General features: G+C 69.0%; 49 protein-coding genes (1 of these 49 cut by a window edge). 20 read left to right on the forward strand and 29 right to left on the reverse strand.

Annotated features, from left to right (window positions below):
• Positions 1-201: 201 nt before the first annotated feature.
• Together ASC70_RS10610 and ligD are read left to right on the forward strand one after the other, a co-directional pair.
• The gene (locus ASC70_RS10610) at positions 202-474 is read left to right on the forward strand and encodes a hypothetical protein (protein ID WP_047409207.1); all 273 of its coding nucleotides are present in this window, start codon (positions 202-204) and stop codon (positions 472-474) included.
• Positions 475-483: 9 nt separating this feature from the next.
• Positions 484-3,171: a DNA ligase D gene (gene ligD, locus ASC70_RS10615; protein ID WP_056049821.1), complete on the forward strand. Its 2,688-nt coding sequence runs from the start codon at positions 484-486 to the stop codon at positions 3,169-3,171.
• A gap of 119 nt (positions 3,172-3,290) precedes the next feature.
• On the opposite strand, the gene ASC70_RS10620 is transcribed toward ligD, so the two are convergent.
• From ASC70_RS10620 to ASC70_RS10635, 4 genes are all read right to left on the reverse strand, one after another.
• A complete protein-coding gene (locus tag ASC70_RS10620) occupies positions 3,291-4,154 on the reverse strand; it encodes a Ku protein (protein ID WP_056049823.1) in 864 nt (287 codons plus the stop codon).
• A gap of 53 nt (positions 4,155-4,207) precedes the next feature.
• Positions 4,208-5,239 (reverse strand): DNA topoisomerase IB, encoded by a 1,032-nt coding sequence (locus ASC70_RS10625; RefSeq protein WP_056049826.1) that lies wholly within the window; start codon positions 5,237-5,239, stop codon positions 4,208-4,210.
• Positions 5,240-5,362: 123 nt separating this feature from the next.
• Positions 5,363-8,728, reverse strand: a complete 3,366-nt coding sequence (locus ASC70_RS10630) for a TonB-dependent receptor domain-containing protein (protein WP_235519337.1) — start codon at positions 8,726-8,728, stop codon at positions 5,363-5,365.
• A 331-nt stretch (positions 8,729-9,059) separates the two neighbouring features.
• Positions 9,060-9,467 carry a helix-turn-helix domain-containing protein gene (locus ASC70_RS10635; RefSeq protein ID WP_047409197.1) on the reverse strand — a complete coding sequence of 136 codons (408 nt, stop codon included), beginning with the start codon at positions 9,465-9,467 and terminating at the stop codon, positions 9,060-9,062.
• Positions 9,468-9,682: 215 nt separating this feature from the next.
• Between ASC70_RS10635 and ASC70_RS10640 the strand changes: the two genes are divergently transcribed.
• Together ASC70_RS10640 and ASC70_RS10645 are read left to right on the forward strand one after the other, a co-directional pair.
• Positions 9,683-10,696, forward strand: a complete 1,014-nt coding sequence (locus ASC70_RS10640; RefSeq protein ID WP_056049830.1) for an FAD-binding oxidoreductase — start codon at positions 9,683-9,685, stop codon at positions 10,694-10,696.
• A 44-nt stretch (positions 10,697-10,740) separates the two neighbouring features.
• Positions 10,741-11,904 carry an acyl-CoA dehydrogenase family protein gene (locus ASC70_RS10645; protein ID WP_047409191.1) on the forward strand — a complete coding sequence of 388 codons (1,164 nt, stop codon included), beginning with the start codon at positions 10,741-10,743 and terminating at the stop codon, positions 11,902-11,904.
• 67 nt (positions 11,905-11,971) lie between these two features.
• Here ASC70_RS10645 and ASC70_RS10650 read toward each other — a convergent pair whose 3' ends face one another.
• A complete protein-coding gene (locus tag ASC70_RS10650; protein ID WP_056049832.1) occupies positions 11,972-12,688 on the reverse strand; it encodes an energy transducer TonB in 717 nt (238 codons plus the stop codon).
• A 193-nt stretch (positions 12,689-12,881) separates the two neighbouring features.
• On the opposite strand from ASC70_RS10650, the gene ASC70_RS10655 reads away from it, so the two are divergent.
• Positions 12,882-13,751, forward strand: a complete 870-nt coding sequence (locus ASC70_RS10655) for a transglycosylase SLT domain-containing protein (RefSeq protein ID WP_047409185.1) — start codon at positions 12,882-12,884, stop codon at positions 13,749-13,751.
• Here ASC70_RS10655 and ASC70_RS10660 read toward each other — a convergent pair.
• The 3 genes from ASC70_RS10660 to ASC70_RS10670 all read right to left on the reverse strand — a co-directional run bounded on the left by ASC70_RS10660 (position 13,741) and on the right by ASC70_RS10670 (position 17,466).
• Positions 13,741-14,928: a CaiB/BaiF CoA-transferase family protein gene (locus ASC70_RS10660; protein WP_056049836.1), complete on the reverse strand. Its 1,188-nt coding sequence runs from the start codon at positions 14,926-14,928 to the stop codon at positions 13,741-13,743. The two genes, ASC70_RS10655 and ASC70_RS10660, sit on opposite strands and share 11 nt — an antisense overlap.
• Positions 14,929-15,011: 83 nt before the next feature.
• Entirely contained in the window at positions 15,012-15,431 is a 420-nt protein-coding gene (gene rnk, locus ASC70_RS10665) for a nucleoside diphosphate kinase regulator (RefSeq protein ID WP_047409179.1), read from the reverse strand.
• 238 nt (positions 15,432-15,669) lie between these two features.
• Positions 15,670-17,466 carry an ATP-binding protein gene (locus ASC70_RS10670; RefSeq protein WP_056049839.1) on the reverse strand — a complete coding sequence of 599 codons (1,797 nt, stop codon included), beginning with the start codon at positions 17,464-17,466 and terminating at the stop codon, positions 15,670-15,672.
• Between the two features lie 154 nt (positions 17,467-17,620).
• Between ASC70_RS10670 and spbR the strand changes: the two genes are divergently transcribed.
• Together spbR and ASC70_RS10680 are read left to right on the forward strand one after the other, a co-directional pair.
• Positions 17,621-18,754, forward strand: a complete 1,134-nt coding sequence (gene spbR / locus ASC70_RS10675; protein WP_056049841.1) for a pole-localized protein SpbR — start codon at positions 17,621-17,623, stop codon at positions 18,752-18,754.
• Positions 18,755-18,821: 67 nt separating this feature from the next.
• A complete protein-coding gene (locus ASC70_RS10680; RefSeq protein WP_056049843.1) occupies positions 18,822-19,586 on the forward strand; it encodes an NUDIX domain-containing protein in 765 nt (254 codons plus the stop codon).
• Between the two features lie 20 nt (positions 19,587-19,606).
• Here the strand turns inward: ASC70_RS10680 and ASC70_RS10685 are convergent, their stop codons facing one another.
• Genes ASC70_RS10685 through ASC70_RS10700 form a run of 4 tightly spaced genes read right to left on the reverse strand, consistent with a single transcriptional unit; the run spans position 19,607 to position 23,128 of the window.
• Positions 19,607-20,245 (reverse strand): ABC-type transport auxiliary lipoprotein family protein, encoded by a 639-nt coding sequence (locus ASC70_RS10685; protein ID WP_056049845.1) that lies wholly within the window; start codon positions 20,243-20,245, stop codon positions 19,607-19,609.
• Positions 20,242-21,180 carry an MlaD family protein gene (locus ASC70_RS10690; RefSeq protein ID WP_047409164.1) on the reverse strand — a complete coding sequence of 313 codons (939 nt, stop codon included), beginning with the start codon at positions 21,178-21,180 and terminating at the stop codon, positions 20,242-20,244. Before ASC70_RS10690 ends, ASC70_RS10685 begins: the two co-directional genes overlap by 4 nt.
• Complete coding sequence (locus ASC70_RS10695) at positions 21,180-22,016, reverse strand: ABC transporter ATP-binding protein (RefSeq protein ID WP_056049848.1); 837 nt, start codon at positions 22,014-22,016, stop codon at positions 21,180-21,182. The genes ASC70_RS10690 and ASC70_RS10695 overlap by 1 nt, the downstream gene beginning before the upstream one ends.
• Positions 22,013-23,128, reverse strand: a complete 1,116-nt coding sequence (locus ASC70_RS10700) for an MlaE family lipid ABC transporter permease subunit (protein WP_056049851.1) — start codon at positions 23,126-23,128, stop codon at positions 22,013-22,015. Before ASC70_RS10700 ends, ASC70_RS10695 begins: the two co-directional genes overlap by 4 nt.
• Positions 23,129-23,373: 245 nt before the next feature.
• On the opposite strand from ASC70_RS10700, the gene ASC70_RS10705 reads away from it, so the two are divergent.
• Positions 23,374-24,933: a methyl-accepting chemotaxis protein gene (locus ASC70_RS10705; RefSeq protein WP_056049854.1), complete on the forward strand. Its 1,560-nt coding sequence runs from the start codon at positions 23,374-23,376 to the stop codon at positions 24,931-24,933.
• A gap of 3 nt (positions 24,934-24,936) precedes the next feature.
• Here the strand turns inward: ASC70_RS10705 and ASC70_RS10710 are convergent, their stop codons facing one another.
• Positions 24,937-25,986 carry a LacI family DNA-binding transcriptional regulator gene (locus ASC70_RS10710; RefSeq protein ID WP_047409152.1) on the reverse strand — a complete coding sequence of 350 codons (1,050 nt, stop codon included), beginning with the start codon at positions 25,984-25,986 and terminating at the stop codon, positions 24,937-24,939.
• 255 nt (positions 25,987-26,241) lie between these two features.
• On the opposite strand from ASC70_RS10710, the gene ASC70_RS10715 reads away from it, so the two are divergent.
• From ASC70_RS10715 to ASC70_RS10725, 3 genes are all read left to right on the forward strand, one after another.
• Entirely contained in the window at positions 26,242-27,498 is a 1,257-nt protein-coding gene (locus ASC70_RS10715) for an MFS transporter (protein WP_056049857.1), read from the forward strand.
• 17 nt (positions 27,499-27,515) lie between these two features.
• Positions 27,516-28,322: an RNA methyltransferase gene (locus ASC70_RS10720; RefSeq protein WP_056049860.1), complete on the forward strand. Its 807-nt coding sequence runs from the start codon at positions 27,516-27,518 to the stop codon at positions 28,320-28,322.
• A 72-nt stretch (positions 28,323-28,394) separates the two neighbouring features.
• Positions 28,395-29,384 (forward strand): alpha/beta hydrolase, encoded by a 990-nt coding sequence (locus ASC70_RS10725; RefSeq protein WP_056049863.1) that lies wholly within the window; start codon positions 28,395-28,397, stop codon positions 29,382-29,384.
• Here ASC70_RS10725 and ASC70_RS10730 read toward each other — a convergent pair.
• Positions 29,381-30,106 carry a YafY family protein gene (locus ASC70_RS10730; RefSeq protein ID WP_056049866.1) on the reverse strand — a complete coding sequence of 242 codons (726 nt, stop codon included), beginning with the start codon at positions 30,104-30,106 and terminating at the stop codon, positions 29,381-29,383. The two genes, ASC70_RS10725 and ASC70_RS10730, sit on opposite strands and share 4 nt — an antisense overlap.
• A gap of 93 nt (positions 30,107-30,199) precedes the next feature.
• On the opposite strand from ASC70_RS10730, the gene ASC70_RS10735 reads away from it, so the two are divergent.
• From ASC70_RS10735 to ASC70_RS10745, 3 genes are all read left to right on the forward strand, one after another.
• Positions 30,200-30,928, forward strand: coding sequence for a glutathione S-transferase family protein (locus ASC70_RS10735; RefSeq protein ID WP_056050594.1), 729 nt, complete (start codon positions 30,200-30,202; stop codon positions 30,926-30,928).
• A gap of 86 nt (positions 30,929-31,014) precedes the next feature.
• Positions 31,015-31,263, forward strand: coding sequence for a hypothetical protein (locus tag ASC70_RS10740; RefSeq protein ID WP_056049868.1), 249 nt, complete (start codon positions 31,015-31,017; stop codon positions 31,261-31,263).
• A gap of 358 nt (positions 31,264-31,621) precedes the next feature.
• Complete coding sequence (locus ASC70_RS10745) at positions 31,622-32,404, forward strand: FadR/GntR family transcriptional regulator (RefSeq protein WP_056049871.1); 783 nt, start codon at positions 31,622-31,624, stop codon at positions 32,402-32,404.
• 85 nt (positions 32,405-32,489) lie between these two features.
• Here the strand turns inward: ASC70_RS10745 and ASC70_RS10750 are convergent, their stop codons facing one another.
• Positions 32,490-34,886, reverse strand: coding sequence for a TonB-dependent receptor (locus tag ASC70_RS10750; RefSeq protein WP_056049873.1), 2,397 nt, complete (start codon positions 34,884-34,886; stop codon positions 32,490-32,492).
• 343 nt (positions 34,887-35,229) lie between these two features.
• Between ASC70_RS10750 and kduI the strand changes: the two genes are divergently transcribed.
• From kduI to ASC70_RS10770, 4 genes are all read left to right on the forward strand, one after another.
• On the forward strand, positions 35,230-36,078 hold the full coding sequence (kduI, locus tag ASC70_RS10755; RefSeq protein ID WP_235519340.1) for a 5-dehydro-4-deoxy-D-glucuronate isomerase: 849 nt from the start codon (positions 35,230-35,232) through the stop codon (positions 36,076-36,078).
• 19 nt (positions 36,079-36,097) lie between these two features.
• Positions 36,098-37,300, forward strand: a complete 1,203-nt coding sequence (locus ASC70_RS10760) for a glycoside hydrolase family 105 protein (protein ID WP_056049876.1) — start codon at positions 36,098-36,100, stop codon at positions 37,298-37,300.
• Between the two features lie 31 nt (positions 37,301-37,331).
• A complete protein-coding gene (locus tag ASC70_RS10765) occupies positions 37,332-38,087 on the forward strand; it encodes a FadR/GntR family transcriptional regulator (RefSeq protein ID WP_056049879.1) in 756 nt (251 codons plus the stop codon).
• Between the two features lie 114 nt (positions 38,088-38,201).
• Positions 38,202-38,528 carry a hypothetical protein gene (locus tag ASC70_RS10770; protein ID WP_047409126.1) on the forward strand — a complete coding sequence of 109 codons (327 nt, stop codon included), beginning with the start codon at positions 38,202-38,204 and terminating at the stop codon, positions 38,526-38,528.
• A 19-nt stretch (positions 38,529-38,547) separates the two neighbouring features.
• On the opposite strand, the gene ASC70_RS10775 is transcribed toward ASC70_RS10770, so the two are convergent.
• The 10 genes from ASC70_RS10775 to ASC70_RS10820 form a co-directional block, all read right to left on the reverse strand.
• Positions 38,548-40,563 (reverse strand): ATP-binding protein, encoded by a 2,016-nt coding sequence (locus tag ASC70_RS10775; protein WP_056049882.1) that lies wholly within the window; start codon positions 40,561-40,563, stop codon positions 38,548-38,550.
• Positions 40,560-41,285, reverse strand: a complete 726-nt coding sequence (locus ASC70_RS10780; protein WP_056049885.1) for a response regulator — start codon at positions 41,283-41,285, stop codon at positions 40,560-40,562. The genes ASC70_RS10775 and ASC70_RS10780 overlap by 4 nt, the downstream gene beginning before the upstream one ends.
• A 116-nt stretch (positions 41,286-41,401) precedes the next feature.
• A complete protein-coding gene (gene virB11, locus ASC70_RS10785) occupies positions 41,402-42,376 on the reverse strand; it encodes a P-type DNA transfer ATPase VirB11 (RefSeq protein ID WP_056049888.1) in 975 nt (324 codons plus the stop codon).
• On the reverse strand, positions 42,377-43,438 hold the full coding sequence (locus ASC70_RS10790) for a TrbI/VirB10 family protein (RefSeq protein WP_056049890.1): 1,062 nt from the start codon (positions 43,436-43,438) through the stop codon (positions 42,377-42,379).
• Complete coding sequence (locus ASC70_RS10795; protein ID WP_056049893.1) at positions 43,435-44,244, reverse strand: TrbG/VirB9 family P-type conjugative transfer protein; 810 nt, start codon at positions 44,242-44,244, stop codon at positions 43,435-43,437. The genes ASC70_RS10790 and ASC70_RS10795 overlap by 4 nt, the downstream gene beginning before the upstream one ends.
• The gene (locus tag ASC70_RS10800) at positions 44,241-45,401 is read right to left on the reverse strand and encodes a type IV secretion system protein (protein ID WP_056049896.1); all 1,161 of its coding nucleotides are present in this window, start codon (positions 45,399-45,401) and stop codon (positions 44,241-44,243) included. Before ASC70_RS10800 ends, ASC70_RS10795 begins: the two co-directional genes overlap by 4 nt.
• Positions 45,398-47,806, reverse strand: coding sequence for a VirB4 family type IV secretion/conjugal transfer ATPase (locus tag ASC70_RS10805; RefSeq protein ID WP_056049900.1), 2,409 nt, complete (start codon positions 47,804-47,806; stop codon positions 45,398-45,400). The genes ASC70_RS10800 and ASC70_RS10805 overlap by 4 nt, the downstream gene beginning before the upstream one ends.
• 19 nt (positions 47,807-47,825) lie before the next feature.
• Entirely contained in the window at positions 47,826-48,110 is a 285-nt protein-coding gene (locus ASC70_RS10810) for a type IV secretion system protein VirB3 (RefSeq protein ID WP_056049903.1), read from the reverse strand.
• Position 48,111: 1 nt separating this feature from the next.
• Positions 48,112-48,342 (reverse strand): TrbC/VirB2 family protein, encoded by a 231-nt coding sequence (locus ASC70_RS10815; protein ID WP_052196820.1) that lies wholly within the window; start codon positions 48,340-48,342, stop codon positions 48,112-48,114.
• Positions 48,339-48,902, reverse strand: coding sequence for a lytic transglycosylase domain-containing protein (locus ASC70_RS10820; RefSeq protein WP_056049905.1), 564 nt, complete (start codon positions 48,900-48,902; stop codon positions 48,339-48,341). The genes ASC70_RS10815 and ASC70_RS10820 overlap by 4 nt, the downstream gene beginning before the upstream one ends.
• 227 nt (positions 48,903-49,129) lie before the next feature.
• On the opposite strand from ASC70_RS10820, the gene ASC70_RS10825 reads away from it, so the two are divergent.
• Positions 49,130-50,056: an intradiol ring-cleavage dioxygenase gene (locus tag ASC70_RS10825; protein ID WP_056049908.1), complete on the forward strand. Its 927-nt coding sequence runs from the start codon at positions 49,130-49,132 to the stop codon at positions 50,054-50,056.
• 23 nt (positions 50,057-50,079) lie between these two features.
• Here ASC70_RS10825 and ASC70_RS10830 read toward each other — a convergent pair whose 3' ends face one another.
• Complete coding sequence (locus ASC70_RS10830; RefSeq protein WP_056049911.1) at positions 50,080-51,066, reverse strand: SMP-30/gluconolactonase/LRE family protein; 987 nt, start codon at positions 51,064-51,066, stop codon at positions 50,080-50,082.
• A gap of 133 nt (positions 51,067-51,199) precedes the next feature.
• Here ASC70_RS10830 and ASC70_RS10835 point away from each other — a divergent pair, with 133 nt between their 5' ends.
• Positions 51,200-52,507, forward strand: a complete 1,308-nt coding sequence (locus ASC70_RS10835) for an NRAMP family divalent metal transporter (protein WP_056049912.1) — start codon at positions 51,200-51,202, stop codon at positions 52,505-52,507.
• A 72-nt stretch (positions 52,508-52,579) separates the two neighbouring features.
• Here ASC70_RS10835 and ASC70_RS10840 read toward each other — a convergent pair whose 3' ends face one another.
• The 3 genes from ASC70_RS10840 to ASC70_RS10850 all read right to left on the reverse strand — a co-directional run.
• A complete protein-coding gene (locus tag ASC70_RS10840) occupies positions 52,580-53,332 on the reverse strand; it encodes an IclR family transcriptional regulator (protein ID WP_056049914.1) in 753 nt (250 codons plus the stop codon).
• Positions 53,333-53,405: 73 nt separating this feature from the next.
• Positions 53,406-54,374 (reverse strand): alpha/beta hydrolase, encoded by a 969-nt coding sequence (locus tag ASC70_RS10845; protein ID WP_082539599.1) that lies wholly within the window; start codon positions 54,372-54,374, stop codon positions 53,406-53,408.
• 58 nt (positions 54,375-54,432) lie between these two features.
• Positions 54,433-56,406 carry the 3' portion of a glycoside hydrolase family 3 C-terminal domain-containing protein gene (locus ASC70_RS10850; protein WP_235519341.1) on the reverse strand. Its footprint extends 759 nt past the window's final position, so the window shows 1,974 of its 2,733 coding nt (coding positions 760-2,733); its start codon lies off the right edge, out of view — the gene reads right to left on this strand; it ends in the stop codon at positions 54,433-54,435.

A 56,406-nucleotide genomic window follows, 5' to 3' on the forward strand; every position in this document is an offset into this window, starting at 1 on the left:
GGTCGCGCGGAGCGTCTGGCTTCGTCGAAACGGTACTTACAAACTCACACTCCGGACGCTGTCCGGCGCTCCGCGTCCCTTTCCATCCCTTCAGCGGCCAGCCGCGTGAGGCGGCGGAGCCGTGTTCGCGGCGCAAATCGACAAGACCGGAACGCCGGCCGGCCTCTAGCCATTTCCTCCTGCACGCACAGGAGAAACGCCATGACCGATGTCGATACCGATGGCTGGGACGAGCAGGACGGCGCAGAGGCGCTGGACGAGGACGTGGTCGGCAAGGACGGCGAGCTGCGCACCTTCGAGGAGTTGCCCGACGTGCTGGACGTGACCCAGGCAGAGGGTGACGCCGACGATGACGACGCCTTGATCGGCGAAGAGCTGGACGACGACGAGATCATCGCACTCGAGCAGGACGACGATCCCGGCGACGGTCGCGACGTCGACGACGAGCGGCCCGAAGTCTTCGACGGCGAATAGAGGGCGGCGATGGCGGCGCGCAAGCTGGCGGCCTACGCGGCCAAACGCGACTTCAAGGTCACCGCCGAACCGTCCGGCGAGGTCGGCGTCGCCGCCTCGGAACGGGCGCGGTTCGTGATCCAGAAGCATGACGCCACGCGGCTGCACTACGATTTGCGGCTGGAGCACGAGGGCGTGTTTCTGTCCTGGGCCGTGACCAAGGGCCCCTCGCGCGATCCGCACGACCGGCGCCTGGCGGTGCATGTCGAGGACCATCCGCTGGCCTATGGCGACTTCGAGGGCACGATCCCCAAGGGCCAGTACGGCGGCGGCACGGTGATGCTGTGGGACCGCGGCTGGTGGGCGCCCGAGCCAGGCTTCGACCTCCAGAAGGGGTTGAAGAAGGGCGAGATCAAGCTGGTCTTCGCCGGCGAGCGGATGAAGGGCGGCTACGTGCTCGTCCGGATCAACAACGACAGGCTAGGCGGCGGCAAGCGCGAGAACTGGCTGCTGATCAAGCATCGCGACGAGTTCGCCATCGAGGGCGACACGGACTTCCTGAAGGATACGTCCTTCTCGATCGCCTCGGGCCGGACCATGGAGCAGATCGCGGCCGGCAAGGGCAAGGCCCCGACGCCGTTCATGACCAAGGCCGGGCCGGCCTCGGACGCCGTCTGGAACAGCAAGGGCTCGCCCGAGGCCAGCGCCGAGCAAGCCGCCGAGGAGACCGGCGCGCCGAAAGGCCGTGAGGCGAAAGGCAAGCCGACCCCTAAATCAAAGCCGGCCGCGAAACCGGGACGAAAGGCGGCCATGCCAGACTTCGTGCCGCCGCAGCTGTGCAAGCTGGTCGACCGCCCGCCGGCCGGCGGCGACTGGGTCCACGAGATCAAGTTCGACGGCTATCGGATGCAGTTGCGCGTCGAGGGCGGCAAGCCCGCGCTGCGCACCCGCGCCGGCCTGGATTGGAGCGCGCGCTTTCCCCAGCTGATCAAGGACGCGGCGGGCTTCCCCGACTGCCTGATCGACGGCGAGGTCGTGGCCCTCGACGAGGCCGGCTCGCCCAGTTTCGCCGGCCTGCAGGCGGCCTTGGCCGAGGAGGACACAGGCGACCTGATCTTCTTCGTCTTCGACCTGCTGCACGCCGAGGGCGAGGACCTGACCGACCAGCCGCTGTCGGACCGCAAGAATCGCTTGAAGACCTTGCTGCCCTCCGCTTCCCAAAAGGGCGGCGAACGCATCCGCTATGTCGAGCACTTCCAGAGCGGCGGCGAGGCGGTGCTGCAGTCGGCCTGCCGGATGTCGCTGGAGGGCGTGGTCTCCAAGAAGCTCGACGCGCCCTATCGCTCAGGCAAGAGCGGGACCTGGACCAAGGCCAAGTGCCGGGCCGGCCACGAGGTGGTGATCGGCGGCTGGACCACCACCGGCGATGCGTTCCGTTCGCTGATCGTCGGGGTCTATCGCGACGGCGACCTGGTCCATGTCGGGCGGGTCGGGACGGGCTATGGCCGCGACAAGGTCGGCAAGCTGCTGCCCAAGCTGAAGGCCAACGCCCGCAAGACCTCGCCGTTCAGCGGCAAGGGCGCGCCGCGCGGCGGTCCCAACGTGCACTGGGTAGAGCCCGTCCTGGTGGCCGAGATCGAGTTCGCCGGCTTCACCGGCGACGGCTCGGTGCGCCAGGCCTCGTTCAAGGGCCTGCGCGAGGACAAGCCGGCCCAGGCCGTCGAGGCCGAGGCCCCGGCGCCGGCCGAGCAGGTCGAGCTGGCCCAGCCCAAGGCCGCCACCCCGGCCAGGCGCTCCGGCGGCAAGGCCTCGGTGCTGGGCGTGGCGATCTCCAATCCCGATAAGCCGCTGTGGCCGGATGCGGGCGATGGGACGCCGGGCACCAAGCTGGATCTGGTCGAATATTTCGAGGCGGTCGGGCCGTGGATGCTGGAGCATATCAAGGGCCGCCCGTGCTCGGTGATCCGCACCCCCGACGGCATTGGCGGCGAGACCTTCTTCCAACGCCATTCGGGCAAGGGCGTCTCGGCCTTGATCGACGACGTGACCGTCAGCGGCGACCGCAAGCCCTATCTGATGTTCAACACCCTGGAGAGCCTGGTCGCCGCCGGCCAATGGGGCGCGACCGAGCTGCACCCGTGGAACTGCCGGCCGGATGCTCCCGAGGTTCCGGGCCGCCTGGTCTTCGACCTCGACCCCGCGCCCGATGTGCCGTTCGAGGCCGTGGTCGAAGGGGCGCGCGAGATCCGCGACCGGCTGGAGGCCCTGGGCCTCGTGCCATTCTGCAAGACCACGGGCGGCAAGGGGCTGCACGTGGTGACGCCGCTGAAGGCCCCAGGGAAGGGGAGCAAGGTCGACTGGCCCGCCGCCAAGGCCTTCGCCCGCGAGGTCTGCGCCCAGATGGCCGCCGACAGTCCGGACCAGTACCTGATCAGCATGGCCAAGAAGGAGCGCGGCGGCCGGATCTTCCTCGACTACCTGCGCAACGACCGCATGAGCACGGCGGTCGCGCCGCTGTCGCCACGCGGGCGCTCCGGCGCGCCGGTGTCCTGGCCGGTCGCCTGGACCCAGGTGCGCAAGGGTCTGGATCCCTCGCGGTTCAACATCCGCACCGTGCCGGGGCTGCTGAAGGACCTCGACGCCTGGGACGCCTATGCCGACAGCGAGCGGGACCTGGCGCCGGCGATCAAGAAGCTGGGGAGCGCGAAGGCGAAATGACCCTGTCATCCCGGACAAGCGCGCAGCGCGCCGATCCGGGACCGCCGAAAGCGCTGAGTTCGTGGCGGTCCCGGGTCTCCGCTTCGCTTCGCCCGGGATGACAGGAAGAGGAGGTTTCGCTAACCCGCCTTCTTCCTCGGTGCGGCCTTGTGCGCGGTCTTCGCCGGAGCCTTGGCCGCCGGCTTCTTCCCGGCCGCCTTGGCCGGCGCCTTGCCCAGGCTGTTCCTCAAGGCCTCCATCAGGTCGACGACATTGGTGTCGGCGGGTTCCTCCACGGTGACCTTGCGGCTCTTGCCCTTCTGCTTTTCCTTGATCAGGGCGCGCAGGGCGTCTTCGTAGCGGTCGTTGAACTGCTCGGGATCGAACGGGCCTTCCTTCTGCTCAATGATCTTCTGGGCGATCTGGATCATCGCCGCGTCGGGCTTCTTCTCGGGAATGGCGTCGAAGTACGAGGCCGCGTCGCGCACTTCGCGGCGGGTGCGCAGGGACCAGGCGACCATGCCGTTGTCGCGCGGCTCGATCGCCAGCAGGCGCTCACGCTGGTGCATGACCACGCGTCCCAGGGCGACCTGACCCTCCTTGGTCATGGCCTCGCGGATCACGCCATAGGCCTCGGCGGCCAGCTTGCCGTCCGGGACCAGGAAATAGGGATTATCCCAGTAGAGCCGGTCGATCTCGTTGGCGGGGACGAAGCGCTCGATGTCGATGGTGCGGGTGCTCTCCAGGCGGACGCTGTCGATCTCGTCCTGGGTGATGACGACGTATTCGCCCTTCTCGTACTCATAGCCCTTGACGATGTCGGCGCGTTCGATGGGACCCAGGTCCGGATCGGTCGGGATCATCCGGATCCGGTTATGGGTCTTCTTGTGCAGCATGTTGAAGTGCACGTCGCCGCGCGAGTCGGTGGCGGTGTACATGGCGACGGGGCAGGTCACGAGCGACAGGCGCAGGTGGCCCTGCCAGGTGGGACGGCCAGCGGCCATGGGCGTTTCTCCGATCGAACCGAGTCAACGGCGGGGGTCGAGCGCCGTTCCCGTCAGGCTTGGCCGCACGAAGCCTGGGCGGCCTCCAGGAAGCGGATCACCGCCAGCTCGAACGCCCGGGCCGAGCGGCCGGGCTTCAGCGGCAGGGCGCCTTGCTGGTAGGCTTCCAGCACCAGCGGGTGGATGTACGACCCGCGGCAGACGGCGGCGGTGTTCCCGAGCAGGCCGGCGACGGCCTTGACGCAGGTGTTGACGTTGCGCTTGGCCTCGGCGGCGCTGCCGGCCTTGGGGACCAGGCACAGGGCCCGCGCGGCGGCCAGGGTGCCGGCCCAGGTGCGGAAGTCCTTGGCCGAGAAGTCCTCGCCGATCGCCTCGCGGATATAGGCGTTGACGTCGGCGCTCTCGACCGTGCGCCGCTGGCCGTCGTCGTCGAGATACTGGAACAATCGCTGGCCGGGGATGTCCTGGCAGGCCTTGACGATGCGGGCCAGGCGGCGGTCGCGGAAGCCGGTCGTGTGGACCTTGCCGCTCTTGCCCTTGAACTGGAACGTGCCGCCGACCCCGGACAGCTTGGCATGCCTGTCGCGCAGGGTGGTCAGGCCGAAGCTCTTGTTCTCCTTGGCGTAGGCCTCGTTGCCGACCCGGATCAGGGTCAGCTCCATCAGCCGGACCACTGCGGCGACGACCTTCTCGCGCGGCAGGCCTCGGCGGGCGAGGTCGGCCTCGACCCTGGCTCGCAGCTTCGGCAACGCGCGGCCGAAGGCGATCATGCGGCCGAACTTCAGGCCGTCGCGGTCGCGCCGCCAGGCGTCGTGATAGCGGTACTGCTTGCGCCCCTTCTGGTCGCGGCCAGTCGCCTGGATGTGGCCGCGCGGCGAGGGGCAGATCCAGACCTCGGTCCAGGCTGGCGGAATGGCCAGGGCGCGGATGCGGTCCAGGGTCGCCGCGTCGGAGATCCGGTCGCCGTCCGGATCGCGATAGTCGAACCCGCTCTTGGTCTGGACGCGCCGTATGCCCGGATCGTCGTCATTGACGTACAGCAGGCCGGACGCGGCCGGCGGACTCCCCATCGTATCGCGTGGCATCTCGCCCGCCCTCGTGACCGCTCCGTTCCAGGATCAACGGCGCGCGGGAAGCCGGGGTTCCGGACACGAAAAAGGCCCGCGACGCGAACGCCGCGGGCCCGATTTCCGTCGCCGGATCTACGATCAGAACTCGTAGCGCAGCGATACCTGCATGTACCACAGCGACAGGCCCGTATTGCGGGTCTTGGTCACCGAGGTCGGGACGCTGGAATAGCGGTAGCGGACGCAGCCTGCGTCGTTCGTCGCCGCCAGGGCGTTGTCCTTGTTCAAGCAATCGACGCGGGCCAGGGTGTTGATGTCGCTGTATTCCGACACCAGGCCCCAGTCGCGGTTGATCAGGTTCAGCAGGTTGCGGACATCGACCTGGATCTTCAGCTTGTGACCTTCGATCAGGGTCGGCAGCTCCTGGCTGAACTGGGCGTCCAGGCGGTTGACCGGCGCATTGGTGTTCGAGTTCTTCTGCGCCAGGCCGGGCTTCAGATCGTATAGCGCCACGTACTTCTTGAAGAGGTTCAGGTCGTTCGCGGTGGCGAAGGTCACCAGGCCGTAGTCCAGACCCGACGCGCCGCCGTTGCCGCTGAGGTCCGGCACGTACAGCATCTGGGCCGTGCGGTTGACGCCGAACACCTGGCTGCGGCCCGACTGGCGGTCCTGCATGTAGAAGCCGAACGGACGGCCGTCCTGGCGCTCGGCGAACAGGGTCACGCGGGTCTCGTTGTCGCCGAAGAACTTCTTCCGGTAGCTGAACTCGGCCTTGTAGCGGTTCTTGATCTCGTAGACCGAGCGGCCCAGGTAGTCGCGGTTGGGGTCCATGCCGGCGGCGACGCCGCCGTACAGCGAGCCCGCCGTGGTGCCGAAGAACAGGCCGGCGTTGATGTCGTTCATGTTCTGGCGGGCATAGCCCAGCGAGAAGTCGCCGCCCCAGTCGAAGCGCTTGGAGACCTGGGCGCTGGCCGTCCAGCTTTCGCCCTTGTCGGCGTTGGTGACGATGACGTCGCGGTTCGAGCCGAGGTTGGCCGAGCTCTTGCCCGGCGTGGTGGCGGCCAGGCCGTCATAGCGGATCCGGCCGTCCGGCAGGTACTGCTGCACGCCGCCGATCGTCAGCGGCTGGGCGCGGCTATCGTAATAGGTGATCTCGTTCTGGGCCTGGGTGGCGATGTAGTTGACGGTGGCGGTCCAGCCGTCGGTCCACTTGCCCGAACCGCGCCATTCGCCCGACAGATAGAGCTTCCACTGGCCCGGCATCTCGAAGCTGGGCGACAGGGCGATGACCTCGCCCAGCGGCGGGATGCTCGGCGAGCCGGCCAAGGTGCCCTGCTGCAGTTGCTGGATCACGGTCGGAACGGCCAGGCCGAACTTGGCGTCGGTGTTCAGGCCGTCCAGCGCCGTCGAACCGATGGCCTGGGTGAAGCCGGGCGTGCCGCCGGTCTCGGTGAAGGTCCCGTTGCTGTTGCGCTGGATGGTGACCTGGCTGGTCGCGTAGCCGGTATTGTAGAACGAGATGCCTGTCAGCACGTCGGGCGAGCCGCCCGCGAACAGGCCGAAGCCGCCCGTGAAGCGCAGGTTGTCGCTGGCCTTCCAGTCGACCGAGACCCGCGGCATGAAGACATGCAGGCCGTCGATGGTCTTCTGGTTGGTGTAGCCGTTCCGGGCCGTGAAGTTCGGGTTCAGGATCGGGCGGTCCGGCTCGTCATACCAGTCGAAGCGGAAGCCGGCCGAGACCTGCAGGTTGTCGGTGATGTCCAGGGTGTCCTGGGCGAAGCCCGAATAAGTCCAGTAGGTGCTGTCGAAGGCCGCGGCGTTCGGGTTTCCCGTCACCGAGTTGGCGTAGATCAGCTGGCTGGCCTTGCCGGCCTGATAGTCGGCGAGCGAGTCGAAATAGTACTGGCCGCGCGAGTTCGGAACGAACACGTCGAAGACGTCGGCCTTGCGGGCCTGAGCGCCGACCTTGAAGCGGTTCTCGCGCCAGCTGTACTCGGCCACGGCCTGGTAGCGAGTCTCCTGCTCGTCCAGGGCGTTGGCGTGGCGGAACTGGTCGGGGCCGAACAGCACCTGCGAGAAGCCGGCGGCGCAGCTGGTCAGGGTGGCGTCCGAGCTCGGGGCGGCGCAGATGCGCACGTCCGAGAAGTTCTGGCCGCCGGGCGGGTTCTGGCCGTTGCGGTAGTCGCGATAGGTGGCCTTGACCGTGGTCGACAGGTTGTCGGTCCAGTTGGAGTGGACTTCCAGCGTCGTGGCCTCGTCGCTGTTGGCCTGTTGGTACCAGTGCGAGAACAGCGACGCCGTGGTCGCGCCGAGGTCGGTGCGCTGGAACGAGCTGCTCTCGGCGTAGCGGTAGGTCAGGCTGGCGCGGTGCTTGTCGCTGATGTTCCAGTCGATCTTGGCCGAGTACTTCTTGTCGGTGACCGGCGCGGTCAGCGGGATCGAGCCCAGGCTGTAATCGCTGGCGTAATTGTTGTTGTAGGTGTTGACGATCGAGTCGATCGTCGCCTGCGTCAGGCCGTTCGAGAAGGTGTTGACCGCGCCCGAGCCCGGCGCGCCGAACTGGGTGGTGTCCAGGGTCTTGTAGGTCTCGTAGCTGACCGCGAAGAACAGCTTGTCCTTGATGATCGGGCCCGACAGGAAGCCGCCGTAGTTCTTCTGGCTGATGGTCTGGGGCACGCGGGTCTTGCTGTAGTGGCGGCCGACCATGCCTTCGTTCAGATAGTTGTCGAACGCCACGCCGTGGAAGCTGTTGCCGCCCGAGCGCAGCACCAGGTTCAGGGCCCCGCCGACGAAGTCGCCGTTCTCGACGTCGGTCGGAACGGCGGCGACCGAGAACTGTTCGACGGCGTCCAGGGTGACCGGGCCGCGCGCGGTGCTCATGCCGCCCTGGGCCAGGCCGAAATTGTCCTGGGCCGACACGCCGTCGACGGATAAACGGTTCAGGCGCGGGTTCGAGCCGGCGATCGAGATGCCGCCGCCGTTGGTGCCGGCGCGACCGCCGCTGAGATCCTGGGCGACGAGGATGTCGCGACGCGCGAAGTCGCGCGGATCGCGGGTCACCGCCACGACCGAGTTCAGGTCGTCGCGGTTCAGGACGGTCTTGGGTCCCTGGTCGTTGTTGGCGCGGCTGGCGGCCGAGACCACGATGGCCTCGACCTGGGCGCTGTCGCCCAGCTCGACGTCCAGGTCGGTGGTCTTGCCCAGGCTCAGGAACAGGTCGGTGAAGGTCTTGGTCCCGCCATCCGGCGTGGTGACCGTCACCGTATACGGACCGCCCACGCGCAGGCCGCGCGCGTCGAACGCGCCGCTGCCGCCGGTCATGGTGGCGCTGCGGGTGCCCGAGGGCGTGTGCAGCACGGTGACGCTGGCATTGGGCACGGCCACGCCGCCGCTGGTCACCTGACCGTGCAGGGAGGCCGTCGTCTCCTGAGCGTAGGCCGCGCCCCCCATCGCCAATGTCATGGCGCCCAGGGCGGCCCCCGCCGCCAATCGCTTCATCGAAATCATGTAAATCCCCTCGCTTCGCGACGTCACCAGAACAGCCGTCTGGCGGCGATGATGACGGCGCGTCATGGCGAGTCCGACACAGCCGCGCGAACCTACAAAGACGCGACGGCGCAAACGCCAGGGGAGGGCGCATGCTTGCCTGCGAATTGGACGACGTTCGGCGACGAACGGTCGTTCGCTAGGCGCGAGGGGCGATCAGCGGTTGTCCGGAAGTAAGATTTTACTTCGTAAGTGGAGCGCGAGCCGATGAGTCGGGCGTCTGTCGAGGCAACAAAAAAGCCCGCGTCGCCGAGGCTGACGCGGGCTCTTGCCGTAACCTTGAAGACGAGTCCTAGGGGGCTTCGTCGTCCACCATGGCCCGGACCAGGTCGACGACCCGGCGGCGCAGGCGGCGGTCGGCGAGCCGCGGGAACAGGCTCGCCAGTTCCAGGCCTTCCGGCGTGGAGACGAACTCGGTCATCCGCTGGGCGAAGCCGTCGTCGATGCCGCCGTCGGTCTCTTCCAGGCCTTCGAAGAAGTAGGACACCGGGGCCTGCAGCAGCTTGGCCGCGTCGTACAGCTTGCTGGCGCTGATGCGGTTGGCGCCGCGCTCATACTTCTGGATTTGCTGGAAGGTGATGCCGAGGGCGTCGGCGACCTGGGTCTGACTGAGACCCATCATCTTGCGGCGAATTCTCAGCCGGGCCCCCACGTACAGATCAACGGGGTGGGCCGGTTCGACTGCGGGTCGATCGTTCATCCGCCTGTATTCCCTCCAACGCCGCGAAGGCGGCCTCGTGCCAATATTAACGGATATAGACCGAGCTTGGCTGCGTCGTCACGTGCGGGCATGCGCGGAACGGGTCCTCGCGCCAATGTGTCGCGGTCTAGCTTCGCGGCTCGCAAGAGAGCGACGTGGTCGGAAGAGGTCGTCAGGGGCTTGACGGACGAGGCCGTGGGAGGTGTCTGCGCGCCATGAAAGTTCAATCGGGCGCGCGCGTCGCGGTGGCCGGGGCCGGGGCGTTGGGATCAGCCACGGCGCTGCGCCTGGCGCGGGCGGGGTTCGCCGTCACCGTCTTCGATCCGGCTCCGCCCGGCGCCAACGCCTCGGGCGTTGCGGCCGGCATGCTGGCGCCGGTGAGCGAAGCCCTGTTCGACCCGGCGTCCCGCGATCACCTGCCCCTGATGCGCCGCGCCCGCGACCTGTGGCCGGCCTTCGCCGAGGACCTGGGACTGGAGATCGTCCGCGCTGGCGTGCGAATCGAGGGCTCCGAGACCTGGCGCACCCAGGTCGGTCAGCGTCTGCGTGAGCTCGGCCTGCCAATCGGCGAGGTCATTGTCGAGGACTGGCGCGTCGACGCTCTGCGCGCCCTTGAGGCCCTGCGCGCGGCGTCCGAGGCGGCGGGCGTGCGTTTCCAAGCGAGCGCGATCGAGGCCTTCGCGCCGGGAACCCTGCGCTTGGCCGACGGGCGAACCGAGGCCTTCGACGTCCTGGTGCTGGCCACCGGACCTGGCGCGCGCGATGGCCGCTTGGCCCCGGAGACGGTCGCCCTGACGCCGATCAAGGGCCAGATCCTGCGCGCCCCGGTCACTGAGTCGGACGCGGCGGTGGTGCGGGGCGAGGGCGTCTATCTGGCCCCGGGCCAGACCTTGGCCATCGGCGCGACCATGGAAATAGGGCGCGATGACCTGGCGCCGGACGCCTCGGCGACCCAGAGCCTGCGGGCGGCGGCGTGGGCCCTGCGTCCTGACCTCGATCTGGACAGGGCGAAGGTCGAGGTCGGCGTGCGGGTCACCACGCCCGACGGCCTGCCGCTGGTCGGTTGGAGCGCGGCGTCCGGCGTCCTGTTGGCGGTGGGTGCGCGGCGCAATGGCTGGCTGCTCGCGCCGCTTGTGGCCGACATGGTCGCGGCGTATCTGAATGACGATAACCCGGGCCCCGACGCCGCCGCCATGGACGCGCGACGCTTCGAGGAGCCCAAGTCCTGACAACCAGGATCTAACGAACAAGAGCGCGCAGGGGAGTAGGCCGGATGTCCGGATTCTGGTTGACCGAAGAGCAGGAAGCCATCCGCGAAGGCGTCGCCAAGGTGTGCGCCGCCTTCGACGACGAGTATTGGCGCCGCACCGACGATACCGGAAACTTCCCCGAGGCCTTCGTCGCCGCCATCGCCGAGGGCGGCTGGCTGGGCGTGGCCATGCCGGAGAGCGTCGGCGGCGCCGGCCTGGGCCTGACCGAAGCGGCCGTCATGATGCAGACCGTGGCCCAGTCGGGGGCCGGCTTTTCAGGCGCTTCGGCCATCCACCTGAACATCTTCGGCCCGATGCCGCTGGTGAAGTTCGGGACCGATGCGCAGCGCGAGCGCCTGCTGCCCCGGCTGATCTCGGGCGAGGACAAGATGTGCTTCGCCGTCACCGAACCCAATTCGGGCCTCGACACCTCGAGCCTGGAGACGCGGGCCGAGAAGGTCGACGGCGGCTATCGCCTGAACGGCCGCAAGATCTGGACCACCGGCGCCCAGCGCGCCAACAAGATCCTGATCATCGCTCGCACCACGCCCAAGGACCAGTGCGCCAAGCCGACGCAAGGCCTATCGCTGTTCTATACCGACCGCGAGAAGATCGAGGCCAAGCCGATCCCGAAGATGGGCCGCAAGGCCGTCGAATGTAACATGCTCTTCATCGAGGACCTGTTCGTCCCCGCCGAGGATCTGGTCGGCGAGGAGGGCAAGGGCTTCCAGTACCTGCTGCACGGCCTCAATCCCGAGCGCGTGCTGTTCGCCGTCGAGGCCATCGGCCTGGGGCGCGCGGCCCTGGCCAAGGCGACCACCTACGCCAATGAGCGGATCGTGTTTGGCCGGCCGATCGGCCAGAACCAGGGCGTGGCCCATCCGCTGGCCAAGTCGTGGGCCGAGCTGGAGGCCGCCAACCTGTTGGCCTTCAAGGCCGCCGCCCTCTACGACGCCGGCAAGGAGTGCGGGGCCGAGGCCAACGCCGCCAAGTACCTGGGCGCCGAGGCGGGATTCCATGCCTGCGAGAACGCGGTGCTGGCCCACGGCGGCATGGGCTACGCCAAGGAATACGACGTCGAGCGCTATTTCCGCGAGGCGATGATCGCCCGCATCGCGCCGGTCAGTCGCGAGATGATCCTGAACTTCATCGCCGAGCGCGTGCTGGGCCTGCCGAAAAGCTACTAGTGAGGGATATGGCCGGGTCGCTGGGAGGCTGCGACCCGGCCGCCGTTTCAACGCTGGAGGAGGGCTGTCAGGCGCCCGCGTTGAACCGGATCGGGATGCGCACCGTCGCGCCATCGACGGGACGACCGTCCTCCATCTGCGGCCTCATCTTGAAGAAGCGCGAAACCTTCAAGGCCGCGTTGCCGAAGCCCTCGTCGACGGGTGTCTCCGAGATCACCGAGCAGTCGCGGACCGTGCCGTTGACCGCCACCACGCAGTTCAAGGTCGCCGAGCCCGAGAGGCCGCGCCGTTGGGCGCTCTCCGGATAGTAGCGGGCCATGTCATCGGCCGAAGGCAGCCGCAGCCAGTTGGCGCGGGTGATCATCTTGGTTGGCGGCGAAGGCGGGGCTGGCGGCGCGGGTGGCGTCGGCGTCAGGGTGGTGATCGGACCTGTAGCCGGAGGGCCTTCGACGATCGGGTCGGCGACCAGCGGCGGAGGGGTCTCGAACGGCGTCTGTAGCGGGACATGCAGCTTCGGCGCGGCGGCCTGGGGCGGCGGCTGGCTCGTCTGCGGGGGAGGGGGCGGCGGCTTCGGCGGCGTGTAGATCGGCTCGAGGATGATGGCCTTGTCGTCATCCATCCTGGGCAGCGGCGTGACGTACTTCTGATAGGCCAGGTAACCGATCAGGGCGATGTGCGCGGCCGCCGAGACGCCGATGCCGATCAGCAGCACGCGTGAAGGTTTGCGCGGGGCGCCGTCCAGGCCGGGAATGCCCGAGCCGTTGGGATGGAGAGCCAGGTTCATGTCGACCTCCTAGATGGAATTACATCTGTAGGATCAGGTCAGCATGGCGCGCGTCGGCTGTAAATTGACAATCGTAATCCGCATGACGATTTTTCTTACGTCTGTAAGATCGGGTGCGGCATCTCGTCCCCGGACGCCGTCCGGCAAGCGTGGTTAATTGCCAATTAACCATACTCGCTCAGTCATGAGGCCCATGCCCGCCGTCAGTTCCATTCGCAGCGTCGTCGAGTCGGCGATCCAGCGCGCTTCCAGCGCGACCGGGGTCGACTTCACGTTCCTGATGGGCGCGGCCAAGCGCGAGAGCGGTTTCAACCCGGCCGCCAAGGCCCGGACGTCGTCGGCCTCGGGCCTGTTCCAGTTCGTCGACCAGACCTGGCTGTCCACGCTGAAGAAGCACGGCGCCAAGTACGGCTACGCCCGCTACGCCGACCTGATCAGCCAGGGCTCCGACGGCCGCTACCGGGTCGAGGGCGACGAAGCCCGCAAGGCCGTCCTGGGCTTGAAGACCGATCCGCACGCGGCGTCCCTGATGGCCGGTGAGCTGGCCTCGGACCATGCCTCGTACCTGCGTGGCCGGGTGGGGCGCGACCCCACGGCCGGCGAACTGTATGCCGCCCACTTCCTGGGCCCGAAGGGCTCGGCTCGCCTGATCGAGGCCGCGACGGCCTCGCCGGGCGCTAGCGCCGCGGCCATGTTCCCCGACGCCGCCCAGGCCAACCGTTCGATCTTCTACAAGGAAGGCCGCGCCGCCACCGTGGGCGAGGTCTATGCCAACCTGACCAAGACCGGCGGCGCCACCCGGGTCACCGACCAAGACCCTGTGCGCTTGCCGGAAGGCGATCAGGGCTTCATGCAATACGCTGGCGGCCGGCGCCTGGAGCGTATCCGCCAGCAGGAGGCCATGGTCGACCTGATCCTGCGCGGCTCGCAGGAGGTCGGCAATCCGTTCGGCGAGTCGTCGAGCGGCTCGGGCATGGGCGGCGGCCAGCGACTGGCCAGCTCGATGTTCTCGGCCGAGATGCTGCGCGTGCTGGCCGACGCCAACGACAAGATCAAGCGCTGACGGCCGTCAGGGCCGCCACCTGATCCTCCGACCATCCCAGCTCCCTGAACACCGTCGCCGTGTCGGCGCCGAGCCGTGGCGCGGGACCGCGCGGGCCGTCCTCTGATCCCGGGAAGCGGGCCGGAGCGGCGGGGGCCTTGAAGGTCCCACCCGCGCCGTCGGGCGTGTCGACGAAGCAGCCGGCCGCCTCGGCCTGGGCGTCCGCCACCAGTTCGCGCGGGGTCTGATAGGGCGCCCAGGTGATATCGCCGGCGTCCAGCGCTTCGGCGACCTGTGGATAACTCATGGCGCCGAAGGCTTCGTCCAGGATATCGACCAAGGTCTGTCCGTTCTCGCGGCGGGCCTTGGCCGACGAAAAGCGCGGATCGTCGACCAGCTCCGGCCGCCCGGCCGCCGCCGCGATGCGGGGCCAATCGACCGAGCCCTGGCGGGGCAAGAGGCAGATCCAGCGGCCCTCGGCGGTCTTGTAGAAGTTGGCCAGGGGCTGCACCGCCTCGCGCCGGCCACGCGTGGACGCCAGCTTTCCGAACCGCAGCTGGATCGCCATGTCCGAGCCGATCGCATAGACCCCGGTGCGCAGCAGCGAGGTCTCGACCAGGCGGCCAACCCCGGTGCGTGTCCGCTCGTGGACCGCCGCCAGGATCGCCGAGACCGTGGCCAGCGAGGTGACGTGGTCGCCCATGCCGGTCCGGATCGGGAACGGCTCGGCCCCCTTGGGCGCGGTGATCGAGCCGACGCCGGCCCGCGACCAGAAGGCCGCCACGTCCATGCCCGGCTTGTCGGCGTCGGGACCGGTCAGGCCATAGCCCGTCAGGCTGCAATAGATCAGGCGCGGATTGACGGCCCGCAGCGCCTCGAAGCCCAAGCCGGCGCGCGCCAGGGCGGCCGGGCGGACATTGGTCAGGAAGATGTCGGCGGTGGCGGCCAGGGCTTTCAGCGCGTCGCGGCCGAGGTCGGAGCGAATATCCAGCACCACGGCGCGCTTGCCGCGGTTGTCGAGCTCGAAGATCGGGTTGGCGTCCTGATCCGAACCGATGGTGTCGAAGAAGCGCCGCATCGGGTCGCCCTCGGGCGACTCGACCTTGATCACGTCGGCGCCCCAGTCGGCCATGATCCCGGCCGCGCCGGGGGCGGCGATATAGGTCGCCAGCTCGACGACCCGCAGTCCTTCCAGCATCGCGCCCTCCCGCTCTTGTTGTCGCTGGAACCATGGGGGAGGGCGGTCGTTGGGGGAAGGCTTACCCAGCGGTAACCCTCCACTCAAAAGACTAGCCGGCCGGGCGGCTCGACCTTGAGGATGCGCAACAGCCTGTCTTGGCCGCCGCGATCGGGCCATTGGATTTCCTGGCCGACGGACAGGCCGATCAAGCCCGCGCCCACCAGGGAGAGGACTGAAATCTTGCCAGCGGCGATGTCGGCCTCCTTTGGATAGACAAGAAGAACCGACCGGGCCATGCCGTTGGCGTCATCTTCGAACCGGACCGTCGAGCGCATCCGGACCACATGGGAAGGCATGTCGGCGTCGGGCCGGATCTCGGCGCGGTCGATTTCCTGCAAAAGCATCTCGGCCGCCAACGGCGCGGCCCGTTCCATTTGCGCGGCCAAGATCGACAGGCGTTCGACCTCGGTCTCGGCCATGACGATGCACGGGCGCGCGACGGCGTATGCCTGTAGAGGCATGGAAAGCTCCTGACAAAGGTGCGGTTGGACGGTCGCGAACGCGCGCGGCGGTCCCTTAGATGGCGGAATGGGTGATGTTCGCCCCGAACGCCCGCGACGGATACGCGGACGGCTCGGGGCTAGAGGCCTGCGAGCAGGCTACCGCCGTGGTGGCGAAAACGACGAAAGGTCGGTCGCGAGAACATGCGCCCATTCTCCACCCCCGGCCCGGCTTGTCAAACCGAAGGGGGAAGACGTGTCAGGCGGCGGCTTCGGTCCTGGCTTCGCGGCGGTCGAGAGACGCCGCGTCGGCCAAGACACGCGCCACTGCGGCCACGCTGACCGGTTTGCGCAGGACGATGTCAGCGCCGGCGTCGAGGAATTCCGAAGCCTCGTCGCCGTCCCCGTCGATCATCGCCACGATGGGCGCGGCGCGATTGGGACCTTCGGTGTCGCGCACGGACGCGGCGACCGCGGGGCCGTCCACGAGCGGCATGCGATGATCCAGCATCAGCAGGTCGAACTCGGCGATCTTGGCCAGGTCGGCGGCCCGGCGGCCATTCTGGGCGTGAACGACCTGGTGGCCCAGCTGCTCGAGGATGGCGCGCAGCATGGCCGCGTTCAGGGCGTCGTCTTCGGCGATCAGGATGCGCAACGTTCGCGGCGCGCCCGAAGCCTCGACGGCGGCGGAGTCCAGATCCTGCTCCAGCTCGCATTCGACGGAGTCGTCGAAGGGCAAGGTGAGGGTAAAGCAGCTGCCGACGCCGACGGCGCTGCGCGCCTCCAGGGCGCCGCCCATCAGGCGGGCCAGTTGGCGCGACAGAGAGAGGCCCAGGCCCGCGCCGTTGACGCCGGCCCCGGTGCGCTCGACGCGGCGGAAGGGTTCGAAGGCCTGCTCCATCTCCTCGGTCGACAGGCCGGGGCCCGTGTCGGCGACCTCGATGGCCACTTGACCCTCGCGCAGCTCCAGGCGGACCTCGATACGGCCACGCACGGTGTACTTGACCGCATTGCCCAGCAGGTTGGCGATGATCTGGCGCGTGCGCAGAGCGTCGGCCACGGTCGCGCCCCTGTCGCGACCGCGCAGCAGCGGGTCGACATGGACCGCCAGCTCCAGCCCCTTGGTCGCCGCGTGCGGCTTGTCCAGCAGCACCAGGTCCTGGACCAGGCGCACGGGGTCGAAAGGCTGGGTCTCGACATTGAGGCGACCGGCCTCGGCCGTTTCGGAGTCGAGGGTGGCGTTCAGGACCGAGATCAGGTCCTGGGCGGCGTCGAGGGCGGCGTTCAGTTGCTCACGCGAGGGCGCGGCGCGACCGCCCCGACCCGCGGCGGCGGCCAGCACGTGCGTGACGCCGGTCAGGCCGTTGCGGATTTCGTGGCTGAGGGTGGCGACGATGTCCGATTTCGAACGGGCGGTGCGTTCGGCGGCCTCGAGCACCCGCAGGCGTTCGTCGACCATATGCTCGTGAGCGACGGCCAGATCGTGCTGACGGCGGAACATGCGATTGAGGATCAGGGCCAGGGTGATCGCCAGGGCCAGGCCGCCCCAGGTCAGCTCACCGGCCTGCTGCCCGTCCGGATGCGAGAATCGAGCGATCAAGGGACCGGCCGCCGCGATCGGGGCGACGATCAACAAGCTCGGCAGGTAGGGCGCGGCGAAGAAGACGCAGAGCACCGCGCCCGCCGTCGCCAGCATCAGCAGGGTGTCGCGCGCCGGACCGGCGCCTTGGGCGAAAGCCGAGATCTGAACGACGGTCAGGGCCCAAAGCACGCCACAGAGCACCTGAACCCGGGCGCGGCGATTAAGGTCTTGCGACGCTTCGACGCGCAGCCAGTTCACGGCGGCGTAGAAGACGGCCCAGTTGATCGCGAACAGCGCGAAGCTGGCGCTCATCCAGACGCGATTGGCGGCGAAGGACCCGACCCAGACGAAAAAGGGCAGGCTGACCGCGAAAACCCCAAGCGCATAAGGCAAAAGCGCGGCTTGGGAATCCAGCGCCTTGGCCAGGTGTGCGCCGTCCGTCGGGCTCTCTTTAGGGCGGCGCTCGGCGAACAAAGGTCGCGCTCCTCGTGGTTCAGCGCGCACCTTAGGAGAGCATGGTGTGTACCCGGTTACGGGACATCGTTAATCCACAGCTTCCTGGCTCAAACAATCATTAAGCCTAACCGTCGAGGATGCGACTCCACGCATAGGGTTGGGCGGGCGAACCATGGCCACGACACGCGCTGCACTGACAGACTCCGACATCCGCATGCTCGTGAAGGGCGCGACGCCTGACGAGCGCGCCCTGGCGGCGCACAAGCTGTGTCGCAACATCGACCGCGCCGTCCTCACCGAGGAGGAGCGCCAGGTCGCGCACGACATCCTGCGCGTGATGGCGGCCGACGCCGCCGAGCTGGTTCGCCGGGCTCTGGCCGTCACGCTCAAGAATTCCACGGCCCTGCCGCCTGACGTCGCCAACCGCCTGGCGCGCGATGTCGAGAGCGTCAGCCTGCCGGTCATCAGCTTCTCGCCGGTGTTCACCGACGCCGACCTGGCCGAAATCGTCCGCGTGGGCGGCCCGCTGCGCCAGATGGCGGTGGCCAAGCGTCCCAAACTGTCGGCGCGCATCACCTCGATGCTGGTCGAGGAAGGCGCCGAGGACGTGGTCGCCACGGCCTGCGCCAACGACAACGCCCGCTTCTCGGAAGTGACGCTGCAGAAGGCCCTGGACCGCTTCGCCAAGTCCGAACAGGTGCTGCAGGCCGTCGCCTACCGCTCGGCCCTGCCGCTGGCCGTGTCCGAGCGTCTGATCGACATGGTCGGCGACCAGCTGCGCGACCATATCCTGTCCAACCACGCGCTGTCGCCTGAACGGACCCTGGAGCTGATCGTCGGCGCCAAGGAGCGGGCGACGATCGACCTCGTGGATCAGGCCGGCCGCGCCGCCGATCCCAAGGCCTTCGTCGCGCACCTGAACGGCGTGGGCCGCCTGTCGCCGTCGCTGTTGCTGCGCGCCCTGGCCCACGGCCACATGACGTTCTTCGAATGGGCCGTGGCCGAGCTGGCCGGCGTGCCGCACCATCGCACCTGGCTGATGATCCACGACGCCGGTCCCCTGGGCCTGAAGGCGATCTGCGAGCGCGCCGGCCTGCCGCCACGCCTGCTCTCGGCCTTCCGCGCGGGCGTCGACGCCTTCCACGGCCTGGAATTCGACGGCCGCGCCCACGATCGCGAACGCTTCCAGGAGCACATGATCCAGCGCTTCCTGACCTCGCCGCACGCGGCCTCGCGCGAGGACAGCGACTACCTGCTGGAGCGCATGGACCGCAGTTCGAACAAGCGCCGCGCCGCCTCGGCCTGAGTTCGCCGCCAAACGGCTGTTCGAAAGAGGCCTGGGCAAGGCCGCGCGCCGGCGCCAGACTTGGCGGATGTCCGACCCCGCACCGGGCGCGATCCGTCCCGCCGCCACCATACTGCTGCTCCGCGACGCGCCGTCATTCGAGGTGCTGATGGTCAAGCGCCACCATCAGATCGATTTCGCGGCGGGGGCCTTGGTCTTTCCCGGCGGCAAGAGCCACCAGGGCGACAGCGATCCGCGCTGGGCTAGGCTGGCGCTGGGGTTCGACGCCCTGGATCCGGACTCCGCGGCCCTGCGCATCGCCGCCATCCGCGAAGCCTATGAGGAGGCCGGCATTCTGCTGGCCCGCGACCGGGACGGGGCCTTCTACGCCGGCGAGGCGGCCAAGGACGTCCGTGCGGCGGTGGCCGAGGACAAGGTCGCCTTCATCGACGTGGTCGAGAACCTGGGGCTCAAGCTGGACCTCTCGGCCCTGACCGTCTTTGCTCGCTGGATCACGCCCAAGCTGATGCCCAAGCGGTTCGACACCTGGTTCTACGTCGCCCACGCGCCCCTGGCGCAGCAGGCGATCTGCGACGGCCACGAGGCCGTCGACGCCGAATGGGTCGCGCCGGGCCTGGCCCTGGACTTGGCGGCGTCGGGCGCGCGCAAGGTGATCTTCCCAACGCGGATGAACCTGCAATTGCTGGCCGAGAGCGCCAGTCCCGCCGACGCCGTCGCCCGGGCGGCGGCGCGCGAGCTGGTCACGGTCGAGCCGTGGGTCGATGGGCCCGTCCTGCGGATCCAGGAGAATGCCGGCTATGGCCCGGTGACGGAGCCCCTGGAGGCGCTTTAGGCTGGCGCTTTGAGGGCGCCCTAGTTCTTGATCCCAGGCCCGGCGGCGTTGACCCAGGTCACCACGTCGCCCAGCACCTTGGCGACGGCCTGGTCATAGGCCGGCACGATGGCCGAGACGCGGTTGTCGGCGGCCTTCACGCGGGCCTCGAACACCTGGTCGCCGACCAGGGCGCGATCCTGGTTGCTGTTCAGCACGCCCCGCACCCGCACCACGATCTCGGGCGCGGCCTTGGGGCCGTTGACGTAGTCGGTCTCGAAGGTGCGGACTTCCAGACGCAGCACGAGGTCGGCCTTGGCCACCTCGCCGCGGCCGATCAGCCGAGCCCGACCGGGATCGTTCTCGAACGCATGGGCGACGGCTTCCTCGAACAGCACGAAGGCCGGCGAGACCCATCGCGCGTCGGCGATATAGGCCACCTCGCCGCCGGTGCTGGTCAGGATGCGATCGCCGGCGGCGGCGCGGGTGAACGCCGACGGCGCCTTCAGCACGCCGAACATCGCGCCCGGCGGGCCCTTCGGCACGCTGACGCTCGCCTCGCCGAAGCGATAGAGGCTGGAGGGCTTGGTCTTCGGGAAGACGCTGATGCAGCCGGAAAGACTAGCGGCCAGGACCGCGACGGCCAGGAGTTTGGAGGCGGTTCGGATCATCGGGCTCACGGCTTGACCTCCACTTCCTTGGCGGGCGGCTTGCCGACGACGCCTCGGGGGTTCTGTTCGACGTCGGCGACCAGGCGGTCCAGGGACTCGGCGGCCGACTGCAGGGTGACGATGGCGGCCGAGAGCTGCGGCAGGCCGGTGGTGGCGAAGTCGCTGGTCGGACCCTCCAGCTTGGAGACCATGCCGCGGGCGTCCTTGGCGGCGCCCTTCAACTCGGCCGCGGCGTCGCCCAGCTCCTTCAGCGTGCGCTTGCCGTCGCCGTCGACCAGGCCGTTGGCGCTCTTGGAGAGCTCCGTGATCGACTGGGCGGTCGCGTCGATGCTCTGCAGCGCCTTCTGGGCGTCGGCGATGATCTCCTTGCGCTCGCGCAGCTCGGCGGTCACGGCCTGGACGTCGCTGAGCGAGGCGCTGAAGGTCTTGATGTTCTTGTCGGACAGCACGCGGTTGACCCGGTCCAGCGCCTCGATCGTGCGGGTCAGCACCGTGCCGCCGCCTTCCAGCAGGTCGGAGAGGGCGCTGCGCTGGCTGCGCAGGACCGGCACCTTGCCGCTCTTGACCGTGTCCTTCAGCAGCGCCTTGTTCGGCGAGCCGGCGGTGATCTGGACGTAGTTGACGCCAGTGATGCCCTGCGGCTCCAGCGTGGCGTAGCTGTCGACCTTGATCGGCACGTCCGAGGTAACCCGCGCGCGCGCGATCACCCGGTTGGGGTCGCTCTTGTCGAGTTCGATGCGCGACACCTCGCCGACCTTGATGCCGTTGAAATGGACCTCGCCGCCTTCAGAGAGGCCGCGGACCGGACCGATGAACAGGATGTCGTAGAGGTCGTAGTCGCGCGTGAAGCTGAGCTTGGCCAGCCAGACCACGAAGATCACCAGGCCCATGAACAGGGCCAGGGATATGGCCCCGACCAGGGCGTAGTTGGCGTTTCTTTCCATCAGAAATCAGTCCTCGCCTCGGCCGGATCCTCGGAGGTCGCGGCGGCGCGTCCCCGGGGGCCCAGGAAGTATTGCTTGATCCAGGGATGATCCGAACGCTCGAGCTCGCGCACGGGCGCCACGGCCACGACCTTCCTGTCGGCCAGCACGGCGACGCGGTCGGTGATGGCGTAGAGGCTGTCCAGATCGTGGGTGATCATGAAGACGGTCAGGTCCAGGCTGTCGGACAGGTCCTTGATCAGCGCGTCGAAGGCTTCGGCGGCGATCGGGTCGAGGCCGGCCGTGGGCTCGTCCAGGAACAACAGCTCGGGGTCCATGGCCAGGGCGCGAGCCAGGCCGGCGCGCTTGCGCATGCCGCCCGACAGCTCGGCGGGCTTCAAGGTCGCGGCGCGGGCGGGCAGGCCGACCATGGCGATCTTCAGCTCGGCCAATTCCTCGACCTCGCGCCGGGGCAGGCGGGTATGCTCGAACAGCGGCGCGGCGACGTTCTCGCGCACGGTCAGGTTCGAGAACAGCGCGCCCTGCTGGAAGAGCACGCCCCAGCGTCGCTCGACCGACGACCAGCGTCGCCGCGAGGCCGTGCGCATGTCGCCGCCGAACAGTCGCACCGTGCCGCCGTCGGGCGCCTTCAGGCCGATGATGGTGTTCAGCAGCACTGACTTGCCGGTGCCCGAGCCGCCGACCACGCCTAGCACCTCGCCACGCTCGACCTTCAGGTCCACGCCGTCGTGGACGATGTTGTCGCCGAAGCAGGAGACCAGGCCTTGGACCTCGATGGGAAAGCGCTCGGCCTCGGCCGTGTCGATCGATGGCGGCAGGGGGGCGGGGCTGGTCATATGTCCAGCTCCATATAGACCAGGGCGAAGATCGCATCGATCAGGATGATGGCGAAGATGGCGTGCACCACCGCCGCCGTCACCCGCCGACCCAGGGACTCGACGTCGTTGCCGACCTCCATCCCCTGGCGGCAGCCGATGGCGGCGATGACCATCGCCATGACGGGCGCCTTGGAGAGGCCGATCCAGAAGTGGGTGGCCCCGACATAGTCGATGATCCGCTGCAGGAAGAAGGTCGGCGACAGGTCCAGCACGATCCACACGACCAGGATGCCGCCGGCCAGGCCCGCGATGGTGGCCACGAAGGTCAGCAGCGGGATCGTGAACAGCAGGGCGGCGAACCTCGGCAACACTAAAGCCTCGTAGGGATCCACGCCCATGACCTGCATGGCGTCGATCTCCTGGTTCATCTTCATCGAGCCGATCTCGGCCGCGAAGCTCGAGGCCGAGCGGCCGGCCAGCAGGATGGCGGTGATCAGGATGTTGAACTCGCGCATCACCGAGATGCCGATCAGCTCGACGGAATAGACCTGGGCCCCGAAGTCGGTGAGCATGTTGGCGCCCAGCAGGGCCACCACCGCGCCGATGAAGAAGGTGGTGGTCGCCACGATCGGCATGGCGTCGAGCCCCGCGCGCTCACACTGCGAAATGATCGGCGCCCAGCGGATCCGGCGCGGATCGGCGAAGCTGCGTCCCAGGGCCACCAGCAGGTGCCCCAGGAACACCATGGTGCTGTAGCCGTCCGAAAACAGGCCGAAGACCCCGCGGCCGATCCGCTCCAGCAGGGCGTGGAACCCGCCGGGCCGCACGGTGGGCTCGGGCTCGACCTGGATGGCGGCGCCGACCAACTCCAGCAGCCGCAGCACCTCGCGACGCGCCTGGACGTGCTGGGTGTCCAGCCGGTCGCCGGCCGCGCGCAGGATGGCGTAGGCGCCGGCGGTGTCGCAGCGGTTGACGCCCATCAGGTCCAGCGCCAGCGTGCGCCGAGTGGAAAGCGCCTGGGCCAGGCGCAGGCCGGCGTCGAGCAGACCCCGCGCGGTCCAATCCCCCGAGAGCACGGCCGTCGATCGGCCGTCCTGCTCGGTCAAGGTGAAGTCCGCCGGAAGCGCCATGAAGTCCTTGAGGGTCTCTACGCGACTATATCCAAGCCCCGCCATGGACCTGACAAGTCCAAAACGCGCCAAGGCGCAGCTTGGTTCTATTCACGGCCAGAACGTGGCCGTGACCTGCGAAAACGGGTTGCTCGGCGGGTGGTGCGGCCACGCGGCGCATCGTGCCGAACTTCAATCTTGGTTAACAGATTCCGGTCACGAACGTGGTCAATCAAACCTTACCATCGAGTCGGAGTACCGAAGGCATGAGCGCGCACGCGAAGCTGGATCAGCGGATGGCCTTCATGCGCTTCGACGAGCGTTCGCGTTCGGCCCTGCGCGCGATCAAGCCGGTGATCGACGCCGAGATCTCCGCGGCCCTCGGCAAGTTCTACAACCAGATCCGCGCCTTCCCCGAAACCCGCGGCAAGTTCCGCGACGAGGGCCACATGGCCGGCGCCGAGCGCGCCCAGGCCGCCCATTGGCGCCGGATCGCCCAGGCCGACTACGGCGACACCTATGTCCGGGACGTCGAGCGGATCGGCCGCGCCCATGTCGACGCCGAGCTCGAGCCGCAATGGTACATCGGCGGCTATGCCCTGGTGGCCGAGGAACTGATCCGCGCCGTGGTCGCCAAGCGCGCCAAGGGGCTGTTCAACGGCGCGAAATCGGACGCCGAGCTGGCCGATGGCCTGTCGGCCCTGACCAAGGCCGTGTTCCTCGACATGGAACTGGCGATCTCCAGCTATCTGAGCCTGCTGCAGGAAGAGCGCGACGCCCTGGAGGCCGAACGTGAAGCCGCCGAACTCCGTCAGGCCCAAGCGGTCAAGGCGGTGGGCGATGCCCTGGCGCGCCTGGCCGCCGGGGATCTCTCGGCCCGCGTCGACGGCGACCTCGCGCCTGAGTTCCAGAGCTTGAAGATCGACTTCGAGCGCGCCGCCGGCGCTCTGGGCGAGGCGATGCGCGCGGTCGAGCATTCGGCCGGCGGTATTCGCGCCGGGGCCGACGAGATCGCCCGCGGCGCCGAGGACCTCTCGCAGCGCACCGAACAACAGGCGGCCACGCTGGAACAGACGGCCGCCGCCGTCGAGGAATTGACCGGCGCCGTGGGCAAGACCGCCAAGAGCGCCCGCGAGGTCTCCTCGCGCGTCGGCGAAGCCTCGGCCGAGGCCGAGCGCTCGGGACAGATCGTCACCCGCGCCGCCCAGGCCATGACCAAGATCGAGGCCCAGTCGCAGCAGGTGAACCAGATCCTGGGCATGATCGACGAAATCGCCTTCCAGACCAATCTGCTGGCTCTGAACGCTGGTGTCGAAGCGGCCCGGGCCGGCGACGCCGGCAAGGGCTTCGCGGTCGTCGCCCAGGAGGTGCGGGCCCTAGCCCAGCGCTCGGCCGAGGCCGCCCGCGAGATCAAGTCGCTGATCACCGAGTCGAGCCGCCAAGTTAGCGAAGGCGTCGACCTGGTCGGCCAGACGGGCGAGTCCCTGCGCGGCATCGTCAACAAGGTCGAGGGCATCAACGAACTGGTCAACGCCATCGCCGCCTCGGCCAGCGAGCAGGCCACGGCCCTGGGTCAGGTCAATTCGGCCGTGAACCAACTGGACCAGGTCACCCAGCGCAACGCCGCCATGGTCTCGCGGTCGACCGAAGCGACCCACACCCTGCGGGTCGAGGCCGCGGACCTGTCGAACCGCGTCGCCGCCTTCCGCCTGGGCTCGCGTCCGCAGACCCAAACCTTCCAATCGACCTATCAGGAGCGCCCGGTCGAAAACCCGGTGCACGCCGCCCGGGCCCGGGTCGCCGCTTTCGCGCGTCCGGGACGGTAAGGCCTAGCGCGGCGGCGGCGCCGTCGAGGCGCGGTGGATCAGTTCGAACGGCAGGAGCTCATCGATCGGCCGCTCGGGCCGCTCATTGCTCTTGGCTTGGGCGATCAGCAGCTTGGCCGCCACCGAGGACATTTCCGCCACCGGCTGGCGCACGGTGGTCAGTTGCGGCCGGCTGAAGCGTGAGCTGGGGCTGTCGTCGAAGCCTGCCACGGAGATATCGCCGGGGATCATCAGCCCGGCTTCGGCGATCGCGGCGATACAGCCCAGGGCCATGTCGTCGTTGCTGGCGAAGATCGCCGTCGGGCGGTCGGCAAGGGCCAGCAGGGCCTTGGCCTGCTCCAGGCCCGACTGGAACGTGAAGTCGCCCTGGCGCACCAGGCCCTCGGCCACGGGCAGGCGGCGAGCCTTCATGGCCTCCAGATAGCCCTCGCGCCGCGCCTGGCTGGCGCCGTAGCGGGGCTCGCCGACAATGAAGCCGATGCGTTTGTGGCCCAGGTCGGCCAGGTGCTCGGTCATCTCGCGAGCGGCGGCGACGTCGTCCATGTGCACGCGCGGGCCAAGGCCGCCGCGCTCGGGGCCGACGCGGACATAGGGCGTGCCGGCCTTGTCGAGCAGCTCCAGCACCACCTCGTTGTCCGAGGAGGGCGGGGTCAGGATGACGCCGTCGGGCTTCAGGGCGGCCAGCAGGGCCGCCACTTCCTGGCGCACCTGCGGGCCCTCGTGGTCGATCAACTCGATCAGCAGGTGATAGCCGGCCGCGCGGCACTCCAGCGTCGCGCCCAGCTGGATGCGGCTGAGATAGTCGGCGCCGCGCTCGCTCTGCCAATGGTCGATGGTCAGGGCCGCGTCGACGAAGACGGCGATCACGAACGAGCGCGAGCCGGCCAGGCTGCGGGCCGACAGGTTCGGGCTGTAGCCGAGATCGCCGGCGGCGGTGAGCACGCGTTCGCGCATCGCGGGCCGAACGTTCGGCTCGTTGTTCATCACCCGCGAAACGGTCTTGATCGAGACGCCCGCCCGCGCGGCGACGTCGTAGATCGTCACCGAAGCCATCAGTCCGTCCCGACTTGCATTGGAGTCACGCCCATTAGCCCAACCTAGAGCCTGTCCGCTCAAGAAGGAAACTCCCTGCTTAACCGTAAGCGCCCCCTTGTGCAGCCCCGAAGGGGCGGCCACTGTCCAGTTTCGACGCGGCGCGAAGACCGCGCGGAGCCTGTCCAGTTCCGGTGAAAGCCTCGGAAGTGGAAAAACGGGCGCCGTTCAAAGGATCTGGAGCATGGCGGTGGCCATGCTCGCTGGGGAGGTGAGATGCGGCCTGACGACGGGGCGCGGCCCAAGACGCCGGTGCGCGCGAACTTCATCGCCGCCTATACCCTGGCCCAGATCGGGGCCTTCGTTTCGTTTCAACCGCTGCTGCAAGTCCTGCTGCCTCTGAAGGCGGCCGCCATCGACCATGCCAGCAAGGCGGTGGTGCTGAGCCAGGTCGCGTTCTACGGCGCTATCGTCGCCAGTATCGCCAACCTGCTGGCCGGCGCGATCAGCGATCGCACCACCTCGCGATTCGGTCGTCGCAGGCCCTGGATGGTGGTGGGCGCCCTGGGAGCGTCTCTCGCCTATCTGGCGATCATGCGCGCCAAGACGCCGCTGGAGCTGATCGGCGGGGTGATCCTGTTTCAACTGACCTTCAATCTCTGCTTCTCGGCCCTGGTGGCGGTGATGCCCGACCGGGTGCCCGACACTCAGAAGGGGCTGGTGGCGGCGTTCCTCAGCCTGGGCAATCCGATCGGTACGGCCGCCGGGGCGGTGCTGATCGGCGGGGTGCTGGTCACCGAAGGCTATCGGTACGCGGCGATTTCCGCCGCCTTGCTGCTGGGCCTGGCGCCGTTCGTGATCCGCCTGCGCGATCCGCCGCTGCCCAAGGCCGACGTGCCGCCGTTCCATCTGATGGAATTCGTCGCGGGCCTGTGGGTCAATCCGCGCAAGCATCCGGATTTCGCCTTCGCCTGGGTCGGACGGTTCATGGTGCTGGTCGCCCTGAGCCTGATCCAGAACTACATGCTCTACTTCCTGCAGGACGTTCTGGACTATCCGAGCCTGTTTCCCGGTCATCGATCGGAGGAGGGCCTGGCGATCCTGACCACGGTCTCGACCTGCTTCAACATCGCCTTCGCCCTGTTGGGCGGCGTGCTGTCGGATCGCCTGAAGCGGCGGAAGCTGTTCGCGTTCGCCGCCGCGTTGACCATCGCCGCGTCGATGGCCACGCTCTCGCTGTCGCCCGGCTGGCCCGCCCTGATCGTGGCCTACATCGTGCTCGGCTGCGGAGCGGGCTGCTTCTATGCGGTCGACATCGCCCTGGTCACCCAGGTGCTGCCCTCGCAGCGCGATGCGGGCAAGGATCTTGGGGTGATCAATCTGGCCAACACCCTGCCGCAGGCCCTGGCGCCGGCCCTGGCGGTCTGGAGCCTGGGACCGACCCATCTCAACTTTCACGTCTTCTTCCTGATGGCCGCGGCGCTGGCTCTGGCTGGCGGTCTGGCCATCCTGCCGATACGAGGGGTGCGCTAACCCTTCCAGAGGCCGCCTTGCCCCAGTTTCGCGTCGTCACCGACCCCGACGATCCCGCCGTCGCGCCGTTCCGAGCGATCAAGGAACGCGACCTCGTCGGCCGCGAGGGGCTGTTCATCGCCGAGGGCGAGACGGTGCTGCGGGCCTTTGTCCGTGACGCGCCCGAGCGGGTGGTCTCGCTGCTGATCGATCCCAAGCGCAAGGACAAGCTGGCCGAGGTGTTCGCCGGTTTGCCGGACGAGACGCCGGTCCATCTCGCCGACCAGGCGGTGGTCGACGCCATCGCCGGCTTTCACCTGCATCGCGGCGTGCTGGCCGTCGGCCGCAAGCCCGAGCCGGTCGCGGCGGGAGCCCTGCTGGCCCGCTTGCCCGGCCGCGCGGTCGTACTGGTGCTGTGCGGCATCGCCAATCACGACAACATCGGCGGCATCTATCGCAACGCCGCCGCGTTCGGGGCCGACGCTGTGATCCTCGACGCCGACTGCTGCGATCCGCTGTACCGCAAGGCGATCCGCGTCTCGGTCGGCGCGGCCCTGTCGGTTCCCACCGCGCGGCTGGAGCGGGGCGAGGACATCGCCGAACTCCTGGCGGCGATGGGCTTCGAAAGCTTGGCGCTCAGTCCGTCGGCGACCGAGACCCTGGCTCGCCTGACACCAGCGCCGCGGACAGCGGTGCTGCTGGGCGCGGAAGGGCCGGGCCTCTCTCCCGAGGTCATGGCCGGCGCGAGGACCGTCGGCATTCCGATGGCGGGCGGCTTCGACTCGCTGAACGTCGCCACGACCAGCGGGATCGTGCTGCATCATCTGCGCTTCGCCCGAGGCTAGGAAACCGGTTTCCAAATCGGCCGAAGCGGATTTAGGGTCTGCCCAGAACATCCCGTCAGAAGGCTCGATCCCATGCTGAACCGCCGCGGCGCCCTGTCCGTTTTCGTCACCGGCGTCCTGGCAGTGCTGGCGACTCGCAAGGCGGAGGCCGCACCTGTGGACAAGCCCCAGATCACCCCGTCGGACCCGACCGAGGTCATCACCCTCTGGCCGAACGGCGCGCCGGGCGGGGAGGGCGTCACGGCCGAGGAAAAGATCATCGAACGGGCGGGCGACCCCAAGGGGCCCAGGGACCGCGCCCAGGTCCACACGCGCAAGCCGACCATGACCGTCTTCCGTCCGAAGACGCCGAACGGCGCGGCCGTGATGCTGATCCCCGGCGGCGGCTATGAGCGCGTGGTGCTGGATAAGGAAGGCTATGAGACCGCCCGGTGGCTGAACGCGCGCGGCTACACCTGCTTCGTGCTGTTTTACCGGATGCCGGGGGACGGCTGGGCGGCGGGCGGCGATGCGCCGCTGCAGGATGCTCAGCGGGGCATCCGCCTGATCCGTTCGAAGGCCAAGGAGATGGGCTTCTCGTCCGACCGGGTGGCGATCATGGGCTTTTCGGCCGGTGGTCACCTGGCGGCCAACCTGACGGTGCGCTTCGACGCTCCGACCTATGATCCGATCGACGCCGCCGACCAACTTCCGGCCAAGCCGAACCTGTCGGCGCTGATGTATCCGGTGGTCAGCCTGGATCCGGCCATCGCTCACGCCGGTTCGCGCAAGCAGCTGCTGACGGCGAACGCCTCGCCTGAGCGCGCCTTGGAGCTGTCGCCCGAGAAGCAGGTGCGCGAGGGTTTGTCACCCGTGTTCCAGGTGCACGCGGCCGACGACAGGACCGTGCCGGTCGAGAATTCGCTCGCGATGTTCGCGGCGCTGAAGGCCAAGGCCGTGCCGGCCGAGCTGCATGTGTTCGAGGAGGGCGGCCATGGCTTTGGCCTGCGTTTCGCGACCGACAAGCCGGTGGCGGCCTGGCCGAGCCTGTTCGAGACCTTCGCCAAGCGTCACGGGGTTTAGGCGCCGCAGCCGGCGCGCTCCTTGGCTTTCCAGGCGGCGATCTCGGCGTCGCGGAACTTGATCCATTCACCGCGCAGCACCGCCGGCCGCTTGCCGTGGCGTTCTTCCAGAAAGTCGGCCCCGACCACGCGGTCGGTGCGGAAGCTGCGGAACGCCTGACGCAGTTCGCACCAGGCGATGATCATCCGGATCGTCTCGCGATAGCCGACGGTGACCGGCCAGATCACCCGGGCGCTCACCGCGCCGGCCCCGTCGCTGTAGTCCAGCCGGATCTTGCGGCCGGCATGGATCCAGGCCCGGACCTGGGCGACGTCGATGCGGTCGGTCTGCGGGTTCCAGGCCGGGGCCGCGCCGATGGCGGGCTCCAGCACATAGGGCCGGAGGCGGTCGGGCACGGCGGCGGCGATCTTGCTGATCAGGTCGCTGGCGGCCTTGGCCAGGACCGGGTCGCCCCGTCCCGCCACCCATTGCGCGCCCAGCACCGCCGCCTCGATCTCGTCGGGGGTCAGCATCAGGGGCGGCATGTCGAAGCCGGCCTCCAGCACATAGCCCACCCCGGCCTCGCCGCGGATTGGCGCGCGCTGGCCGACCAGGGCGGCGATGTCGCGATAGACGCTGCGCTTGGAGGTCTCGAGCTCGGCGGCGATGGCGTCGGCGGTCACCGGCGCGCGGCTGCGGCGCAGGATCTGGATGATCTGGAAAAGGCGTTCGGCGCGTCTCATGGCTTCGAATATCGCTGATCGTTGCTGACAGCATGCTGGCAGTAGCCTGGCGGTAGCAAGTCGTCATCGCGACATTCGGGATGGAGAGGGATGATGATCACGCTATTCGCCGCCGGAGCCGGGTTCGGGCTGCCCGAGATCAGCCCCTACGTGACCAAGACCGAAGTCCAGCTGATGATGGCGGGTCTGAAGTACAAGAAGACCAAGGGCAGCCGCGAGACCGCGCCTAAGGGCCAGCTGCCGTGGATCGAGGACGCCGCCCAGGCGATCGGCGACTCCACCTTCATCCGCGCCCATGTCGAGCAGAAGTACGATGTCGACCTGGATGCGGGTCTGACCGGCAAGGAGCGCGCCCAGGCCTGGGCGATCGAGCGGATGATCGAGAACCAGCTGGGCTGGGTGTCCAGCTACTTCCGCTTCCTGGAGCCGGCCAACTTCGCCAAGGGGCCGGGCCGCTGGTTCGACCAGGCGCCGGAACACCTGCGCGACGACCTGCGCAAGGGGCTGCTGGAGGCGGTGGCGACCAATGTCCGGGCCGTCGGCGTCGGCCGGCACCTGCGCGAGGAGGTCGCCTGGCTGGGCAGCCTGTCGCTGCGCTCCCTCGACGAGCTTCTGGAGGACAAGGCCTATCTGATGCGCGACAGCCATCCGGTCGGTGTCGACGCCACGGCCTTCGCCATGCTGGCGGCGATCATGACCCCGTTCTTCGACTCGCCGTTACGACGCGAGGCCGAGAGCTATCCGCGCCTGGTGGACTATGTCGGGCGGATGATGGCGCAGTTCTATCCGGCTCACCCCTGGGGGCTGCGCCAGGCGGCCTAGGAAAATGAAACGGGACTGTAACCAGAAGAGGCCATCGTTCGAATGACCCAGCAGGTGCGTATCGGCGCCGATCAGGGGAGCGGACGATGGCTATCAATGGGGACTACCCGCAGCCGGTCACCGTCAATGGCTTCTCGTGCAAGAACTGCACGGATGTCGACTACGCCAAGAAGCACATCGACCCGGCCCACCCCAAGGATGGTCCGTACGGGGTGAATGCGACGGACCGAGACGCGGCTCACGACAGGGATAAGCCGCGCGGCTCGGATAAGGCGCATGCCGACGCCCGCAGAAATTGGTCCGATGCCGGCGTCGTGGTCAATGTCGAGGTTTGAGAGCGCTTCCAAAGTGGTTGTACAAGTCGCTCAAATTTGGCTGGATTGGTCAGGCCATTTTGCTTTGCATGCCTAACCAATTTCGCTAGGGTACAGAGCGCGACGGAATGGAGCCTCCAACTCCGTTCAATCGCTTGCTCGTCGACCACAGGCGCTGCGTATCTTGCGCCGACCTCCTCCCGGGGCGGACGACGATGGCGGCCGGAGTCCTTACCCTCCGGTCGCCCGCCGCCTTAGACCGCCGCCTTGGCGGATCGTCTTGGTAAGGCCACTCGACCGCGAGCGCTTGTGACAGGGCGGGACGCGCGCTAGTCCTTTGGGACGCGCCGACCCTGGCGCCTGACCACGGCCGCTTTTCATGTCGACCCCATCGCCGGATCCGCCTTCCACGGAGTCCACCAGGCTCTACCAGCAGGTGGCCGCCTCGATTAGCGCGTCGATCGCCAGCGGGACCTTCCAGCCCGGGCAACGGCTGCCGTCCGAGCGCGACCTGGCCGACGAGTTCGGCGTCAGCCGGCCCACCGTGCGCCGCGCCGTGATCGCGCTGGAGATGCGCGGCCTGCTGGAGGCTCGCCAGGGCTCGGGCGTGTATGTCCGCCTGGATCAGCCGCCGCCTCCGGTGAAGGACCTCGACATCGGGGCCTTCGAACAGGCTGAGGCTCGCCGCCTGTTCGAGGGCGAGGCCGCCGCCCTGGCCGCTACCCTGATCAGCGACGAGGAGCTGGCCTATCTCGAGGCGCTGGTCACCGAGATGAACAGCGAGGAATCGACCAAGGAGCAGAGCGAACTAGCCGACCGCCAGTTCCACATCACCATCGCCCAGGCCACCCGCAACACCGCCGTGGTGCGGATCGTCGAGAACACCTGGGACCTGCGCTATCGCTCGCGCCTGTGCATGCAGATGCTGGAAAAGGCCCGGCACGTGCGCAAGCGGCCGCTGAAGGACGAGCACCAGGAGATCATCGAGGCCCTGCGCACCCGCGACCCCAAGGCGGCGCGCGGCGCGATGCAGGCTCACCTGGGCGGGCTGATCGAGAATCTGCTGCTGACCGCCGAACTCGAGGCCATCGAGCGCACCCGCGAAAGCCTGGCGGCCAAGCGCGAGGAGATCGCCCTCCGCGCCGCCAGCGCGGCGAAGTAGTCCTTCGAGCGTCTCCCAAAAAAGAGGCCGGATCCCCTTGGGAGATCCGGCCGCGCAGGAGGGGTCTAGGGGAGGGAACTGCGCTCTAGAAGTTCACGTCCAGGCGGGCGCCGAAGTACCGGAAGGCGTCGCGGCCAGGGAACCAGGTGCGGCCCTGGGCCGTCGGGATGGCGGGGTTGCTGTAGCCCGAGGTGCCGTTGCCGATGCCCTGGGCATAGCGCTTGTCGAACAGGTTGTTGGCGAAGACCGAGACCTTGTAGCGGTCCTTCAGGTCGGTGATCCCCAGCTTCAGGTCGACGACGCTGTAGGCCTTCTGGATCGTGCGCGGGTCTTGGCTGAGCGAGAAGTTCACGTCGTCCTGCCAGCGATAGGTCGCGCCGACGAAGCCTTTGAACGGCATGCCCGGCAGCGCGATGTCGTACTGGCCGCCAATATTGAACTTGAACTTCGGCGTGTTGTTCAGCCGCTTACCGGCGAGGTTCTGCACGCGGCCGTTGGTGGTCGGCGTGCGGTAGCACTCGCCCGGCTTGCCGACATAGCCCGCCGGCTGCAGCGGCAGGTCGGCGGTGGCCGGCTGGGCGTTGTTGCAAGGCCCGTTCGGGAAGTCGATGACCGTGGCGTCCGTGTAGGCGAAGGCGCCGTTCAGGCGGAAGTTCGAGGTGACGCGGGCCACCGCGTCCAGCTCAACGCCCTGGGTGCGCAACTGGCCGACGCTGTTCAGGAAGGTCAGGAACGTGCCGTCGGGCAGGAACGACGTCACCGAAGTCTGGAAGCCCTTGTAGTCGGCCCGGAAGACGGTGGCGTTGAAATAGACGCGACGGTCCAGCAGGCTGCTCTTAAAGCCGATTTCATAGTTCTTGGCCGTTTCCGGCTTCACCGGCATCTGGGCGGCGATCGCGGCGCTGAACGTGCTGACCAGGTCATAGGCCTGACCCTTGTAGCCGGTCGAGAAGGTCCCGAACGTCATGATGTCGGGCGTGATCTTGTACTGCACGCCGACCTTGCCCGTGAACGCGTCGTCCTGGTCGGCCTTGCTGAAGAGCTGGTGGCTCGTCGGCGAGGTGAGGGTCGTGTTGGCGAAGATCGTCTTGTCGAAGTGATAGCTGATCTTCTGGCGGTTGATCCGCGCGCCGCCGGTGACGCTGAGCTTCTCGGTCACGTCCCAGGTGGCGTTGGCGAAGGCCGAATAGTTCTCGTTGGTGCTTTCGGCCAGGTAGCGAGCCAGCTGCAGCACCGGGCCGCGGTTCAGATAGCGATCCAGGTCGTTCTTGGCGTACCAGAGGCCGGCCACATAGCGGAAGCGGCTCTGGCCTGGCGAGACCAGCCGCAATTCCTGCGTCCACGAGTCGGCGTGGAAATAGCCGTCGATATGCGCGCCGCTGTTGATCCCCGACGGGCTGGCGACCGGGAAGCCCAGCAGGAACGGCTGGTCGGTGCCGTCGATGTCCTGGAAGTCGACCATCTTCCAGCGGTCGTGCGAGGTGATCGACGACAGGGTGTGGCCCTTCAGGAATGAGCCGTCGCCGAAGTCGTAGTCGATGCGGGCGGTCGTGCCGAAGACGTCCGAATTGCCGCCGCCGATCCGGTCGTTGGCGCGGACGAAGTGGTTGTTCTTGTCGATCGTGATGCCGCGCAGGGTCAGGCTGGCCGGGAAGGCGGGCTCACCCTGGTAGAACAGGCCCGGCGTCAGCTCGGTGATCGGGCTGGTGCAGCAGGTCGAGACGTTGTGGTTGTAGCGCGGGGCGACGCTGAGGGTCAGGTTCTCGGTCGGCGTCCAGACAAGCTTGGCTGTGGCGGTGAAGCCGGCGCTGCCGTTGACGTTCTTGCCGGTGGTCAGGTTCTTGACGTTGCCGTCGTAGTCGCTCTTGGCGACCGTCACGCGCAGCAGCAGGTCGTCCTTGATCGGTCCCGAAGCGGTGAAGCCGATCCGCTTCTCGCCGTCGTCGGTGACCAGCAGCATGCCCTTGCCCGAGAACTCGCGGGTGGGGGCGGCGGTGGCGATGTTCAGGACGCCGGCGATGGCGCTCTTGCCGAACAGGGTGCTCTGCGGGCCGCGCAGCACCTCGACGCGCTCGACGTCGATCAGGTCCTTGAAGGCGGCGGCCTGGAACCCGACCGGCACGTCGTCGATGACCACCGCCACGTCCGACTCGACGGCGATGCCGTTCGAGAAGGTGCCGATGCCGCGCATATTGATGCTGAAGTTGCCGGGCTGGCTGCCGTAGTTGATCACCAGCCCCGGCGACAGCTTCACCAGGTCGCCCAATTCGCGGACGTTGTTGCGTTCCAGCACGTCGGCGGTGACGGCGGTGACCGAGACCGGCACGTCCTGCAGGCGCTCGGCCCGCTTGGTCGAGGTGACGATGATCTCCTCGAGCTGGGCTGAGTCGCTGGCCTGAGCCTGGGCCGCGGCGGCGCCGGATGTGGCTGCCATCACGGCCGCGGCCGTGGAAGCGAGCAGCAAGAATCGAATGTTGGTCATGGCCTGGCCTTCCCCGCGCTAATGCTCGCCGGTTCAATGCCGACGGCGATTGGTATGCCCAACTGATGAAGTATGGTCAGGCCACTTGTCAAGTAGCGGCGTTATGCGGCCCCATGCGGTCTGGGTGGTGGGATTTTCACTCTACCAGGCAGCGATGGAAGCGCGTCCATTGACGCGACGGCGCTGGGTAAGGAGTCAAGCCTCTGTTCGGGCTTTACGGCTTGGTCTCCAGATTGGTAATGTCAATTTAGAAATCGCGATAAGCAGGGGGAGGGCGGATGCGTATCAGCGAGCGATCGCCGACAGGATCGGCGGCCGGCGGGCGACGGACCCGTATCCGCCGATGACCGTGCAGATGGACTATCGCGAGAGCACCGACCGTGCCGGCATGAGTCGGATGACGGTGCGCGAGCTGCGCGACACCTTCGTTATCGACAGCCTGTTCCGTCCCGGTGAGCTGGGACTCAGCTATCTGGAGATCGAACGGGCGGTGGTCGGCTCGGCCATGCCCGTCGGCGCGCCGCTGCTGTTGCCGACCCACAAGGAACTGGCCTCGCGCTTCTTCTGCGAGCGCCGCGAGGTCGGGGTGATCAATGTCGGCGGCCCGGGCTCGGTGACCCTGGACGGCCAGCGCTTCGACCTGGCCCGCCACGACAGCCTCTATGTCGGCCGGGGCGTCGAGACGGTCAGCTTCGCCAGCGACGACACGGCCCGGCCGGCGCGCTTCTACTTCGTCAGCTATCCAGCCCACGCCAGCCATCCCAGCAAGCGGGTGCGGCGCGACGAGGCTCGGACGATCTTCGCCGGTGAGGCCCACACGGCCAACCGCCGGGTGATCCGCCAGAGCATCCGCCCCGGCGTCGTCGAGACCTGCCAACTGGTGATGGGCTTCACCGAGCTGGAGGCGGGCAATGTCTGGAACACCATGCCGCCGCACACCCACCGTCGGCGCAGCGAGATCTACATGTATTTCGACGCCGCTCCCGGCCGCGTCATGCACCTGATGGGCGACCCGTCCGAGCCGCGCGCGGTGTTCATGGACGACGGCGAGGCGGTGTTCTCGCCCAGCTGGTCGATCCACAGCGGCGTCGGCACCGCCAACTACAGTTTTGTCTGGTCCATGGGCGGCGAGAACCTCGAGTTCGACGACATGGACGTCCTGGCCGTGTCCGACCTCGGGCCGGGCGCTTAAACGCGGAAGAGCCAAGCGAATGACCCTCAAGACCCTCCTGAAGGCGGCCGCCGCCCTCGCCATCCTGGCCGGAACCGCCGCGCCGGCTCTGGCCGCGCCGAGGAGCGCCGTCGTCAGTGTTCCGGTCTCGGCGGTCGACGCCGCCGGCCGCAAGGTCGCGGCCTGGCAGCTGAGCCACATGGACAATTTCGACTACGTGCCGGTCAGCCAATTTCGCAAGGATACCGAAGCGCCGCGCGACTGGATTCAGGCGGCGTTCTACATTGGCCTCTACACCTTCGCCGACGCGACCCAGGATCCGTACCTGACCACCGCCGTCCTCAAACATGGCGAGGCCGAGGGCTGGGGCTTCGACCATCGTCCGCGCCACGCCGACGCCGACGCCACCGGCGCGGTCTGGGTCTGGACGGCCGAGCGCACCAAGGACCCGAGCAAGCTGACGCCGATCCGCGCCCGCTTCGACGCGGTGCTGGCCGACCCGTCCAAGGTCTCGCTGGACTTCTCGCTGAAGCCCGAAAAGGGCCCGCCCTATTGCCAGGTCCGCTGGTGCTGGAGCGACGCGATCTTCATGGCCCCGCCAGCCTGGACGTCGCTGAGCAAGGTCTCCGGCGACAGGCGCTATCTGGCCCATGCCGACAGCGAGTTCTGGGCCACCCACGACTACCTGTTCGACAAGACCGACCACCTCTATTTCCGCGACAGCCGCTTCATCGCCCAACGCAGCGACGCGGGCGCCAAGATCTTCTGGGGCCGAGGCAACGGCTGGGCGTTCGCGGGGATCGCGCGGATCCTGCAGGACCTGCCGGCCAACCATCCCAGCCGCCCGAGGTACGAGGCGGTGTTCAAGCAGATGGCCGCGCGGATCGCGCCGTTGCAGGGCGAGCAGGGCTATTGGCCCGTCTCGCTGCTGGAGCCGCAAAAGACGCCGGAGACCAGCGGCACGGGCTTCTTCGTCTACGGCCTGGCCTGGGGCGTGAACCACGGGCTGCTGTCCCGCGCCAAGTACGGTCCGGTCATCGACAAGGGCTGGAAGGCCCTGGATGCGGCGATCGAGCCCGACGGGCGCCTGGGCTGGGTGCAGCGCGTCGGCGCCGCGCCGGACCAGGTGGGGCCGGACGATACTCAGCTTTACGGTGTCGGCGCCTTCCTGCTGGCGGCCAGCGAGGTGCGCAAGCTTGGCCAAGTTTCGGGCTCGCCTTCCCAAGGTCCAGCCAAGCGCTAAGATGGAGCCGCAGAATCCAGAGTGAGTTTTGATGCGCGGCGCGCCAGATCCCCAGAAGCTCTACCAGCAGGTGGCCCGTTCGATCGCGGCCTCGATCGCCGAGGGACGCTATGTCCCCGGCGACCGCTTGCCGTCCGAGCGGGGTCTGGCCGACTCGTTCGGCGTCAGCCGGCCAACAATCCGCGACGCGATGATCGCCCTGGAATTCCAAGGCCTGGTCGAAGCGCGCCAGGGCTCGGGCGTCTATGTCATGGCGCGGGGCAAGCCCGAGGACGACACGACCGAGGCCGAGGTCAGCGCCCTGGAACTGACCGAGGCCCGCCGCCTGTTCGAGGGTGAGGCCTGCGCCCTGGCCGCCGCCGCCGTCAGCGACGAGCAGCTCGCCGCCCTGGAGCGGATGGTTCGCGAACTGGCCGGCCTGGCTGGCACGGAGGACGGCGAACGGCTGGAGCACGACTTCCACCTGGCCGTGGCCCACGCCACCCGCAACGCCGCCATCGTCGCGGCGGTGGAGGAAATCTGGACGCTGCGCCGGCAGTTCGGCGACTGCGGCGCCCAGCTGCGCCGGGTGCGTCTGGCCGATCCCGAGGCCTTCGCCGAGGATCACCGCCGCATCGTCGCCAGCCTGCGCGACCGTGATCCCAAGGAAGCGCGCCGGGTGATTCACGAGCACTTGAACCGCACGGTCGAGGCCCTGTTGTCGATGGCCGAACGTGACGCGCTGGAACGCACGCGCCAGGAGATGGCCGACCGCCGCGACGAGCTTCTCCGCCGCACCGCCATCTGACGTTGTTTTTGAAGGCGCGCTGTTCTCCGGCGCGATAATTCGCCGCACAAATCAAGGCCTTGCGGGCGCCGTGCCGCGCGTGCTGACCTCTCCCCCTGGAATCAGGGGGAAGTAATGTCGGATAAATTGGCGCCCGCGAGCGTTGAGACGGTGCTGAAGGCGATCTCGGCCGAGATGTCGTTCGCCGCGGTGGCGTGTGGGCATCTGGACGTGGCGCTGGGCAAGATCCTCGACGTCGTGCCTGACGAGCACCGTCTGTCGGTGATGCAGGAGCTGCACACGGTCGACCTGCTGGCCCAGCACATCACCGCCCTGACCGACTTCACCGGCAACCTGTCGCAGCAGCACGGCCAGGGCGTGCTCGAGGTCAACGACTCCCTCGGGGCCATCACGCTGGGCGACGTCGCCGCCCGTCTGCGCGCCTCGATCGTGGCCGAATAGACGTTTCGCGGACGCCGGATCAGGCCGCCGCGGCCGTGCGCGCAGGCCGGGCCTCGGGCAGGCGCAGCTCGGCGATGAGGCCCTTCGGCGCCGCGCGCAGCCGCAGGTCGCCGCCGTGCGCGCGGATCGTCGAGCGCGACACCGACAAGCCGAGGCCGACGCCGGCCTTCCCCGATGCGCGGGCGGCGACGCTGCGGTAGAACGGCTGGAAGACCCGCTCCAGGTCCTCGGTCGCCAGGCCAGGGCCATCATCGGCGACCTCGATCCAGGCCTCGCCGTCACGAACGTCCAGCCGCACGATCGCGCGCTCGCCGTATTTGAGGGCGTTGTCGATCAGGTTCTCGACGACACGCTGCACGCCGACGACGTCGATCTCGGCTAGGACGGGCGGCCCTGGCTCGAGCTTGGCGGGGCCCGGCGCGTCGTCGACGACCACTTCCAGCAGCGACCGCAGGTCCACGACCTGCCGTTTTCCCACCTGGGTCTCGTCGCGCATGAAGCTGAGGACCGAGGCGATCATCTCCTCCATCTGATCCATGTCGCGGCCGATGGCGACGCGCAGGGCGGGCGAGGCGCGTTCCAGCTTGAAGCGCATCCGGGTCAGCGGCGTACGCAGGTCGTGCGAGATGGCCCGGATCATGCCGGTGCGGTCCTCGACATAGCGCTTCAGGCGCTGCTGCATCAGGTTGAAGGCGTCGGCGGCCTTGCCGATCTCGGCCGGACCGGACAGCGGCGGCAGGTCGGCCGAAGGCTCGCGGCCCAGGCGGTCGGCGGACTCGGCGAAGACCTTCAGCGGCGCGGCCAGGCGCCAGGCCACGAAAAGGGCCAGCGGTGCGATCAGGGCGACCGACAGCCCGAACCACAGCAGCACCCGCCGCTGCCAGCTGTTGAGGAAGCCCTCGGGCTGTGGACGCACGGTGGCCCAACGCCCGTCGGCGATCTTCATGGCGGCGACGAACTCGCCCTCGATATAGGGCGCCTGGCCGAGGCGGAAGCCGCCGACATTCGGCGGCGGCAAGGTGCGGTCAGGGACGGCGGGGAGCGGCGCTCGCGCTTGCGGCTGGGGCGGCGACGGCCGGGGCATGGCCGCGATCACCGCCTCGGTGGCGGGGCGTATCGGCTCGATCCGCGTGGGCGTGGCGACGGGCGGCTCGGCGGCGGGCGCTTCGACTGGCGGGGCCGTGACGGCTGGCGGCGCGGAGCGAACGGGCTCCTGGGCGGGGGTCAGGACGATACGGCTGGGGCGAGCAAAGACCGCGGCGTCCAGCGGCGAGCGGATGATCGGCCCGCGCGGCGGTCCACCCACGGTCGCTGGCGAGGCTGGTGATCCAGGGGCGCGGCCGGGCTGGGCCTGGCCCATCGAGGGCGGGGCGCCGCCGGGTCCCCTCATGGCGCCGCCGGCGGAGGAGGGCGTCGGCGAGCCAGGAAAGCTCCCCGGCGCACGCATGACCCGCATCTGTGGCGACGAAGGCCGCTGGGGCATCGGGCCACCGGCCGGGAAGCCGCCTGGCGGACCCATGCCCGCGGATCTCATGTCGGAAGGCGGAAAGCCGCCCGGACCGCCGGAACTCATTCCCGGCGGAGGGCCGCCCGGCCCGGCGGCGCCGCCAGCCTGTCCGACCTGGACCATGCGGGACATGAAGAGCGCGGGCGCGGCCTCGGCGCGCGGCGGTGGCGGCATCGGCGTTCCACCGGCCAAGGGCGGCGGCGCGTAGAACAGCAGGCGCACGTCGGACTCTGCCACGCCCACCATGCGGGCGAGATCCTTGGTGGCCGGCGCGGAGACCACCCAGCCAGGGCTCTGCAGGCTGGGCGCGGCGGTCTCGAAGGTCAGCACCAGAGGTCGATTTGAAGCTTGGGCCGCGCCCCCGCGCAGCGCCGCGCTGATGTCGGTCAGGCTGTACTGACGCGGCGGATCGGGCGGGAAGAACACCGTCAGGGCCAGGGTCACCACCTGGGCGGCGGCGAGCGCGCCGACCACGATGGCCATGATCTGGGCCCACAGGGGCGGGCTGAGGCGCCGGCGCCAGGTCATTCGCCGACCACGCCGGCGTCCAGCATGTAGCCGACGCCGCGATAGGTGCGGATCAGCTCGCGGTCCGTCTGGTCCTGGATCTTGCGGCGCAGGCGGCTGATATGCAGGTCGACGGCGCGACCCATCTCTTCGGTGTCATCCGAGCGCAGCAGGGCGATCAGGTCCTCGCGCGGCACCACTTGCCGCGCGCGCTCCAGCAGCGCGCCCAGGATCGCCAGCTCGCTGCGGGTCAGGAGCAGGATCGTCCCGTTCGGCGCGCTCAGCTGGCGGGCGGCGAGGTCGAGGCGGAAGTCGGCGAAGCGGTAGACGTTGGTCTTGCGTGTCGAGGCGCCGGCGGGACGTCGCCGCAACAGCGCCTTCACGCGGGCCAGCAGTTCGCGCGGCATGATCGGCTTGACCACATAGTCGTCGGCCCCGAGCTCCAGGCCCAGGATCCGGTCGATCGGGTCGCCCAGCGCGGTCAGCATCAGGATGGCGGGGCCGTCGCCGCCGGCCAGGGCGCGACACAGCGACAGGCCATCCTCGCCGGGCAGGTTCACGTCGAGCACGGCCACCTGGATCGCGCGCTCGGCCAGGACCCGCCGCGCGGTCGCCGCGTCGCCGGCCTCGTGGACGACGTGGCCGTTATCGGTCAGGTAGGCGGTCATCTCCCGGCGAAGCTCGAGGTCGTCCTCGACCAGCAAAATCTCGGCGATGGGGGTCGTGACGGTCTGCAGGCTCATGGTCCCGACAGTAAACCACGAGCTTAAGCGCGTGGTCACATCGTTTCCGGCCCGACGCGTGGACGGACGGTCCGGAAGCGCACGCGCCCAGCGCGCGGCATGGGCCGTCGAGACGCTCATGGCCGCAGCAGCCGAAGATCAAGGATGCGCCGCTCGCCGTCGACGCGGCCCAGTTGCACCACCACGTCCGCCACCGAGCGGACATAGGCCAGGATCTCGGTTCGCGGCAGCGCCATGCCGCCCTGCATGACCATCAGGGCGATCTGCTCCAGCGCGCCCTCGGGCGTGTTGGCGTGGACGGTGGTGAACGATCCGGGGTGGCCGGTGTTGATCGCCCGCAGAAAGGTGGCCGCCTCGCTCCCCCGGATCTCGCCGACGATGATCCGGTCCGGACGCAGGCGCAGCGCGGCCTGCAGCAGGTCGTCGACGCTGACGCGCGCCTCGCCCAGGTCGCCCTTCACGGCGGTCAGGCCCAGAGCGTTGGGCTGGCGGACCGCGATCTCGGGGGTGTCCTCGACCAGCACGATCCGCTCGTCCCGCGGCACGGCCTTCAAAAGGCTGTTGAGGAAGGTGGTCTTGCCGGACGAGGTGCCGCCCGAGATCAGGATGGTCTTTCGCGCGGCCACGGCGTGCTTGAGGAAGCCGATCGGGTCGCGCCACGCCTCGGCTTCGTCGTCCTGCGGCGGGGCGCAGGCGCTTGGCGGCGACAGCGGACCTCTGTCATAGGCGTCGAGATCGAGGTCGGTCGTCAGGTGCCGACGGATGGCCATGGCCCAGTGGCGACGGGTCGCGGGCGGGCCGACCATCTGCACGCGCTCGCCTGAGGGCAGCACCGCCGCCAACAAAGGGCTCTGCCGGTTCACCGCCTGATGTCCGGCTCGGGCGATCTGGGCGGCCAAGCGGCCCATCAGCTCGTCGGTGACCTCGGGAGCGTCGAAGCGCTGCATGGCCGGTTGGCCGGCCGCCTCGATCCAGACCTCGCCGGGCCGGTTGACCAGCACCTCGCTGACGTCGGGTTGCTCCAGCCAGCGTGCGAACGGACGTAGGTAGCTGCGCAGGTAGACGCCGTCGAACGGGATCGGCTCGGCCATCTAACGGTCTCCGAACACCAGATCGCGGGCGGCGAACACCTGGATCGGCGCGCCCAGCGGCACGCGGATGGTCGGCGCGATCCGGGTGTCGCTCTGCAGCGCCTGGCTCGCCGCGCCGGTGGCGTCGGAGCCGGAATTGATCACCAGCGCCGTCGAGCTTCCACCGACGAGCGCGCCGGGCAGGGCGCTGACCACCGACAGCAGCATCGCGCCGCCGAACCGCTGCAGGAAGTGCCGATCGACCTTGCCGCCCAGGCCCGTCTGGCCGCTCTCGTCCATGGCCGGCGATCCCAAGGCGATGGAGACCCCGTCGGGCCGGATCAGCCGCGTCCACACCACGAAGGCCCGACTCTGGCCCGAGGACAGGCCGCTCTTGTACTGGCCGATCAGGCGGCTGCCGCGCGGAATGACCACGCCGCTGCCATCGAAGCCGCGTACGTCGCGACTGACGATGGCGCGAGCGTAGCCGGGCAGGTCGGAGTTCAGCGCCGTCTCCAGCACCGCCGCGATCATTGTGCCCTGGACGACGGTGTGGGCCGGATCGGCCAAGCTTTCGCTGCGGGCCGGTCCGTTGTCGCCGCTGACCCGCAGCGAAAACTGCTCGTCGGCCGACAGGGCCGCGCCGTTGGGCTTGGCCTCGCCGGTGTTGGCGGGCTTGGCGGGGCCGAGGGCGAGCAGGCCGTCGGTGTTGTCGATGATCATCGGGTTGGCGCGGGACTGGTTCGGATCGATCACGTTGGCCGGTGTTCCCGAGGTCAGCGGCGCCGGCGGCGCCGCAACCGGCGCGCGAACGATCGGTGCGGCTTGGGCGACTGGCTGCGCGGTTTCGGCTTCGAGGTTCGTGCGCGGCTCGGCCTTGGTGGTCTGGTGGCCGGACAGAGTCACCAGGGTCAGGGCTCCCAGCGCGATGGCCCCCGCGCCGCCGGCCAGCATGCCCAGATCCACGCCGCCTTGAGCCTTGCCCACCTGAGGCGCGGCGCGGACCGAGGCTCCGGCCAGGTCGTCGGGGGAGAGCTCCAGGCGCGGGTCGCGGCCCTGGCGATCGAGGCTCAGCGTAGTCATCGGGCGGTCCTCCGGCGGCCGAACAGGTCGCGGCTGGCGGTCTCGGCGGCGACTTCCGGGCGCGGCTGGGGTGAGCCCGCGTCGAGACTGGGGGTCTGGTAGGCGTCGTTGTAGAGCACGGCCACCGCGTTACCCCGCCGCAGCACGAAGGCCGGCGCCACCTGGGCCAGGACCAGGTAGTCGCCCTCGCTGGTGAAGCTGACCGGCGTTTCGGACTTGTCGGCGGCGACGGCGAAGACGGCCGGCGTGGTCGAGCCCTCGGCCCAGCGGAAATAGGTCGCCCGGCCATTGTCGAAGATGCGCTGAGGCACGTTCTCGCGCGCGCCGGAAAAGGTGTAGGCGGCGTTGCGCTGTTCGGGCGGCGGGACGGCGGGTTCGGGGGGCTTGGTCTCGGTCGCGACCAGCGGTGGCGCGGCGGGCTCCTCGGGATAGGTGAACCGCACGCTGTAGGCCACCGCGCCCCGGCGGCAGGCCGGGGTGTCGCGGGCCACCAGCTCGAAGGCGTAGCGACGGCGATCGGTCGACACCGTCATGTTCGAGTGCGTGGTCCGGTAGGCCGGTTTGACGAACAGCATGTTGGCCCGCTTGTTGGGCGAGACCAGCCATTGGGCGGCCTCGCCCAGGCCGACGTTCTCGATCCGCTCGTCGGGGCCGAACTCGACCAGGGTCTGGAAGCCGAAGCAGCCCTCCAGGCGCACGATCGTATCCGGGTCATAGGCCAGCTTGCGGAGGCGGGCGTCGGCCTGGACCTGGCCAGCGGCCAGGGCCAGCAGCGCGGCGGCGCCGAGGAGGAGGACTGGTCTCATGATCCGATGATCCCCGAGAGTGAGCGGCCGGGCGCGGCCGGGCGGAAGGTTTGGCCAAGACCGGCCACGCGACGCTCGGCGGCGGCGCGTGGCGCCGGAGCGGAGGACGGAAGCGCGTCGACGGCGATCTCGACGCGACGGTCGGCGGCGCGCGACTCCTCGCGGATCAGGGCGGCCGCGACGCCGCCCACGCGGTCGTCGTTGGCGGGGCGGTGATCCGTGAGACCGGCGGTCGTGTGACGGGCCCCCTGGTCGAGGAAGGAGGTCTGGGCGAGCTCGGTCGTGCTGGACCCCGGCGCGCCGCTGGGCAGTCGCCAGCCTCGGGTCAGGGCGATGGCGGTTGCGGCCAGGGCCAACAGCAGGCCAGCATAGATCACTGAGACGCCGAACAGCGTCGCGATGGGGCGCATGCGCTCGACGGCGCCCAGCGGATCGTCGGCGATCGCCGCGATGGCTGGCCCCAGCACGGACAGCAGGCCCGAGCCGCCGACCACGATCAGCAGCGGCGCCAGCGCGAAGCCGACCGACAGCCGCAGCCAGCCCTCGAACAGCCCACGCGTACCGCCGAACAAGCCCAGGGCGATGAAGACAGGGCCGAGCGCCAGCAGCGCCGCCAGGATGATCCGCGCGATGACCAGCAGGCCCAGGGTGGTGACCAGGATCAGCCCGGCGCTGGACCAGATCAGGTTGGTGGCCATGTCCAGCTTGGGCGAGCGCGGACCGATCGACAGGCTCTGGCCAATCTGGAACACGGCGTCGAACAGCTGGTCCAACCGCGCGGCGAAGGCGCGGGTCGCGCCGGATTGCGCGCCGAGCAGGGCCGAGGCGACCTGGTCGGGGCCGCCGGTCAGCAGGCCATAGACCACCGCGTGATAGGCCGGCCAGGCGGTCGCGAACGCCAGGATGAAGCCCAGGCTCAGCAGGCGCGGCCCCAGGGCGCGCAGGGTCAGGCGCGTGCGGCCGGTGATCAGGCCCAGGGCGATGATCGCCACGTACAGGGTCAGGCCCGCGGTCAGCGCCCCGCCCAGCACGCCATGTGCGCCGAAGACGTGGCCATAGCCCGAAGCGACCGCGCCATTGACCTGGCAATCCAAGGCCTCGAGCGCTCCGGCCAGGCTGGCGCCGTCGTCGATCCGCAAGGGCGCGCAGCCGCTCATGACACGCTCCTCAGACGGGTGACGGGAGTTGGCGGCGGCTCGCCGGGATAGGGCGCGCCGATCAGGACCTCCCACCACCGCGCGGGGTGGTCGCCCAGGCGCCGGCGCAGGTCGTCCAGCGTCCGGACCTTGGCCTCGCGGCCGGACAGGGCGGTCAGCAGGTCGGGCATGCCCGACAGGTCCAGCCGCGCCACGACGCTGTGATTGCCGTGCTTGACCAGGAAGCAGTGGGCGTGGGCGGGCAGGCCCTGGATCAGGGAGAGCTCGTGCTCGGTCAGGCCGAAGCCGTCGCAATAGTCGGCGGCCTGGGCTCGGGGATTGGGCATGAAGATCTGGGTCGCGGTCTGCTCGATGATGGCGCTGGCGACCCGGCTTTCCAGGGCGTCGCGGGCGCTCTGGGTGCCGAAGCCGACGACGGCGTTGCGCTTGCGCAGGGTCTTCATCCAGTCGCGGATCCGCGTGGCGAACACCTCGTCGTCCAGCGCCTTCCAGCCCTCGTCGATCAGGATCAGGGTCGGCGTTCCGTCCAGCCGCTCCTCGATCCGGTGGAACAGGTACATCAGGGCGGGGGTGCGCAGGACCGGGTCGTCGAGGATCTCGGTCATGTCGAAGCCAAGCGTCGCCCGCGACAGGTCGAGGCGGTCGGCCGCGTTGTCGAACAGCCAGGCGTGCTCGCCGTCGCCGCACCACGGCGCGAGGCGCGAGGCCAGGTCGCCCGGCTCGGGACGCCGCAGTCCGCCCAGCAGTTCGCGGAAATAGCGTGGACGGCGGTAGGTCGGCTCCTGGTCGTAGTTGGCGTCGACGGCATCGGCGACGATCTTTTCGTCCTCCGCCGACAGGGTCTCGCCCGGCTTGCAGACCAGGCGCGCGACCCAGCTGCGCAGGAAACCCCGGTTGGCCGGGGTGTCGGGCAGCTGCAGCGGATTGAAGCCGGTCGGCTGGCCCGGGCGCAGCGCGGCGTAGTGGCCGTCGATCCCGCGCAGGAAGATCTCGGCCCCGCGATCCTTGTCGAAGCAGATCGTGCGCGGGGCGAGCTTCTGGGCCTGGGCGGCCAGGAAGTTCAGGACCACGGTCTTGCCTGAACCGGACGGCCCGATAATCGTGAAGTTGCCGAGGTCGCCTTCGTGGAGGTTGAAGAAGTACGGCGTGCCCGACGTGGTCTCCAGCACGGTGATCGCCTGTCCCCAGTGGTTGCCTTCGGCCCGACCGATCGGGAAGCCGTGCAGCGAGGCCAGGCTGGCGAAGGCGCCGGTCGAGAGCAGGGCCTTGCGCGCGGCATAGGCCTCGTTGCCGGGAAACTGGGCCCAGAAGGTCGGCTCTAGGGCCAAGTCCTCGCGCACCGCGATCGCGCCGACGTCGGCCAAGGCCGCGGCGCAGTCGGCGACCGCGCGGTCCAGCGCCTCCAGGCTCTCGGCGCGGATCAGGACGCTGAACTGGTGCTCACCCAGGGCCGACTTGCCCGAGGCCAGGTCGTCCTTGGCCTCGACCAAGCCGCGCTTGAGACTGGCGGAATCCTCGTCGGCGGCGCGGAAGCGGCGTAGGGCCAGCGAGACCTGCTCCAGGCCGGTCTGGCGGTCGAGGAAGGCGAACCCCTCGGCCAGGGTCATCTCGAACGGCAGGCGCAGCAGGGCGTCGAGCAGGCCCGGGGTGGCGAAGGGCGGATATTCCTTCAGCGACAGGATCGCGCAGAAGTCCTTGGCCGCCGTCGCGCCCTTCCGCTCGATCGTCTCGTGGCCGAAGCTGATCCGGCGATAGGGCAGGTGATGGCCGACGTCGCCGGTCGGGGCCAGGACCGGCCGCATCTCGCCGTTGTAGAGCGCCGACAGGAATTCCAACGGCTCGGAGCAGCGGCCGTTGACCGTCTCGTAGTCGCCCAGCAGGCGCGGGCCGTAGGGCGCGAGCGCCGACATCAGGGCTTCGCGCGCGCCGTCCAGTTCGCGCGTTTCACGCATCAGGGTCGCCGCCTGCGCCTCGGCCGAACGCCCGGCGAACAGGCCGGTCAGACGCTCGGCCAGGCCGGCCTTGCCCTTGGCCGGACGGCGCAGAATGCTGACGAACAGGTCGTTGACGAACAGTCGCCGCGACCTGAGCCGATCCTGCCAACGGCGGTCGATCTCGGCGCAGACCGGATCGTCGAAGCGGCTCTCCAGCCCGGCCTCGACCCGCCTGCGGATGATATGGTGGCGGATGACATAGCGGGAATCGCCCACCGCTCGCAGGGCCGCGTCGCGGGCGGCCTGCTTATGGTTCAGGTCGGCGGTGTCGGCCGTCTCGAAGGCGAAACCGGTCAGGTGCAGGACCTGCAGCAGCGCGCCGTCGCGCAGCACGACGGTGTCGCCGCCCAGCAGGCTGTCATAGGGCAGCCGGTCGCCGGCGCGGGGGTCTTGGCGTTGGAAGAGGCGCATCGCTTGCTCGGATGGGGGCTCAGGGGGCGTAGCTGTTGCAGCGCCAGCGACGCCAATCGGGCGTGCGCGGGCAGCGGCTGACGCGGGTCAGCCACAGGTCGAAGATCCGGGGCTCGCGCAGGCAGGCCAGATAGCCGACGGCATGGACCGCCACCGCCGCGCCAAGGGCCCAGAAGCTGCGCGTGACCAGGAAGGCTTCGGTCGTCACCACGCCGTTGATGATGAAGAACGAATAGGTCACGCCGCCGAACATCTGCGGCTGAGTCAGGGCCCGGAAGATCGGCGATCGCGAGAGCGAGGCCATCTCAGCCCGCCGCCGCCTGGATGCCGCCGACGATGGTGGTGGCGCCGAACAGGATGAAGCAGCCTAGGACCACCGTCGCGCCCATGCGCCAGTTGATCCGACCGGTCAGCATCATGAAGCCGACCATGGCCACGGCGATGACCGCGACGGCGGTGGCGACATTGCCCAGCAACGTGCCTTGCACCCAGCCGAGGGCGGCGATGATCGGGCCCGAGCCCGCGGGATCTCTCATTGTGAGCTTCCTTCGTTCTTGGCCTGCGCCAGGTCGGCGAGGCGATCCAGGTTGCGGCCGACATAGGTCCGGGTCTCGGCGAAGGGCGGGACGCCGCCGTATCGCGTTACCCGGCCGGCGCCGGCGTTGTAGGCGGCCAGGGCCAGGTCGATCCGGCCGTCGAACCGGTCGAGCAGGACGCGCAGGTGGCGCGCGCCGCCCATGATGTTCTGCCGGGGATCCCAGGGATCGACGCCCAGGCCGCGCGCCGTGGCCGGCATCAGCTGCATCAGGCCGATCGCGCCGGCCGGCGACACCGCCCGCGGGTCGAGGGCGGACTCGGTGCGAGCGACGGCCGCCAGGAAGTCTGGGTCGAGATCGTTCGCGCTGGCGGCGGCCTCGAACGCGGCGCGATAGGGCATGGGGGGTTTGGCGGGCGGCGCGCCGGGCGCGGCCGACCAGCCGCCGCCGATTTTCCGGACCGCGCCGTCGTCGCCGATCTCGAGGACCTGGGCCCTGGCCGCCGAGGCGATCGCCAGGATGGCGAGCGTCGCGGTCCAGGTTCTGGCGGATGTCCTCACGTCTTGGTCTCCGTCTCGCCCGCTCGGGGCGGCGAAACGGAGTAGACGGCGCGATTGTGAGAGCAGTCGGGCGTGTTCGTATTGGCTTTGTATCGACCGCGATCAGGGACGATACGAAGCCAATACAGTCGAGCCCCACTTAGACCTCAGCGGCTGGCCATTGCTCCCGACAGCCGCGTTGCGGTGCGAACCGTTCGCGCCGCCGAGCAAGGGAGAGACACAGCGCGATGCAAGAACACGATCATCTGGAAGACCATGATCGGGGCCTCAATCACGACCTTGAGGTCATGGCCACGCGGACCCTCGCCCGACGCAAACTGCTCAGCCTGTTCGCGGTTGGCGGGACCGGCGCGCTGATCGCCGCGTGCGGCGGCGGCGGATCGTCGAGCACCGGGACCACCTCGACCGCCTCGACCACCACCACCACGACGACGACCGGGACCACCACGACCGGCACGACGACCACCACCACCGGCACGACCACGACATCCAGCTGCGTCGCCGATCCGACCGAGACCAACGGGCCTTACCCGTCGGACGGCACCAACACCGTGAGCGGCGTGGTCTCCAACAGCCTGACGACCAGCGGTGTCGTGCGCAGCGACATCCGCTCCAGCTTCGGCAGCTACAGCGGCACGGCCGACGGCGTGTTGCTGACCCTGAAGGTCAAGGTGGTGAACACCAATTCCAGCTGCGCGAACCTCTCCGGTTACGCGGTCTATGTCTGGCACTGCGACGCCCTGGGGCGCTACTCGCTCTATTCTAGCGGCGTGACCAGCCAGAACTATCTGCGCGGCGTCCAGGTCACCGACGCCAATGGCGAGGTGACCTTCACCACCATCTGGCCGGCCTGCTACGATGGTCGCTGGCCGCACATCCACTTCGAGATCTTCCCGAGCCTGGCGACGGCGACCACCCAGCGCAACGCCACGCTGACCTCGCAGTTCGCCATGCCGTCGGCCGTCTGCACGACGATCTACAACGGCTCGAGCCTCTATTCGGCGTCGATCAGCAACTTCGCGAAGGTCAGCGTGACGACCGACGGCGTGTTCGGCGACAACACCACGACCCAGATCGCAGCCATGACCCCGACCGTGACTGGCAGCCTCTCGGCCGGTTACGCCGCCACGGTGACCGTCGGCGTCGCCGTCTAAGGCGCGCGCGCCGCCGCTCGGGCCTAGCCCCGCCGCAGCGGCGCGCGCACCAGGCGCTTGTTCGAGGACATGTAGAGGAAGCCGTCGGCGCCGAACGCGCAGTTGGAGATGACGTCGTCGGCGCGGATCACGCCCAGGCGCCGTCCATCCGGCGCGAAGATCGAGATCCCGTCCTTGCTGGACGCCCAGACATTGCCCTTGCGGTCGACCTTCAGACCGTCGCCGCCCTGGATCCCGGCGCTGCGGTCGACGAACATCCGCCGGTCCGTCGGTCGGCCCTTGGCGTCCAGGGCGAAGGCCACCCAGCCGGTGTCGCGGTCGGTGACGTAGAGGGTGCGGCCGTCCGGCGAAAGGCCGATGCCGTTGGGCTGCAGGGTCTTGTCGACCAGGGTGACCTCGCCGTCTTGGGCCAGGCGGAAGACGCCGAAATAGTCCATCTCGCGATAGGGCGAGTCCCAGGCGCCCTTCAGGCCCCAGGGCGGATCGGTGAAGTAGATCGCGCCGTCGGGCGCCAGGACCAGGTCGTTGGGGCTGTTGAAGCGCCGGCCTTCGAAGCGCGCGCAGAGCACGGTCTTGCGCTTGGTCGCCAGGTCGATCCGAACGAGGCAACGATTGCCGCTGTCGGCCGCCACGAGACCGCCGCGCGCCACGATCAGGCCGTTGGTCCCGGCCTCGCGCGCGCTGATCGGGTTGGCGTCGCCGCGGCCCGACGGGGTGAGCCAGACCTCGCCGCCGGTGGCGGGCGACCACCGCATGATGCGGTTCCCCGGCACATCAGAGGCGAGCAGATAGCCGGACCGGCCGCCGACCCAGACGGGACCTTCGCTCCAGGTGAAGCCGTCGAGGACCGTCTCGACCGGCGCGTTGGCGTCGATCAGCGCGTCCAGCGCCGGATCCAGCCGTTCGACGCGGCCTACCACGGGACCCATGGTCGCCGGCGCCGCGTGGGCCAGGGTCGGCAGGGCGGCGAGAGATCCGGCGAAGGCGCGGCGGGTGAGCGCGGTGGTCATAGCGTTTGCGACTCTTGGGGAAGGGACTCGGTGATCCTAGCGCACCTGCCGACCATCCTTCGATGGTGAGTTGAACCCAATTTTGCCCGACGGGTTCACAGCCGACGCGCCGCGCGTTTGGGACGAGCTCCGGATGACCGACAAAATTCGCGAACCGTTGGAGGTCGCGGAGCATCACGCGAGTTCGAAGCCGCCGACCAGCGTCTTTCGCCTGGTCGGGTCGGGCGTCGTCACGGGGGCGGCGGACGACGACCCGTCGGCGATCGGCACGTATGCGAGCGCGGGGGCGAAATACGGATTGGCGTTCCTCTGGGTGGCGCCGGTCCTGCTGCCGATGATGTACGCGGTCGTCTACCTGTCGTCGAAGCTGGGCCAAGTCTACGGCAAGGGCCTGTTCGACGCGATCCGCGACCGTTTTCCGCGATGGGTCCTGTACCCGATGCTGGTCGGCGGCGTGACCGGCAATGTGATCGAGGCCGCCGCCGATCTCGGCGGCGTGGCGGCGGCGCTGAACCTTCACGTCCCGGCGCCCATCCCGGTCATCGTCGCCGTCGTCGCGGCGGTGGTGCTGGCCCTGCAGTGGTTTGGTTCCTACACCCTGCTGCGGAAGATCTTCCGATGGCTGGCCCTGGCGCTGTTCGCCTACATCGTGGCGGCGATCATGGCCAAGCCCGACCTGCGCGCGGTGCTGCGGGGCACCTTCACGCCGAACATCACCCTCACGCCTGACTTTCTCGGCCTCGTCGTCGCCTGCATCGGCACGTCGCTCTCGGCCTACATCTACACCTGGCAATCCAATCAGGAGGTCGAGGAGGAGATCGCCGTCGGCCGCCGGCGCTGGTGGCAGCGCCGAGGCGCGACACACACGGAGCTGCGCCGTTCCCGGCGGGACATCCTGATCGGCATGATCTTCTCCAATGTCATCCTCTACTTCATCATCATGTCCACCGGGGCGACGCTTCACGCGGCCGGCCGGACCGAGATCGAGAGCGCCGCCCAGGCCGCTGAGGCGCTACGTCCGCTGGCGGGCGACATGGCCGGTCTGCTGTTCATCGCTGGCGTGGTGGGCGTAGGGTTCCTGGCCATTCCCATCATGACGACGGGGGCGGCCTACGATCTGGTGCAGAGCATCGGAGGGCGCGGCAGCCTGCACGACAAGCCCCGCGACGCGCGGCTCTTCTATGGCGTCATCGCCGGGGTGACCGTCACGGCCGTCGGGTTGAACGCGCTCGGTCTCAATCCGATGAAGATGCTCGTCTGGTCGGGCATCGTGCAGGGCTTTTCGGTGCCGCCCCTGCTCGTGCTGATGCTGATCATGACCAATGATCGCGTCATGATGGGCGACAAGGCCAACAGCCTCGGGACGAACCTTCTGGGGTGGACCACCACCCTGGTCACGTTCCTGGCCGCCGTCTTCCTGGTGGTCACCTGGGTATTCTGAGCAGGCGCCCGGCGGTAGGGCGGTAGGGCGGTAGGGCGGTAGGGCGGTAGAGCGGGACCGCGACGGCGTCCGCTAGGTGACGCCTTGGATCTCGCTCGAGATCGCCGCGGCGGTGGCCTGGACCTCGGCGATGCTTTCGTCGATGGACCGCGCGCCGCGCTTGTAGAGGTAGGGCATGGTCAAGGCCGCGACCGCGGTTCCGTCGGCCACGATCGGCGAGGAGAGGTCGATGATGTTGGGCACCAGATCGCTCTCGGCCCGCCAATAGCCCTGCCGGGCGACCTGCTCGGCATTGGCCAGGAAGGTGGACTGTTCCGACGGGGAGACGTCCTTGAAGATCATCTCGCGCCACACGGCTTGGACCGGCGGCGGCTGGAAGGCGTACAGCACCATGCCGGAGGTGGCCGCAACGATGTCGCGACGATGGCCGGTGCGCACCGAGTAGCCGTAGTAGCCGGGGTTCTCGATCCGGGCGACGACGACGATCTGCTCGCGCGACACCTGGGCCAGGTGGCAGGATTGCTCGACCCGCGCGGCCAGGTCGCGCATCAGCGGCAGAGCCGCCTCCAGCAAGGTCTTGACGGGCGCCCGCGCCATGCCCAGCCGAAATAGCCGGTTGGTCAGCTCATAGCCTTCCGCGCCAGGCACCGTTTCGATGAAGCCCTTGAACTCCAGGACGTGGATCATCCGGAAGATCTCGCCGACCGACTTTCCCAGCGCCACCGAGATCTGGGACAGCGTCATGGCCTGGCCGTGGCCGGCGAGGAGGTCGAGAATATCCAGGCCCTTTTCCAGGGCCGGCGCGGTGTACTTGCGATCGGACATGGCGAGACCTTCGAAAACCGGGGCCTCTGGCTCTAGCTTTCGCGGGCTACGCGGGCAAGGTCCAACGCCGGCTCTAGCGAGCGCGAGGGCTCAGCATGCCGTGCATGCCGATCCAGCGCGAGAAGGCGTCGAACCAGCCGGTGCTCGTGGTCTTCTTCGGATACATGCCGAAGCCGTGCCCGCCCTGCTCATAGAGGTGGAACTCGACCGGACGCTTGGCCGTCCGCCAGCTGTCGATCAGGCCAAAGCCGCTGTTGGCGAAGAACGGATCGTCGGCCGCCAGCGCGACGAACAGCGGCGGCGCGTCGGCCGGCGGCGTCACCGGCGCGAGGGAACCGTAGATGATGCCGATGAAGGCGGGCTTGGCGTCCTGGCCGGCTAGGGTGGTGGCCATGGTCAGCATGGCGCCGGCCGAGAAGCCCACCATCCCGATACGGTCGGGATCGACCCGCCATTCGGCCGCGCGCTTGCGCACCAGCGCGAAGGCCGCGCGCGAGTCGGCGATCTGGGGCGCCAGTCCCGCGATCGCCTGTTCGGGACTGGGCCGCGGCGCGCGCGCGATGCCGGAGAACATCTCGTGCATCGAGCGTTCGAAGCCCGGCATGTCCGCCGGCGTCTGGTTCAGTCGGTACTTGAGCACGAAGGCGGCCACGCCCTGGGCCTGCAACGCGCGGGCGGTGTCCCAGCCCTCGTTCTCCATCGACAGGGTGCGGAAGCCCCCGCCCGGCGCGACGATCACCGCCGCGCCCGTCGCCTTGGCGGGATCCGGCAGGAACGGCGTCAACGTGGCGACGGTGACGTTGCGGGCGAAGACGGAGCCATACTGGCTGTGCCAGGATTCCGGATTCGGCGCGTTCGGCAGGACGCCGGTGCCAAGCTCGATCGCGTTCGGCTGGGCCGGGATCGGGATCGGCGTCATCTTGTCGTTCTGCGCCTGGGCGGGCGTGCCCAGGACGCAGGCCACGGCGAGCCCGACCACGGCCAGGCGCGCGCAAGTCGGCCGGACCAGACGCAGAAGTCTCGTTCCGCTGAGGTGTCCCATTGTTTCGCTCCCTATCTTTTTGCGCCCTTGAGGGCGTTCGTGGTTGCCGAAGCCTCGGCTATTTCGGCACGGCCGCCGCGGCTGCGACGGAGAACTCGGCGGCGTGGCTGGCGAGCTCAGGGCCGGGTTGGCCGCCGCCGACCGTGACGCGGTAGGACCCGGCGGCTACCTGGCGCTCGCCCTCCGGGGTCACCGAGCTGAGATCGCGCGGCGACAGCGTGAACCTCACCTCGCGCGCCTGGCCCGGCTTGAGGCTCAGGCGCTGGAAGCCCCGCAAGGCCACGCGCGGCGCGCCCGGCGCCTGCGGGAAGTTGAGATAGAGCTGAGCGACTTCGTCGCCGGCCCGCGCGCCGCTGTTGCGCACGGTGGTGGTGACACGCAGGCCCTGGCTCGCGTCCGCGCCGAGGCGTTCGATCTTGACGGGTCCGTACTCGAACCGCGTGTAGCTGAGGCCGAAGCCGAACGGATAGACCGGCTCGCCGGTGAAGTAGCGGTAGGTCCGCCCGGCCATGGCGTAGTCGCCGAATGGCGGCAGGTCGTCGACCGAGCGATAGAAGGTCAGGGGCAGGCGCCCCGAGGGATTGGTCTTGCCCGACAGGACGTTGGCGACGGCCAGACCGCCCGACTGGCCCGGATACCAGGCCTCCAGGATCGCCGCGGCGTTGGCCTTGGCCCAGGACAGGTTGAGCGGGCTGCCGTTCATGGTCACGACGACGAGCGGCTTGCCCAGCGCCTTGGCCTGCTCCAGCAGCGCCTGCTGGTCGGCCGGCAGGTCCAGCGTGGTCTTGTCGCCGCCCTTGAAGCCGGGAATCTCGACGGGCGCTTCCTCGGCCTCGAGGTCCGAGGTCAGGCCCACGACGGCGACCAGCACGTCGGCCTGGGCGGCGGCCGCCTTCAGGTCGGCGGTCGGATCGGTCGAGACGCGCTTCCAGATCAGGCTGACGCCCGACAGGGCGTGGGACTCCGAAACCACCTCGATCGGATAGCGGTGGCCCTTTTCCAGGCGGATGGTCTTCAGGGTCGGCAGGCTGCCCCAGCCGGCCTTGCGCAGATCGGCGAACGGCTTGCCGTCCAGCTTGAGCTCGCCGTTGAACCCGGTCAGGCCCAGCCGGTAGGTCCCGCTCTCGGGCGGGACCAGATAGCCGGTCCAGACCACCTTGTGGTGATCGGACACGGCGGCCAGGTCGAGGCTGCGAGCGGCCACGTCGGTCTCGACCCGCGTCACCACGGGTTGGTCGGAAAACCGCATCTTGGCCACGGCCGGCCCGAACGTACCCGGCTCGAAGCGGGTCGGCGGCGGCTCGACCGTGTTGAAGTAGCGCGTCAGCAGGCCGGGCTTGCCGTCAGGCGTCTGAAGGGCGGTCGTAGGCACCCGGTCGCCGTCGGTGAACGAGGGCCCGAACGGCGCATAGGTGACCTTGGCCGACGGCATGGCGCGGCGCAGGCCTTCCACCACCGAGATCGGCGGCGCCGACAGGGCCGAGGAATAGTTGCCGCGCAGAACCCGGGTGGCGTCGCCCAGGGGGCCGATCACCGCGATCCGCAGGTTTGGCCGCAGGGGCAGGAGGCCGTCGTTCTTCAGCAGCACGAGGCTCTTCTCGCTGGCCGCCAGGGCCAGGGCTTCGTGCTGGGGCGTAATGACCGCGCCGATCGTGGCGGGGCCGGTTTCCGACGGTCGCACGCCGGGCAGGTCGCCGGTGCGCAGCCGGGCCGAGAACAGCCGCACCAGCGCCTGATCGACGTCGGCGAGGGTGATCAGCCCGCGGTCCAGCGCGTCCTGGTAGGGATGGGTCAGGCCGGCTGTGTCGGTGAGGGTGGCGCCGTTGCATTCGTTGTCGACACCCGCCCGCATCGCCGCGGCGACGGCGGTGGCCGCGTCGGGCGCGTACTTGTGGTGGTCGGCGATGTCCTTGACGGCGTCGCAGTCGGAGACGACGTAGCCATTGAACGCCCAGGCGCCGCGCAGGTGATCCTTGAGCAGCAGCTCGCTGGCGCAGGCCGGCTGGCCGTCGATGCGGTTGTAGGCGCACAT

It is taken from the genome of Caulobacter sp. Root343, assembly GCF_001425745.1.
Classification (GTDB): Bacteria; Pseudomonadota; Alphaproteobacteria; order Caulobacterales; family Caulobacteraceae; genus Caulobacter.

Bases quoted from the DNA above. Each gene is read 5' to 3' on its own strand.
- ASC70_RS10810 (WP_056049903.1), bottom strand. From the start codon at position 48,110: ATGGCCTCGCTCTCGCGATCGCCGATCTTCCGGGCCCTGACTCAGCCG.
- ASC70_RS10815 (WP_052196820.1), bottom strand. From the start codon at position 48,342: ATGAGAGATCCCGCGGGCTCGGGCCCGATCATCGCCGCCCTCGGCTGG.
- kduI (WP_235519340.1), top strand. From the start codon at position 35,230: ATGACCGTGCAGATGGACTATCGCGAGAGCACCGACCGTGCCGGCATG.
- ASC70_RS10740 (WP_056049868.1), top strand. From the start codon at position 31,015: ATGGCTATCAATGGGGACTACCCGCAGCCGGTCACCGTCAATGGCTTC.
- ASC70_RS10835 (WP_056049912.1), top strand. From the start codon at position 51,200: ATGACCGACAAAATTCGCGAACCGTTGGAGGTCGCGGAGCATCACGCG.
- ASC70_RS10655 (WP_047409185.1), top strand. From the start codon at position 12,882: ATGCCCGCCGTCAGTTCCATTCGCAGCGTCGTCGAGTCGGCGATCCAG.
- rnk (WP_047409179.1), bottom strand. From the start codon at position 15,431: ATGCCTCTACAGGCATACGCCGTCGCGCGCCCGTGCATCGTCATGGCC.
- ASC70_RS10745 (WP_056049871.1), top strand. From the start codon at position 31,622: ATGTCGACCCCATCGCCGGATCCGCCTTCCACGGAGTCCACCAGGCTC.
- ASC70_RS10765 (WP_056049879.1), top strand. From the start codon at position 37,332: ATGCGCGGCGCGCCAGATCCCCAGAAGCTCTACCAGCAGGTGGCCCGT.
- ASC70_RS10715 (WP_056049857.1), top strand. From the start codon at position 26,242: ATGCGGCCTGACGACGGGGCGCGGCCCAAGACGCCGGTGCGCGCGAAC.
- ASC70_RS10800 (WP_056049896.1), bottom strand. From the start codon at position 45,401: ATGAGCGGCTGCGCGCCCTTGCGGATCGACGACGGCGCCAGCCTGGCC.
- ASC70_RS10770 (WP_047409126.1), top strand. From the start codon at position 38,202: ATGTCGGATAAATTGGCGCCCGCGAGCGTTGAGACGGTGCTGAAGGCG.
- ASC70_RS10725 (WP_056049863.1), top strand. From the start codon at position 28,395: ATGCTGAACCGCCGCGGCGCCCTGTCCGTTTTCGTCACCGGCGTCCTG.
- ASC70_RS10640 (WP_056049830.1), top strand. From the start codon at position 9,683: ATGAAAGTTCAATCGGGCGCGCGCGTCGCGGTGGCCGGGGCCGGGGCG.
- ASC70_RS10620 (WP_056049823.1), bottom strand. From the start codon at position 4,154: ATGGCCGCTGGCCGTCCCACCTGGCAGGGCCACCTGCGCCTGTCGCTC.
- ASC70_RS10660 (WP_056049836.1), bottom strand. From the start codon at position 14,928: ATGCTGGAAGGACTGCGGGTCGTCGAGCTGGCGACCTATATCGCCGCC.
- ASC70_RS10825 (WP_056049908.1), top strand. From the start codon at position 49,130: ATGCAAGAACACGATCATCTGGAAGACCATGATCGGGGCCTCAATCAC.
- ASC70_RS10635 (WP_047409197.1), bottom strand. From the start codon at position 9,467: ATGAACGATCGACCCGCAGTCGAACCGGCCCACCCCGTTGATCTGTAC.
- ASC70_RS10710 (WP_047409152.1), bottom strand. From the start codon at position 25,986: ATGGCTTCGGTGACGATCTACGACGTCGCCGCGCGGGCGGGCGTCTCG.
- ASC70_RS10780 (WP_056049885.1), bottom strand. From the start codon at position 41,285: ATGAGCCTGCAGACCGTCACGACCCCCATCGCCGAGATTTTGCTGGTC.
- ASC70_RS10610 (WP_047409207.1), top strand. From the start codon at position 202: ATGACCGATGTCGATACCGATGGCTGGGACGAGCAGGACGGCGCAGAG.
- ASC70_RS10645 (WP_047409191.1), top strand. From the start codon at position 10,741: ATGTCCGGATTCTGGTTGACCGAAGAGCAGGAAGCCATCCGCGAAGGC.
- ASC70_RS10840 (WP_056049914.1), bottom strand. From the start codon at position 53,332: ATGTCCGATCGCAAGTACACCGCGCCGGCCCTGGAAAAGGGCCTGGAT.
- ASC70_RS10690 (WP_047409164.1), bottom strand. From the start codon at position 21,180: ATGGAAAGAAACGCCAACTACGCCCTGGTCGGGGCCATATCCCTGGCC.
- ligD (WP_056049821.1), top strand. From the start codon at position 484: ATGGCGGCGCGCAAGCTGGCGGCCTACGCGGCCAAACGCGACTTCAAG.
- ASC70_RS10730 (WP_056049866.1), bottom strand. From the start codon at position 30,106: ATGAGACGCGCCGAACGCCTTTTCCAGATCATCCAGATCCTGCGCCGC.
- ASC70_RS10845 (WP_082539599.1), bottom strand. From the start codon at position 54,374: ATGGGACACCTCAGCGGAACGAGACTTCTGCGTCTGGTCCGGCCGACT.
- virB11 (WP_056049888.1), bottom strand. From the start codon at position 42,376: ATGGCCGAGCCGATCCCGTTCGACGGCGTCTACCTGCGCAGCTACCTA.
- ASC70_RS10795 (WP_056049893.1), bottom strand. From the start codon at position 44,244: ATGAGACCAGTCCTCCTCCTCGGCGCCGCCGCGCTGCTGGCCCTGGCC.
- ASC70_RS10630 (WP_235519337.1), bottom strand. From the start codon at position 8,728: ATGATTTCGATGAAGCGATTGGCGGCGGGGGCCGCCCTGGGCGCCATG.
- spbR (WP_056049841.1), top strand. From the start codon at position 17,621: ATGGCCACGACACGCGCTGCACTGACAGACTCCGACATCCGCATGCTC.
- ASC70_RS10705 (WP_056049854.1), top strand. From the start codon at position 23,374: ATGAGCGCGCACGCGAAGCTGGATCAGCGGATGGCCTTCATGCGCTTC.
- ASC70_RS10760 (WP_056049876.1), top strand. From the start codon at position 36,098: ATGACCCTCAAGACCCTCCTGAAGGCGGCCGCCGCCCTCGCCATCCTG.
- ASC70_RS10695 (WP_056049848.1), bottom strand. From the start codon at position 22,016: ATGACCAGCCCCGCCCCCCTGCCGCCATCGATCGACACGGCCGAGGCC.
- ASC70_RS10830 (WP_056049911.1), bottom strand. From the start codon at position 51,066: ATGACCACCGCGCTCACCCGCCGCGCCTTCGCCGGATCTCTCGCCGCC.
- ASC70_RS10650 (WP_056049832.1), bottom strand. From the start codon at position 12,688: ATGAACCTGGCTCTCCATCCCAACGGCTCGGGCATTCCCGGCCTGGAC.
- ASC70_RS10805 (WP_056049900.1), bottom strand. From the start codon at position 47,806: ATGCGCCTCTTCCAACGCCAAGACCCCCGCGCCGGCGACCGGCTGCCC.
- ASC70_RS10775 (WP_056049882.1), bottom strand. From the start codon at position 40,563: ATGACCTGGCGCCGGCGCCTCAGCCCGCCCCTGTGGGCCCAGATCATG.
- ASC70_RS10735 (WP_056050594.1), top strand. From the start codon at position 30,200: ATGATCACGCTATTCGCCGCCGGAGCCGGGTTCGGGCTGCCCGAGATC.
- ASC70_RS10680 (WP_056049843.1), top strand. From the start codon at position 18,822: ATGTCCGACCCCGCACCGGGCGCGATCCGTCCCGCCGCCACCATACTG.
- ASC70_RS10625 (WP_056049826.1), bottom strand. From the start codon at position 5,239: ATGCCACGCGATACGATGGGGAGTCCGCCGGCCGCGTCCGGCCTGCTG.
- ASC70_RS10790 (WP_056049890.1), bottom strand. From the start codon at position 43,438: ATGACTACGCTGAGCCTCGATCGCCAGGGCCGCGACCCGCGCCTGGAG.
- ASC70_RS10700 (WP_056049851.1), bottom strand. From the start codon at position 23,128: ATGGCGCTTCCGGCGGACTTCACCTTGACCGAGCAGGACGGCCGATCG.
- ASC70_RS10750 (WP_056049873.1), bottom strand. From the start codon at position 34,886: ATGACCAACATTCGATTCTTGCTGCTCGCTTCCACGGCCGCGGCCGTG.